This window comes from Streptomyces sp. NPDC088246, assembly GCF_044741025.1.
In the GTDB taxonomy this organism is placed as follows: domain Bacteria; phylum Actinomycetota; class Actinomycetes; order Streptomycetales; family Streptomycetaceae; genus Streptomyces.
Window position 1 is genome coordinate 57,672 of the sequence record NZ_JBIURV010000014.1, and the last position, 55,382, is coordinate 113,053.

Annotated in this window: 54 protein-coding genes and 4 tRNA genes (2 of these 58 cut by a window edge); 28 read left to right on the forward strand and 30 right to left on the reverse strand. The window is 70.1% G+C overall.

Translation table 11 applies throughout. The features are described from left to right. From ACIPEK_RS20510 to ACIPEK_RS20525, 4 genes are all read right to left on the reverse strand, one after another. Positions 1–67, reverse strand: partial view of a copper chaperone PCu(A)C gene (locus ACIPEK_RS20510; protein WP_401997921.1) — the 5' end (the start) only. 383 nt of this gene lie to the left of the window's left edge; 67 of the gene's 450 nt are visible here — the first part of the coding sequence; the start codon lies at positions 65–67; its stop codon lies off the left edge, out of view. Continuing rightward, entirely contained in the window at positions 64–717 is a 654-nt protein-coding gene (locus tag ACIPEK_RS20515) for an SCO family protein (protein ID WP_383054270.1), read from the reverse strand. Before ACIPEK_RS20515 ends, ACIPEK_RS20510 begins: the two co-directional genes overlap by 4 nt. A gap of 46 nt (positions 718–763) precedes the next feature. Next, positions 764–1,492 carry a YcnI family protein gene (locus tag ACIPEK_RS20520; protein WP_401997924.1) on the reverse strand — a complete coding sequence of 243 codons (729 nt, stop codon included), beginning with the start codon at positions 1,490–1,492 and terminating at the stop codon, positions 764–766. A 166-nt stretch (positions 1,493–1,658) separates the two neighbouring features. Then, positions 1,659–2,462 carry a hypothetical protein gene (locus tag ACIPEK_RS20525; RefSeq protein ID WP_401997927.1) on the reverse strand — a complete coding sequence of 268 codons (804 nt, stop codon included), beginning with the start codon at positions 2,460–2,462 and terminating at the stop codon, positions 1,659–1,661. 259 nt (positions 2,463–2,721) lie between these two features. Here ACIPEK_RS20525 and ACIPEK_RS20530 point away from each other — a divergent pair, with 259 nt between their 5' ends. Continuing rightward, positions 2,722–3,249 (forward strand): ATP-binding protein, encoded by a 528-nt coding sequence (locus ACIPEK_RS20530; protein WP_401997930.1) that lies wholly within the window; start codon positions 2,722–2,724, stop codon positions 3,247–3,249. 47 nt (positions 3,250–3,296) lie between these two features. On the opposite strand, the gene ACIPEK_RS20535 is transcribed toward ACIPEK_RS20530, so the two are convergent. Together ACIPEK_RS20535 and ACIPEK_RS20540 are read right to left on the reverse strand one after the other, a co-directional pair. Continuing rightward, positions 3,297–4,760 (reverse strand): aminopeptidase P family protein, encoded by a 1,464-nt coding sequence (locus tag ACIPEK_RS20535; RefSeq protein ID WP_401997933.1) that lies wholly within the window; start codon positions 4,758–4,760, stop codon positions 3,297–3,299. A gap of 135 nt (positions 4,761–4,895) precedes the next feature. Next, the gene (locus ACIPEK_RS20540; protein ID WP_401998215.1) at positions 4,896–6,242 is read right to left on the reverse strand and encodes a PP2C family protein-serine/threonine phosphatase; all 1,347 of its coding nucleotides are present in this window, start codon (positions 6,240–6,242) and stop codon (positions 4,896–4,898) included. Between the two features lie 645 nt (positions 6,243–6,887). Between ACIPEK_RS20540 and ACIPEK_RS20545 the strand changes: the two genes are divergently transcribed. After that, positions 6,888–7,610: a bifunctional DNA primase/polymerase gene (locus ACIPEK_RS20545; protein ID WP_401997936.1), complete on the forward strand. Its 723-nt coding sequence runs from the start codon at positions 6,888–6,890 to the stop codon at positions 7,608–7,610. 832 nt (positions 7,611–8,442) lie between these two features. On the opposite strand, the gene ACIPEK_RS20550 is transcribed toward ACIPEK_RS20545, so the two are convergent. The 3 genes from ACIPEK_RS20550 to ACIPEK_RS20560 form a co-directional block, all read right to left on the reverse strand. Beyond that, entirely contained in the window at positions 8,443–9,408 is a 966-nt protein-coding gene (locus tag ACIPEK_RS20550) for a DUF5926 family protein (RefSeq protein ID WP_401997939.1), read from the reverse strand. Between the two features lie 201 nt (positions 9,409–9,609). Then, a complete protein-coding gene (locus ACIPEK_RS20555; protein ID WP_401997942.1) occupies positions 9,610–10,215 on the reverse strand; it encodes an ATP-binding protein in 606 nt (201 codons plus the stop codon). A gap of 53 nt (positions 10,216–10,268) precedes the next feature. After that, positions 10,269–11,102 (reverse strand): glycerophosphodiester phosphodiesterase, encoded by an 834-nt coding sequence (locus ACIPEK_RS20560; RefSeq protein ID WP_383071209.1) that lies wholly within the window; start codon positions 11,100–11,102, stop codon positions 10,269–10,271. Positions 11,103–11,343: 241 nt separating this feature from the next. On the opposite strand from ACIPEK_RS20560, the gene ACIPEK_RS20565 reads away from it, so the two are divergent. Further along, entirely contained in the window at positions 11,344–12,855 is a 1,512-nt protein-coding gene (locus ACIPEK_RS20565; RefSeq protein ID WP_401997945.1) for a trypsin-like peptidase domain-containing protein, read from the forward strand. 50 nt (positions 12,856–12,905) lie between these two features. After that, positions 12,906–12,992 (forward strand) — tRNA-Ser (locus tag ACIPEK_RS20570). Positions 12,993–13,098: 106 nt separating this feature from the next. On the opposite strand, the gene ACIPEK_RS20575 is transcribed toward ACIPEK_RS20570, so the two are convergent. Then, entirely contained in the window at positions 13,099–13,308 is a 210-nt protein-coding gene (locus tag ACIPEK_RS20575; protein ID WP_401997948.1) for a hypothetical protein, read from the reverse strand. Between the two features lie 230 nt (positions 13,309–13,538). Here ACIPEK_RS20575 and ACIPEK_RS20580 point away from each other — a divergent pair, with 230 nt between their 5' ends. From ACIPEK_RS20580 to ACIPEK_RS20590, 3 genes are all read left to right on the forward strand, one after another. Beyond that, positions 13,539–13,751 (forward strand): DUF4287 domain-containing protein, encoded by a 213-nt coding sequence (locus tag ACIPEK_RS20580; protein WP_401997951.1) that lies wholly within the window; start codon positions 13,539–13,541, stop codon positions 13,749–13,751. Positions 13,752–13,878: 127 nt separating this feature from the next. Further along, entirely contained in the window at positions 13,879–14,496 is a 618-nt protein-coding gene (locus ACIPEK_RS20585) for a DUF6232 family protein (RefSeq protein ID WP_401997954.1), read from the forward strand. Continuing rightward, complete coding sequence (locus tag ACIPEK_RS20590) at positions 14,493–14,831, forward strand: hypothetical protein (RefSeq protein ID WP_401997957.1); 339 nt, start codon at positions 14,493–14,495, stop codon at positions 14,829–14,831. Before ACIPEK_RS20585 ends, ACIPEK_RS20590 begins: the two co-directional genes overlap by 4 nt. A gap of 151 nt (positions 14,832–14,982) precedes the next feature. Here the strand turns inward: ACIPEK_RS20590 and ACIPEK_RS20595 are convergent, their stop codons facing one another. Further along, positions 14,983–15,843: a bifunctional DNA primase/polymerase gene (locus ACIPEK_RS20595; RefSeq protein WP_401997960.1), complete on the reverse strand. Its 861-nt coding sequence runs from the start codon at positions 15,841–15,843 to the stop codon at positions 14,983–14,985. 317 nt (positions 15,844–16,160) lie between these two features. Here ACIPEK_RS20595 and ACIPEK_RS20600 point away from each other — a divergent pair, with 317 nt between their 5' ends. The 8 genes from ACIPEK_RS20600 (at position 16,161) to ACIPEK_RS20635 (ending at position 24,044) form a co-directional block, all read left to right on the forward strand. Beyond that, positions 16,161–16,472 carry a hypothetical protein gene (locus ACIPEK_RS20600; protein ID WP_401997963.1) on the forward strand — a complete coding sequence of 104 codons (312 nt, stop codon included), beginning with the start codon at positions 16,161–16,163 and terminating at the stop codon, positions 16,470–16,472. Positions 16,473–16,680: 208 nt separating this feature from the next. After that, positions 16,681–17,856, forward strand: coding sequence for an acyl-CoA dehydrogenase family protein (locus tag ACIPEK_RS20605; protein ID WP_401997966.1), 1,176 nt, complete (start codon positions 16,681–16,683; stop codon positions 17,854–17,856). Beyond that, complete coding sequence (locus ACIPEK_RS20610) at positions 17,853–18,812, forward strand: bifunctional MaoC family dehydratase N-terminal/OB-fold nucleic acid binding domain-containing protein (protein WP_401997969.1); 960 nt, start codon at positions 17,853–17,855, stop codon at positions 18,810–18,812. Before ACIPEK_RS20605 ends, ACIPEK_RS20610 begins: the two co-directional genes overlap by 4 nt. A gap of 1 nt (position 18,813) precedes the next feature. Further along, on the forward strand, positions 18,814–19,848 hold the full coding sequence (locus ACIPEK_RS20615) for an acyl-CoA dehydrogenase family protein (RefSeq protein WP_401997972.1): 1,035 nt from the start codon (positions 18,814–18,816) through the stop codon (positions 19,846–19,848). Next, on the forward strand, positions 19,845–20,240 hold the full coding sequence (locus ACIPEK_RS20620) for a MaoC family dehydratase (RefSeq protein ID WP_383071231.1): 396 nt from the start codon (positions 19,845–19,847) through the stop codon (positions 20,238–20,240). The genes ACIPEK_RS20615 and ACIPEK_RS20620 overlap by 4 nt, the downstream gene beginning before the upstream one ends. Further along, positions 20,237–21,403, forward strand: a complete 1,167-nt coding sequence (locus ACIPEK_RS20625) for a lipid-transfer protein (RefSeq protein ID WP_401997975.1) — start codon at positions 20,237–20,239, stop codon at positions 21,401–21,403. Before ACIPEK_RS20620 ends, ACIPEK_RS20625 begins: the two co-directional genes overlap by 4 nt. 240 nt (positions 21,404–21,643) lie before the next feature. Further along, positions 21,644–22,249, forward strand: coding sequence for a SigE family RNA polymerase sigma factor (locus ACIPEK_RS20630; RefSeq protein ID WP_383071235.1), 606 nt, complete (start codon positions 21,644–21,646; stop codon positions 22,247–22,249). A 145-nt stretch (positions 22,250–22,394) separates the two neighbouring features. Continuing rightward, positions 22,395–24,044 carry a long-chain fatty acid--CoA ligase gene (locus tag ACIPEK_RS20635; RefSeq protein ID WP_401997978.1) on the forward strand — a complete coding sequence of 550 codons (1,650 nt, stop codon included), beginning with the start codon at positions 22,395–22,397 and terminating at the stop codon, positions 24,042–24,044. Positions 24,045–24,163: 119 nt separating this feature from the next. Here ACIPEK_RS20635 and ACIPEK_RS20640 read toward each other — a convergent pair whose 3' ends face one another. Together ACIPEK_RS20640 and ACIPEK_RS20645 are read right to left on the reverse strand one after the other, a co-directional pair. Then, complete coding sequence (locus ACIPEK_RS20640) at positions 24,164–28,201, reverse strand: PAS domain-containing protein (protein ID WP_401997981.1); 4,038 nt, start codon at positions 28,199–28,201, stop codon at positions 24,164–24,166. A 215-nt stretch (positions 28,202–28,416) separates the two neighbouring features. After that, complete coding sequence (locus tag ACIPEK_RS20645) at positions 28,417–28,869, reverse strand: SSI family serine proteinase inhibitor (RefSeq protein WP_401997984.1); 453 nt, start codon at positions 28,867–28,869, stop codon at positions 28,417–28,419. Between the two features lie 240 nt (positions 28,870–29,109). Here ACIPEK_RS20645 and ACIPEK_RS20650 point away from each other — a divergent pair. The 8 genes from ACIPEK_RS20650 (at position 29,110) to ACIPEK_RS20685 (ending at position 37,341) form a co-directional block, all read left to right on the forward strand. Beyond that, positions 29,110–29,200 (forward strand) — tRNA-Ser (locus ACIPEK_RS20650). A 248-nt stretch (positions 29,201–29,448) separates the two neighbouring features. Further along, a tRNA-Arg gene (locus ACIPEK_RS20655) sits at positions 29,449–29,521 on the forward strand. A 79-nt stretch (positions 29,522–29,600) separates the two neighbouring features. Continuing rightward, positions 29,601–30,482, forward strand: a complete 882-nt coding sequence (locus ACIPEK_RS20660; RefSeq protein WP_401997987.1) for a DUF2797 domain-containing protein — start codon at positions 29,601–29,603, stop codon at positions 30,480–30,482. A 34-nt stretch (positions 30,483–30,516) separates the two neighbouring features. Next, positions 30,517–31,395 carry an amidohydrolase family protein gene (locus tag ACIPEK_RS20665; RefSeq protein ID WP_401997990.1) on the forward strand — a complete coding sequence of 293 codons (879 nt, stop codon included), beginning with the start codon at positions 30,517–30,519 and terminating at the stop codon, positions 31,393–31,395. 91 nt (positions 31,396–31,486) lie between these two features. Then, positions 31,487–32,227: a response regulator transcription factor gene (locus ACIPEK_RS20670; protein ID WP_401997993.1), complete on the forward strand. Its 741-nt coding sequence runs from the start codon at positions 31,487–31,489 to the stop codon at positions 32,225–32,227. Continuing rightward, on the forward strand, positions 32,220–33,785 hold the full coding sequence (locus ACIPEK_RS20675) for a sensor histidine kinase (RefSeq protein ID WP_401997995.1): 1,566 nt from the start codon (positions 32,220–32,222) through the stop codon (positions 33,783–33,785). Before ACIPEK_RS20670 ends, ACIPEK_RS20675 begins: the two co-directional genes overlap by 8 nt. A 26-nt stretch (positions 33,786–33,811) precedes the next feature. Further along, on the forward strand, positions 33,812–35,152 hold the full coding sequence (locus ACIPEK_RS20680) for a glycosyltransferase (protein WP_401997997.1): 1,341 nt from the start codon (positions 33,812–33,814) through the stop codon (positions 35,150–35,152). Next, entirely contained in the window at positions 35,149–37,341 is a 2,193-nt protein-coding gene (locus ACIPEK_RS20685; RefSeq protein ID WP_401998000.1) for an ArnT family glycosyltransferase, read from the forward strand. Before ACIPEK_RS20680 ends, ACIPEK_RS20685 begins: the two co-directional genes overlap by 4 nt. Before the next feature lie 240 nt (positions 37,342–37,581). Here the strand turns inward: ACIPEK_RS20685 and ACIPEK_RS20690 are convergent, their stop codons facing one another. After that, positions 37,582–38,439 (reverse strand): endonuclease/exonuclease/phosphatase family protein, encoded by an 858-nt coding sequence (locus ACIPEK_RS20690; protein WP_401998003.1) that lies wholly within the window; start codon positions 38,437–38,439, stop codon positions 37,582–37,584. A gap of 128 nt (positions 38,440–38,567) precedes the next feature. On the opposite strand from ACIPEK_RS20690, the gene ACIPEK_RS20695 reads away from it, so the two are divergent. Both ACIPEK_RS20695 and ACIPEK_RS20700 read left to right on the forward strand, forming a co-directional pair. After that, on the forward strand, positions 38,568–40,097 hold the full coding sequence (locus tag ACIPEK_RS20695) for an MFS transporter (RefSeq protein WP_401998006.1): 1,530 nt from the start codon (positions 38,568–38,570) through the stop codon (positions 40,095–40,097). A 94-nt stretch (positions 40,098–40,191) separates the two neighbouring features. Continuing rightward, positions 40,192–40,950 (forward strand): TetR/AcrR family transcriptional regulator, encoded by a 759-nt coding sequence (locus ACIPEK_RS20700; RefSeq protein ID WP_401998009.1) that lies wholly within the window; start codon positions 40,192–40,194, stop codon positions 40,948–40,950. Positions 40,951–40,965: 15 nt separating this feature from the next. Here ACIPEK_RS20700 and ACIPEK_RS20705 read toward each other — a convergent pair whose 3' ends face one another. The 5 genes from ACIPEK_RS20705 to ACIPEK_RS20725 all read right to left on the reverse strand — a co-directional run bounded on the left by ACIPEK_RS20705 (position 40,966) and on the right by ACIPEK_RS20725 (position 45,833). Further along, positions 40,966–41,151 (reverse strand): hypothetical protein, encoded by a 186-nt coding sequence (locus ACIPEK_RS20705; RefSeq protein WP_401998011.1) that lies wholly within the window; start codon positions 41,149–41,151, stop codon positions 40,966–40,968. A gap of 43 nt (positions 41,152–41,194) precedes the next feature. Next, complete coding sequence (locus ACIPEK_RS20710; RefSeq protein WP_383071287.1) at positions 41,195–41,665, reverse strand: PPOX class F420-dependent oxidoreductase; 471 nt, start codon at positions 41,663–41,665, stop codon at positions 41,195–41,197. Positions 41,666–41,674: 9 nt separating this feature from the next. Continuing rightward, the gene (locus ACIPEK_RS20715; RefSeq protein ID WP_383071289.1) at positions 41,675–42,490 is read right to left on the reverse strand and encodes a YceI family protein; all 816 of its coding nucleotides are present in this window, start codon (positions 42,488–42,490) and stop codon (positions 41,675–41,677) included. Positions 42,491–42,807: 317 nt separating this feature from the next. Next, a complete protein-coding gene (locus ACIPEK_RS20720) occupies positions 42,808–45,291 on the reverse strand; it encodes an MFS transporter (RefSeq protein ID WP_401998015.1) in 2,484 nt (827 codons plus the stop codon). Positions 45,292–45,314: 23 nt separating this feature from the next. Further along, complete coding sequence (locus ACIPEK_RS20725; protein WP_383081587.1) at positions 45,315–45,833, reverse strand: MarR family winged helix-turn-helix transcriptional regulator; 519 nt, start codon at positions 45,831–45,833, stop codon at positions 45,315–45,317. A 569-nt stretch (positions 45,834–46,402) separates the two neighbouring features. Between ACIPEK_RS20725 and ACIPEK_RS20730 the strand changes: the two genes are divergently transcribed. Beyond that, positions 46,403–46,624 (forward strand): hypothetical protein, encoded by a 222-nt coding sequence (locus tag ACIPEK_RS20730; protein WP_401998018.1) that lies wholly within the window; start codon positions 46,403–46,405, stop codon positions 46,622–46,624. A 39-nt stretch (positions 46,625–46,663) separates the two neighbouring features. On the opposite strand, the gene ACIPEK_RS20735 is transcribed toward ACIPEK_RS20730, so the two are convergent. The 9 genes from ACIPEK_RS20735 to ACIPEK_RS20775 all read right to left on the reverse strand — a co-directional run bounded on the left by ACIPEK_RS20735 (position 46,664) and on the right by ACIPEK_RS20775 (position 52,321). Then, on the reverse strand, positions 46,664–47,467 hold the full coding sequence (locus ACIPEK_RS20735; protein ID WP_401998021.1) for a hypothetical protein: 804 nt from the start codon (positions 47,465–47,467) through the stop codon (positions 46,664–46,666). Between the two features lie 67 nt (positions 47,468–47,534). Then, positions 47,535–48,401 (reverse strand): RNA polymerase sigma factor SigF, encoded by an 867-nt coding sequence (locus ACIPEK_RS20740; RefSeq protein ID WP_093900059.1) that lies wholly within the window; start codon positions 48,399–48,401, stop codon positions 47,535–47,537. 235 nt (positions 48,402–48,636) lie between these two features. Further along, positions 48,637–49,527, reverse strand: coding sequence for an RNA polymerase sigma factor SigF (locus ACIPEK_RS20745; RefSeq protein WP_401998024.1), 891 nt, complete (start codon positions 49,525–49,527; stop codon positions 48,637–48,639). A gap of 197 nt (positions 49,528–49,724) precedes the next feature. Continuing rightward, entirely contained in the window at positions 49,725–50,018 is a 294-nt protein-coding gene (locus ACIPEK_RS20750) for a Dabb family protein (protein WP_383081602.1), read from the reverse strand. Between the two features lie 9 nt (positions 50,019–50,027). Beyond that, the gene (locus ACIPEK_RS20755; RefSeq protein ID WP_383081605.1) at positions 50,028–50,192 is read right to left on the reverse strand and encodes a hypothetical protein; all 165 of its coding nucleotides are present in this window, start codon (positions 50,190–50,192) and stop codon (positions 50,028–50,030) included. Positions 50,193–50,648: 456 nt separating this feature from the next. Further along, positions 50,649–50,733, reverse strand: a tRNA-Ser gene (locus tag ACIPEK_RS20760). A gap of 78 nt (positions 50,734–50,811) precedes the next feature. Then, complete coding sequence (gene tadA, locus ACIPEK_RS20765) at positions 50,812–51,240, reverse strand: tRNA adenosine(34) deaminase TadA (protein ID WP_266365417.1); 429 nt, start codon at positions 51,238–51,240, stop codon at positions 50,812–50,814. 102 nt (positions 51,241–51,342) lie between these two features. Next, entirely contained in the window at positions 51,343–51,906 is a 564-nt protein-coding gene (locus tag ACIPEK_RS20770) for a hypothetical protein (protein WP_401998218.1), read from the reverse strand. A 187-nt stretch (positions 51,907–52,093) separates the two neighbouring features. After that, entirely contained in the window at positions 52,094–52,321 is a 228-nt protein-coding gene (locus tag ACIPEK_RS20775) for a hypothetical protein (RefSeq protein WP_401998029.1), read from the reverse strand. 103 nt (positions 52,322–52,424) lie between these two features. On the opposite strand from ACIPEK_RS20775, the gene upp reads away from it, so the two are divergent. Further along, positions 52,425–53,060 (forward strand): uracil phosphoribosyltransferase, encoded by a 636-nt coding sequence (upp, locus tag ACIPEK_RS20780; RefSeq protein ID WP_093900065.1) that lies wholly within the window; start codon positions 52,425–52,427, stop codon positions 53,058–53,060. Between the two features lie 47 nt (positions 53,061–53,107). Here the strand turns inward: upp and ACIPEK_RS20785 are convergent, their stop codons facing one another. Both ACIPEK_RS20785 and ACIPEK_RS20790 read right to left on the reverse strand, forming a co-directional pair. After that, positions 53,108–53,701 carry a LytR C-terminal domain-containing protein gene (locus ACIPEK_RS20785; RefSeq protein ID WP_401998221.1) on the reverse strand — a complete coding sequence of 198 codons (594 nt, stop codon included), beginning with the start codon at positions 53,699–53,701 and terminating at the stop codon, positions 53,108–53,110. A gap of 164 nt (positions 53,702–53,865) precedes the next feature. Continuing rightward, complete coding sequence (locus tag ACIPEK_RS20790; RefSeq protein ID WP_072488263.1) at positions 53,866–54,162, reverse strand: type II toxin-antitoxin system VapB family antitoxin; 297 nt, start codon at positions 54,160–54,162, stop codon at positions 53,866–53,868. 103 nt (positions 54,163–54,265) lie between these two features. On the opposite strand from ACIPEK_RS20790, the gene ACIPEK_RS20795 reads away from it, so the two are divergent. After that, on the forward strand, positions 54,266–55,382 hold the 5' portion of the coding sequence (locus ACIPEK_RS20795) for a helicase HerA-like domain-containing protein (RefSeq protein WP_401998032.1). It continues 578 nt past the right edge of the window; 1,117 of the gene's 1,695 nt are visible here — the first part of the coding sequence; the start codon lies at positions 54,266–54,268; the stop codon falls past the right edge of the window.

Genomic DNA, 55,382 nt, shown 5'->3' on the forward strand with positions numbered 1-55,382 from the left:
AGCACCCCGCCAGTGTCAGCCCGGTGGTGAGGGCGATGACGCCGGCGAGGGTGGTGCGGCGGCTCACGGAGTCTCCCCCTTGACGATCTTGGGGAGGTCCTTGGTGTAGTCGTCGGGCGAGGTGTCCTCGCTGTATACGAGGTACCCCTTGTCGGTCTTCGGGGAGAACGCGATGACCTGGGAGCCGTGCATCGAGACGATCGTGCCGTCCTTCTCCTTCTTCGGGGCGTCGATGCCGATGCCGATCTGGCGCGCGCCCGCCTGGATGGTCGGGAAGTCGCCGGTGAGGCCGATGAAGGAGGTGTCCTGGGCCTTGAGCCAGCTGCCCAGTGAGGCCGGGGTGTCCCGCTCGGGGTCGGTGGTCACGAAGACGACCTGGAGCTTGTCCTGGTCGGCCTTGGGGAGGGACTTCTTGGCGATGGCGATGTTGCTCATGATGAGCGGGCAGACGTCGGGGCAGTTGGTGTAGCCGAAGTAGATCAGCGTCGGCTTGCCCTTGGTCTGCTCACGGAGGTCGTACTTCTTGCCGTGGGTGTCGGTGAGGACGAGGTCGGGCTTGGTGAACGGCTGGTCGAGTACCGTCGCGGCCTTGGTCTTGGCCTGGACGGACACATCGGCGATGGGCTTCTTTGCGCCGTCGTCGCTGCTGCCGCAGGCGGACAGGGTGAGTGCGGCCGCGGCGACGAACGCCGCGGCCAGCACCGTTTTCTTACGCATGGAGCACTGATTCCTGGTGGGTCGGTGGGACTGATGGGGCTGTGGGTCAGGCGGTGCGGCGGCGGCCGGCGAGGACGCCGAAGGCCAACCCCGCGGCGCCGATGACGATGCCGACGATGCCGAGGACGCGGGCCGTGGTGTCACTGGAGGACTTGTCCGACGCGGCCGTCGTCTGCTTGTCCGCTGCCTTCGCGGTGGCGCCGGCGGCTGCGCTGTGCTCGTCGGCGGTCGCCGCGGTCAGCTTGAGGACCGGTGCCGGGCTCTCGGGCTCGTCGGCGCCGTCCTTCTGCTCCTCGATCCAGCGGACGACTTCCTTGTTGTCGTACGTCTGGATGGCCTTGAACACCAGCTGGTCGGCGTCCTCGGGAAGCTGGCCGATGGAGAGCGGGAACTGCTGGAAGTCGCCCGGGCGGATGCCGCGCTCGTCCTTGTCGCCCTTGGCCGTCCAGGTGACCTTGGAGACGGCCTCGTTGATCTTCTGGCCGTGCATCTCGAGCGGCTTGGCCAGCTTGCTCTTGGTGACCTCGATGTCCCAGCCGGGCACGGCCTGCGGCATGACGGAGGCCAGCGGGTGGTCGGTCGGGAAGTTGACCTCGACCTTGGTCGTCGAGGCGTTGTCGCGCTCGTTGGGGACCTTGAAGTTGACGGTGGCGTAACCGCCCTTGGCGGCCTCGCCCTGGGGCTGCACGCTGACGTGCGCGGAGGCCGTACCGGCGAGGATCAGCACGGTGGACGCGGCGATGCCGCCGGCGAGGGCGATGCGGGAAACGTTCATGACAGGAGTCTCTCCACGGAAGCACGAAGGAAAGGTGGTCCGGCGCGCGGGTGCGCGACGGCATCGCGACACCTCTACCTCACGTTCGGCGCGCGTATGCCGACTCGCACGGCACCGGGTGGGTGCGTGAGTCGAGTCGTGCGTGCATCGAGTGGAGGGTGTCGCGTCAGGCTGCGAGTGCGTATACGGGGGGCGGCCCGCGCCTGATCACCATGTGCTGCAACGGGTCGCCGGTGGCCGGGGCCGGGGCGTCGACTGCGGTACGGGGGGTGCGCGGCCCGGTTGCCGGGCCCCCGGGAAGTCCGGCACGCAGGGCGTTCACGAGCGCGAGCGCGGCGCGCAGCGCACGCAACCGGGCTCCGGCCGCGACCTGCTGGGCGCCGTGCGCGGAGAGCCGGGCCAGCCGGAACAGGGCGATCTCGCCGCGTCGCAGCAGCCAGCCGGTGGCAACGGCGGCCAGCAGATGGCCGAGCAGCATGGGCAGGCTGGGCAGCAGACCGGCGAGGGCGGCCGGGTCCGAGCCGGTTGCGGAGGCCATGTGCTGGTGTCCGCCGGCCGTCACCGAGGCCGGGTCGATGCCCGCGGTGGTGACGATGCGGCGCGCTTCGGAGGCGTTCAACTGCGCGGGGCCCATGCCGCACACGATGCTTGCCGCGAACCGGATCAGTGAGTCGTCGCCCGCTGCGGTGTCCGTCGAGGTGGTCTGCGTACCCATGCCGAAGAGGGTGTGCAGGGCGATCTGCCCGCCGGCCAGCGCGGCGGCGATGGACGGCAGTGAGCGCTCGCGTCCGGCGAGCGGTGCCGTCACCGCGAAGATCCCCAGGAATCCGGCGAGCAGGGTCCACCAGGGGACGGCGGCGCAGGAAGCCAGGGAGTGACCTGCCGCGGACAACGCGACACAGACCGCGGTGAACACCGCGGCCCTCAGGAGCCGCAGACCGGCTCCGGCGCGTGCGACAGACATAGACATGGCAGGGTCATCATCGCACCGTGCTTCGGGCCTCTCTACGGCAGGTCCGGAAGGTCACCTTCCGTCCGATTGGACGCGGGCCGGGGCCGCTGTGACCGGTTTGGACACCGGTCGGGGCCATCGGCCGGGTCTGGCATACACGGGTGTACGGAGTGCTGGTATCCGCCGAATGAGCGGTCTCACATCCGGTCTGTGCTTACGAACGGTCCTGCGCGGCAATACGTATCGGTATGTCGAGCCGCAGCCAGGAGGCTGGAGCATGAGCATCTGGTGGTCCCTCCATTTGCGGCGCGAGGCTGCGAGCGTTCCGCTCGCCCGTCGATTCCTGCTGGGCGCGATGGAGACCGCGGGCGTGGATCCGGAGATCTCCTTCGACCTTTCGGTCGCGCTCAGCGAGGCCTGTGCCAACGCCGTTGAGCACGGCGGTGACCACAGGGTCCAGGGAGAACAGAGTGTCGGCCCGGATCCGTGGGACGTATGGGACGAGCCGACGGGGACGGCCTGTGGGCAGTACCGGGTCACCGCTTACCTGGACGGCGAGAAGTGCCGTATCGAAGTCGCTGATTCGGGGCCCGGTTTCCCCGCCCGGCGCACGCTGCGTGCTTCCGCGCAGCAGCACGATCCCCAGCTGTACCCGTCGCTCAGTGCGGAGGACGGCCGGGGGCTCTGTCTGATCGAGCAGCTTGCCGATCACGTTCACTTCGGCAACCGTCCCGGCCGTGGCGCCGTGGTGAGTTTCGACAAGGTCCTGAAATGGCGGGAGGGCGCCCTGCTCATGGTGTCCTGAGCGGGGCGCCCTTCGGCGCGTGGAGGTCCGTTGCCGGACGTTCCGGATCAGCCCTTGAGCTGAGCCATCCATGCCTCGACCTCGTCGGCCCTGCGCGGCAGCTTGTCGGAGAGGTTCCGGTTGCCGTCCTCGGTGACAAGGATGTCGTCCTCGATCCGGACGCCGATGCCCCGGTACTCCTCGGGGACGGTGAGGTCGTCGGTCTGGAAGTACAGACCGGGCTCGACCGTGAGGCATACGCCGGGCTCGAGCGTTCCGTTGACGTACGTCTCGGTGCGCGCGGCGGCGCAGTCGTGGACGTCCATGCCGAGCATGTGGCCGGTGCCGTGCAGCGTCCAGCGGCGCTGGAGGCCCAGCTCCAGGACCTTGTCCACGGACAGGTCGCCCAGCAGGCCCCACTCGACGAGCTTCTCGGCGAGCACGCGCTGCGCGGCGTCGTGGAAGTCGCGGTAGTCGGCACCGGGCTTGACGGCTGCGATGCCCGCTTCCTGGGCCTCGTACACGGCGTCGTAGATCTTCCGCTGCAGCGGCGTGAACGTGCCGTTGATCGGAAGGGTGCGCGTCACGTCGGCGGTGTAGAGGTCATTGGTCTCCACGCCGGCGTCGAGCAGCAGCAGCTCGCCGGTGCGCACCGCGCCGTCGTTGCGCACCCAGTGCAGGGTGGTGGCGTGCGGGCCGGCCGCGCAGATCGAGCCGTAGCCGATGTCGTTGCCCTCGATGCGGGCGCGCAGGAAGAAGGTGCCCTCGATGTAGCGCTCGCTCGTCGCCTCGGCCTTGTCGAGAACCTTGACGACGTCCTCGAAGCCGCGTGCGGTGGCGTCGCAGGCCTTCTGCAGTTCCGCGATCTCGAAGGCGTCCTTGACCAGTCGGGCCTCGGAGAGGAAGACGCGCAGTTCCTCGTCGCGCTCCGCGGTGACCTTGTCGGTCAGCGCGGCCTCGATGCCGGCGTCGTGGCCGCGGACGTTACGGACCGGGCCGGTGGCCTCGACCAGCGTGGCCGGGAGCTCGCGCACATCCTTCGCCGGGATGCCCAGCAGCTGCTCGGCCTCGGCGAGGGAGTGGCGGCGGCCGACCCACAGTTCGCCCTGGCCGTCGAGCCAGAACTCGCCGTTCTCGCGGTTGGAGCGCGGCAGCAGGTGGATGGTCGCCTCGTGGCCGTCCCGGGTCGGCTCCAGTACGAGGACGCCGTCCTGGGTCTGGTCGCCGGTGAGGTACGCGTACTCGGTGGAGGCGCGGAAGGCGTACTCGGTGTCATTGGAGCGGGTCTTCAGCTTGCCCGCGGGGATGACCAGACGCTCACCGGGGAAGCGCGCGGAGAGCGCGGCGCGGCGGGCGGCGGTGTGCTCGGCCTGGGCGATGGGTTCGAGGCCGTGCAGCTCGGTATCGGCCCAACCGGACTTCATGTTCGCGGCGAGTTCATCGGAGACGCCCGGGTACAGGCCGTTCTTCCGCTGCTTGACCGTCTCTTCTTCTTCGGTCTCCGGGTTCTCCGGGGTGAGCTCCTCAGCCACGACTTGTCTCTCCTTGATACGACACTGGACCCCGTCCATCGTACGGGCGTACGGAAGGGGGCACAGGGCCGGAAGACCTGTTACACAGCTTGGCCGCGGCGGGTTGCACGGCGCGGTCGGGGCGGGCCGGCCGGCTCAGTCGAAGCGCGCGGCCAGAATGACCACGTCCTCCGTGCTGTTGCCCTGGTCGAGCCCGTTCGGCAGCACGGTCCGCAGCACATGGTCGGCAACGGACCCGGCGTCGTCACGCAGCGCCTTCGGTACGCACGCCGCTGCCGTGTGGAGCCGTGCGAACGCCCGGTCCACCGAGTCACCGGTGCGGCGCAGCAGCCCGTCGGTGTAGAGGAGTACGGTCTCGCCGGGCGCGGGAGTGATCTCCACGCTGGGCGCCTCCCAGCAGGCGAGCATGCCCAGCGGTGCGGAGACCGAGGTCTCGATGAATTCGGTGCGCCGGTCGCCGATCACGAGCGGCGGCGTGTGGCCGGCGCCGGCCAGCAGGATCTTGCGGCGGGCGGGTTCGCAGTAGGCGAACAGGGCGGTTGCGGAACGGGCGGGTTCGGTCAGCCGCAGCAGCAGTTCCAGATCCGAGAGCACGGCGACCGGATCCTCGCCCTCCATCACCGCGTACGCCCGCAGACCGGCACGCAGCCTGCCCATGGCGGCCAGGGCGCTCGGGCCGGAGCCGTTCACCGAGCCCACGGCGAGACCGAGCGCACCTTCCGGCAGTGCCAGCGCGTCGTACCAGTCGCCGCCACCCTGCGGTGCCGTGCGATGGCGTGCGGCCAGCTGTACGCCGGTCACCCGGGGCAGTCGGCTGGGCAGCAGCTCCTCCGTGACGGTGGCGACATCTGCCCTGGCCCGCTCCAGCTCCAGCAGCCTGGCCAGGTGCTCGCCGGCGTATCCGGCGTAGAGGCCGATGAGATGGCGCTGGCGTTCCAGTGGTTCGGCGGGTTCGTCGTACAGCCAGACGGCGGCACCGAGTCTGCCGGTCGCCTCGGCGGTGAGCGGCAGCGCGTAGCTGGCGGCGTATCCGAGCCGGGCGGCGACCTCGCGGCGGCGGGGATCCAGGCTGGTGTCGCCGAGCAGATCGGGGGTGGTCTGTGCTCCTTCGGCGTCCGGGAGCCCTTCCAGGATCCGGCCGTAGGAGGTGGCGCTGCGCGGCACCGTCTCGATGTGCCCGAGCTCGGCATGGGCGAGTCCGAGGCCGATGGTGCTCACGGGGCCGCGGTGGTCGGACGGTTCGAAGACGACCAGACCGCGGCGGGCACCGACCAGGGCGGCTCCGGCGTCCAGCAGTTCGTGCAGCGCATCGTCGAGCGTGCTGGTCCTGGCCAGTCGCTCGGTGAGTTCGTGCAGCGTGGTGAGGCCGGAGACCCAGCCGGCCAGCCTGTCCTGGATGAACGCTCCGGGGGCGGCCGGTACTTCGGACAGAGAACCGGCAGTGTGCGCTGAAACAGGAACCAGGGGATCGATTCCAGCCATTTTCGGCAGGTGCGGGGCGCTCATGGCAGTCGGCTTTCCAACCGGTGCGTTTCGTCGAATAGCATCGCAAACCCCCATGTCATTCTGCGCCGCTATCAGTGCATCCACATGTACACGCAGCATCCACATGTACACGCACAAGTAAGGCCATGTCCAGCATTGTCCCTGCGGGATTCGTGGTGTCCAAGTGACTCATAAGTTGGCCAAAAAATGCACCCTATGGCGGCTATTTGCGGTCGACTGGGTGTGCTCGACAGGGGGTGTTCTCGGGGTGAAGCCCCAGGGGGAGCGTCTTTTCGGGCATGCTGGGTACGTAATCGATGATGACCAGGGGTAGTTCTGATCGCCCCGGAACCTGGCGGCGGGCCCGGACGTCCTCATCTGTGACGGCCACGCCCCACCCCCGAGTGGCGGGGTTTGCACCTTGGGACGGCAGGCGCGATACGTGCGCTGCTCCTCGCCATGCTTGTGTCCGGACCCGTCTCGCCCCTGCTCGACCCGGCTCGGCGCATGCTCGGTACCGACGACCCACCTGTACCGCAGATTTGAAGAGCATGTACGCACAGTGAAGTGATGAACGCGTGCTGTGATGTGCGCGTGGTGTGATGTGGACCCTCGGCGTTCAACGGAAAGGAACGAGCGCTCATGCGCGAGATCCTCGGAAGGCGACGCAGGCTCCGGCTCCGGCGCAGGGTGAGGCCCGTCCAACTGGACACGGTCCTGACCTGTGCCACCGCATGGCAGTGGCCCGTGCTCCCCGGAGTGGGACTCGAGGCGGCCGGTGGTCGTGGTGACCGTGACCGTGGCTGTGCCTGTCCCGATCCCGAGTGCGCCGTACCCGGCGCACACCCCTTCGATCCCGGTCTCCTTGCGGCGACCACCGACGAGCGCATGGTGCGTTGGTGGTGGGCCAACCGGCCCACCGCCCCGATCGTGCTGGCCACCGGTGGACGTGCCCCGTGCGCGCTGAGCCTGCCGGCCGTGGCGGCCGCCCGGGCGCTGGCCGAGCTGGACCGGATGGGCACGCGGCTCGGCCCCGTGGTGGCGACGCCGACCCGGTGGTCGCTGCTGGTCGCTCCGTACACCCTCGAACGGCTCGGCGAGCTGCTGCATGCCATGGACCGGGTGCCCAGCTCGCTGCGTTTCCACGGTGAGGGCGGCTATCTCGTCCTTCCGCCCTCCGAGGTGGGGGCAGGGCAGGTGCGCTGGGAACGGGCTCCGTCCCCGATCTCCCGGTCGCGCCCGGGCAGGGGCGAGCCTGTCCCTGGATCCGTCGCGCCGTGGCTGCCGGATGTGGGGGCGGTACTCGACGCACTGGTCGAGGCGAGCAACAGCGCGCCGGACGGCGGAAGCCGGCTCGCCTACTGACGCGTGGTCGGTTGGCGGGTGCGCCGCGTCCCTGTGGGGGCGAAATCCGTGGTCGGCTCACTCGTTCGGACGTGAGTCGACCTGAGTTCCCGGTGTAAAAGGGCATGCGGCACCGGGATGTTCATATTCCGCCGATATCTCCGACGGACCGTCAGGAATGCGGGCGAAGCCGACAGGTATCGACGGATGCCGACAGGCGAGGTCGCGTGATCGGTATCGCGGGCGTGACAGTGTTCACGGCTCCGGTTCTGCGCCCGCCTTCTCCCGTCTTCTCCCGGCCACTCCATCAGCCCCGATCTCATGCCGGTCAATGCAAAGTCTGCCGCTGCAAAGTGCGTCGGCGCATGGATTTCTGATGGATCTTCCGGGGCCTTCTCGTAGCATTCTTCGAAGGTTTATTCGAATGGTTCTGTGAAGGGGTATCCATAAGGGAGTTCCGGCTTCTGTCCGGGGCCGGTCGCTCCGGCGGGGCCGAGGTGCGTCGGCGGAGGAGGCTCCGCTGCCCATGGCGGCCCGTCGTCAATCCGGGCTCTGTCGCGCCGGGTTGACGACGCTGCTGGGCTGCCGGGCCCGATGTGGAGGCGAGGGCCGGGTTGCATCAGCGAGGGAATCGTGCGCGGGCTCGTGCGCCGCGTCGCGCGCTGTGCGCCGTGCCCGGAAATGAGGATGCCCGGTCGCTGGCGACGGGGGATGCACCAGCGACCGGGCTTCTAGAACGGTAACAAGAGATCTGCCGTTCGCAAATTCGATCTCGCTTATTAGGACAGCGATTTACCTGTGAGTACGGTGAGTTGTGATATGCGTCACCGGGCGGATCCGGGAGTTGTCACTGTCAGCTGAGCGTCACTTGACGGTTGGTGAGCCCGCCACGGGCCCGCCGCTCCTCGGCGGTGAGCGGTGCGTCCGAGGCGAGCGCCGCCGTCAGCCGCTCCGCGAGCTCGGCCGCGGGCTTCTCGCACTCCGCGGCCCCCATCGCGCTCGGCAGATCCCAGACCGGGACCATCAGCCCGTGCGCCCGGAAGGAGCCGACCAGCCGCGTCCCTTCGCCCAGCGAGGAGGTGCCTGCGGCGTGCAGCCGGGCGAGCGCGTCGAGGAGCTGCTCCTCGGGGTGCGGCATGACCCAGCGCAGGTGGTTCTTCTCCGGGGTCTCGCACCAGTACGCGGCGTCCACGCCGGAGAGCAGGATCGTCGGGATCGCCGCCTCGTTCGCGCGTTCCAGGGAGGCGGACACCTCGGGCGTGGCGTTCTCGGCGTCCGGAACCCAGAATTCGAAGCCGGAGTGGACTACGGGCTCGAACGCCGCATCGGGGTCGAGTACGTCCTGCAGCCGCGGACCGTCGGCCGGTGCGCGCCGGGCAGCCACGGGCGAACCGGGCTCGGCGGCCAGCGCCCGCTGCAGCGTGTCCGCGAGGTCGCGGCTGAGGTCACCGGACGGGGTGTCGTTCTGCAGGGCGAGCAGCACCGAGCCGTCGTCGCGGCGGAGCGCCGGCCACGCCATGGGCAGGACGGTCGCGAGAGTCACGGAGGGCACCCCCTCGGGCAGCCCGCCCTTCAGCGTCAGCTCGACCGTTGCCGCGGGTACCAGCTCACGCAGGGCGACCCAGTCGCACTCGCCGGCCAGGCCCTCGAAGGGGCGGTGGACGAGTTCGGTCACCGCATGGGCGGCGGCGCGGCCGTGACACGCCTTGTAGCGGCGGCCCGAACCGCACGGGCAGGGCTCGCGAGCCCCGACCACAGGGATCTCGCCGTCCTTGAGCTGCTGCTTCCCGGCCTTGGTCTGAGGGCGCTTCTTGGCCATGGTGGGCTTTCTCCCGATTGCGACAGTGCGGTCTGGGCCGCGAGCCTAGCGGCCCGTGTCGCGTCCGGGACACATCCGCCTGCGTGCCCGGCGGTACGGGGTGCGGAATGCCCGCGTGTACGCCTCTCCAACGACACGTGTGCCGTTACCGGCGCTCGTATCGCCGCCGTCACCGCAGACATCCTTACCCGCGCGGGAACGTCAGCCCATGTCGTCGAAGGCGTCCGCGAAGCCCGGCCCGTCGAGCCCCGGCACACTCTGCACTTCGGACACCCGCCCGTGCCCCTCGCTGACGAGGACCCAGACGGTGACCTCGCCGGACGAGCTGTCGCGTACGCCCCACTCCTCGGCGAGCGCGCTGATGATGTTGAGCCCGCGGCCGCCGCGCGCCGTCACCGACGGTGTGGCCGGAATCGGTCGGGTCGGACCGCCTCCGTCCGTCACTTCGACGGTCAGGCCGCCCGTTCTGTCCACACGCCATGCGGCGCGGATGTCGCCGTCACCCACATCTGTGTATCGCCCCAGCGGCCTGCCGTGCCGACAGGCATTGCTGAGTAGTTCGGAAAGGATCAATACAGCATCGTCGACGACCGAATCCGGCACCCCGTAGCCGCGCAATTGCTCGCGCATCCGGTGCCGCGCCTGGCCCACGCCCGCAGGGCCATGGGGTACGGCCATGCTCGACGACGTGGGCACTTCCTGTGCCACCACCAACGCCACCCCCGAGACCTCCTTTGCCCCACGCCACGGAGTGGATGCCCTCCTGGACTGGGCCGGAAACCGGCCAATCGCCTGCCAGTGACGCACTCGTAACGATCGAATACGGTTCGAATGCGCCGGTGTACTCCGTGTAACTGATGTTAAGAGCGTCCCAGTTGTGACAGAACCTGTTTCGGGCGGTTCGTGATGATTGCCTCGACGCCGAGATCGATGCAGAGCTCGACGTCCTCAGGTTCGTTGACCGTCCAGACGTGCGCGCGGTGGCCCGCACGGTGCAGCCGCTCGATGTAGCCGGGGTGACTGCGTACGATCCGCACCCCCGGGCCGGCGATCCGCGCCCCGGCCGGCAGTCGCCCGTCACGCAGGCGCGGCGAGACGAACTGCATCAGATAGACGGTGGGCAGGGTGGGGGACGCGGCCTGGATGCGGTGCAGGGAGCGTGCCGAGAAGCTCATGATCCGTACCGGCGAAGGGCCTTCGGCCGGCGGGACGTCGAGTTCGAAGCGCTTCAGCAGATGCAGCAGCCGTTCTTCGACCTGGCCCGCCCAGCGGGTGGGGTGCTTGGTCTCGATGGCCAGCTGGAGAGGGCGCCCGGCTGCCCGTGTCTCGGCGACCAGTTCGAGCAGTCGCTCCAGAGTCAGCACGGAGGTGAGCTCGCCCGGTACCGGGTCCCAGTCCGGGGACTCCGACTCCTCGCGGTCCTTCCAGGAGCCGAAGTCGAGGGCGGCGAGCTCGGAGAGCTCCAGCGCGGAGACGGCGCCGCGGCCGTTGGAGGTGCGATTCACCCGGCGGTCGTGTACGCAGACGAGGTGGCCGTCGGCGGTGAGCCGTACATCGCACTCCAGCGCGTCGGCGCCGTCCTCGATCGCCTTCCGGTATGCGGCCAGGGTGTGCTCGGGGGCGTCGTCGGACGCGCCTCGGTGGGCGATGACCTGGATGGAATGGTGCGTGGATTGCTGCCGTGCATGGGTCACTGCGTCATCGTGTCACCGAGAAGCGACTGCTGCGTACAGCTTGCGCCACGGGTGTCCGCACCTTGCGACGCGGCTGTGGGTACCTCGTACCGGGAGACCGTTTTGCCGGATGTAAAGATTGGCGCGCGGATGCACAGGTCCTGCTTACAGTGGCCTGACGCGCCTTGGGAAAAACTGTCCCGGGACACGTACACAGCGGATCTCTTGCCGAAAATGATGTGGAACCTAGGAGTAAAAAGCTGTGAGCACAGAGAACGAGGGCAACGAGGGCACTGCGGCCGAGGCCGTTCCGTCCGTTCCGTCCGTACCTCCAGTGCCGGCCGATGCTCCTCAGGGGTCACCTGAGAGCACGCCCGCGTCCGCGCCCGACGCCTCGGCGTACCCGCAGGCGCCGGACACGGCAGCCGCTCAGCAGTCGCCCCTGGCGCAGCAGCCGTACCCCCCGACGGAGGAGCCGGCCACCGCGACCACCCCCATGGCTTCCGTGCCGGGCACGCCTCCCCCCGGGCTCCAGTCGGCCGCCGAAGCCAACTGGCCCCCGCCCCCTCCCGCCGTCCCCGCGTACGCGCACCATGGCGCGGACGGCGGCGGTACCGGTCCGGTCTGGGGCGCCCCGGCCCAGCTCGCCTCCCCCGAGGGCCCGCGCAAGCGGGGCATGGGCGGCCTGGTGGCCGCGGTGGCGGCGGCGGCGCTGATCGCGGGCAGTATCGGCGGCGCCTTCGGCTACTGGGCGGCCGACCGGAACGACAGCTCGACCACGGTCGCGGCGTCGGCCAACCCGCAGGACCTCAAGCGCGAATCCGGCACGGTCGCGGGCGTGGCCGCAAAGGCGCTGCCGAGCGTGGTCACCATCGATGCACAGGGCGGTGACGGCGAGGGCGGCACGGGCACCGGCTTCGTGTACGACAAGGAAGGCCACATCCTCACGAACAACCACGTGGTGGCCTCCGCTGCGGACAGCGGCCAGCTCACGGCGACGTTCTCCAACGGCAAGAAATACGACGCCGAGGTGGTCGGCCGGGCGCAGGGCTACGACGTCGCCGTGCTGAAGCTGAAGAACCCGCCGTCGGGGCTCGCCCCGCTGGCCCTCGGCAACTCGGACCAGGTCGCGGTCGGTGATTCGACGATCGCGATCGGCGCCCCGTTCGGTCTGTCCAACACGGTGACCACGGGCATCATCAGCGCCAAGAACCGCCCGGTCGCCTCCGGCGACGGTTCCGGTGGCAGCAACTCGTACATGAGTGCCCTGCAGACCGACGCCTCGATCAACCCGGGCAACTCCGGCGGCCCGTTGCTCGATGCGCGCGGCGCGGTCATCGGCATCAACTCGGCCATCCAGTCGACCGGCAGCAGCGCCGGTCAGACGCAGGCGGGCTCCATCGGCCTCGGCTTCGCAATCCCGATCAACCAGGCGGCGAACGTCGCCCAGCAGCTGATCAAGACCGGTCAGCCGGTCTACCCGGTGATCGGCGCCACGGTCACGATGGACGAGAGGACCGGCGGCGCCGCCATTTCCGACCAGGGCACGGGCGGTACGGCAGCCGTGGCGAAGGACGGCCCCGCCGACAGGGCAGGCCTCAAGGCGGGCGATGTCATCACGAAGTTCGACGACACCGTGATCGACAGCGGCCCGACCCTGATCGGCGAGATCTGGACCCACAAGCCCGGCGACCGGGTGACACTGACCTACAAGCGCGACGGCAAGACGGCAACGGCCGAAGTCACCCTGGGGGAGCGCAAGGGCGACAGCTGACCGGCTAGGCTGTCCTCGCGTCAACCTCGGTCCATGGGCCGAGGGCGCGGGGTGGGTTGCCCGAGCGGCCTAAGGGAACGGTCTTGAAAACCGTCGTGGCGGCGACGTCACCGTGGGTTCAAATCCCACACCCACCGCTTGCAGGCCAGCGTTGGTGCTGGTCAGAATGGGTGCCTCTCACCGAGAGGCACCCATTCCGTGTTTCCCGCTGTCTCACCCCGGGCGCCTGAATCCCACGGTTGATCAGCCCGTGTGGGCCATGTGCGGGCCATGATCACCCTCGTCGTCGCTGCTCAGCCCCCTGTTGATGAGCTGATTGGCCCGGTCCTGCCGAGCGCGCAGGATCTTCGCGCGGAGCCGGAAGAGCACCGCGGTGCCGTGGCCGGCGCGGCGCGCCACTTCGACGGCCTCGGAACGGACGGTGGCTGTCGACTCTCTCGAAGACGTGGACACCCGGACTCTCCGTCCCGACGCGGAGGTCGTAGTCGCCCGACGCGTTTCTCCTCCAGCCTGGAGGACACACCCGCCAGCGACTCCCGGAGGTGTTCGAGTTTCCACACGGCCCCTTTCGCGCGCGGTTGGACGTCCTTTCCCGTCCGGCTTCGACTGCCGAGCGATGAGTTTTCCTCCCTCACGCAGTCGTATCAGCATCACTTCACACCAACGGGTGGGACACTGCCGACATGACTGAAACCGTGAAGGGCCCCGCCAGCTACTTCCCCTCGATCGAGAAGAAGTACGGGCGCCCCATTGCGGATTGGAAGGAGCTCATCCGCTCCTCCCACCTGAGCAAGCACATGGAGATCGTCTCCTGGCTCAAGGCCGAACACGGGCTGGGGCATGGACACGCCAATGCTCTCGTCGCCCACACCCTCGCCGAGGACAGCAACAAGTAGGCGACCGACCGGGCGGCCGTGGCACGTCGGAATTCGCCTCTCGGAAGACCTGAACTCGCCTTGTGGGGTGCGTGGTCCGGGTACGTAATGAGTGCCACGCCACAGCCGTTCCATCTCGGGAGGAAGCATGGGAGCGTCCGAAGCGCCACCACCGAAGCCGACGCACGCGCCGTCGCCCCGTGTCGCGCCGGGCGTCCCGCCACGCGGCGGCCTTGTCATCAGCAAGCGGCTGCTCTGGGTGCACGGGGCCGCCTACCCGCTGGAGAACATCGTCCGCGTCTACACCTTCGAGCTGACGCCGCGTCGCGGAGAGGCGTTCACGCGGTTCCTGAGGCGGGGCGGGTTCACCCTGCTCCTGCTCTTTCTCCTGATGTGGCTCTCGGATTCGTCGAAAAGGTCGTACGGATACGGATCCTCCTCCGACCTCGAAGGCGTGTTCCAGTTCTTCCTGGTGGTCGTCGTGGGCGCGCTCATCTACTTCTTCGCCGAGATGGCCGGCGTGGTCTTCGCCGCGAGCCACCCCGTCCTCGCCGTCGAGACGAACGGCCGGTCCACGGCCCTGGTGACGGGAAAACGGGAGTACCTGAACGGGCTCGTGTACTCGATCGCCGAGGCGATCGACCGGCCGGACGCGGAGTTCCACGCCGCGGTGACGTCGCTGGCGATCACTAACTACGGCAACTACCATTTCGGCGACTCGGTGAACATCTACGGCGGTATCGGTCACACGGGGGTGTCGAAGTGACGGGCGGGAACTACCACTTCGGAGACGAGGTCGTCATCAACGGCGGCGACGGCCACACGGGCATCGTCCACAACCATCACGCCCCGCAGCCCACTCTGGAGGAGACGCTGCGGGCCGTCGTCGAACTGGCGCGGGCGCTGCGCGGCGAGGTGCCCGAAGAGGACCGGGCGTCCATCGACGACGCGCTGCCCGTCCTCGCGGCCGGCCCGTCCGCCGAGCCGGCGACCCGGCGCCGGTCGCTGATGGCCCTCGCTGCCATTGCCGCCACCGTCGGGACGATCGGCCAGCCGCTTCTGGACTCCGTCCGGGCCGCGCTCGAACTCGTCGGGCGCTAGTTTCCTGACCGATCCGTCCGGCCTGCTTCAGTACGCGTCCCGCGCGTTCGAGAAGAGACGAAATGAGGCCAATTTCGACACGCGGTGCTGTTCGAGGCGCGAGGCCGCCCCAATTTTCGGGGGCGTCCCGATTTACGGCGTCCCTGATCCGTCAGCCCGTGGTGAGGCGGGCCGCCGAGGCGATGGTGGCGCGGGCTTCGCGTTCGGTGAGGCCGGTGCGGACGGCGGCGTGGGTGAGGGCGTCCGCCAGGGCGTCGCCGAAGCCGTGTTCGTAGGCGCGGCAGGCTGCCCAGAAGAGCCGTGTGTTGCGCTGACCCTCGCGTGCTGCCAGGACGAACCGCACCAGTCCCCGGCCCTGGTCGGTCCGGGGCGTGGGGTGGTGAGGGCGCGCGGGGGGTGTGAGCAGGTGGAGGAGTGTGCGGGGGCAGGCGGCCGGCGGGAGGTCGGCGGTGCCCGGGGCGAGCCGGTAGGTGCCATGGGCGGTGACCGAGCCGGGGCCCACCAGGTAGCCGCCGGCGCCGCGGATGTCGATGCCGGGGGCGAGTCGGCTCGCGGAGTTCGGTACGCAAACGCCGGGCGGGCCGGTCAGCCAGATGTGGCGGCCGCCGCTGGGGGTGAGGACCGTGACGGTCGGCGGGATGGTGAACAGGTGGTGCAGTGCCAGCTGGTGGAGGGAGACGGCGGAGTCGTGGCGACCGGTGGTGTCGATGTCCAGGTCGATGCCGATGAGGTGGTGCGGGGGCCGGCCGCAGGCGATGCCGTAGCCGGTGGCCCAGGGGGCGGCGGCGAAGAGGGCGCGTACGGCGGCGGGGTCGGTGGTGGCGTCGTGGACGCCGTGTCCGGGAAGGCCGCAGGCGCCCCGGCAGGTGACCGGCCGGTCTTCGTTCCGGTGCGGAGAGGGCAGGGCGGGGAGCTTGCCGGCGGAGAGCGGGATGACGGGGAGCCCGCGCTCGGCTGCGGAGAGTGCGTGGGCGAGGGCCAGGGTGGCGGTCTGCCGGTCGCTGATGGCCATGACCCTATTTTCGTACAGGTGTTCGAAGAAGGGAAGGGGGATGGGGTGCCGGCGAGGCGGGTGTCGGAACGCTTGGGGGCGCGGGATCGGGCGGCCCGGGGAGGGGGGAGGGGTGCAGGGGGGGTGTGAGCTGGGGCTTTAGGGGGCGCGAGAGGGTTTATCAGGTGTTCCTCATACTTGCGGGGGAATCGGATCACATGGGTGGTTCGCTGGAGACTCGGTGGGCAACTCTGGTCTCGCGACGTCGTGACCAGCACCGAGGTGGTCGTCCAACTGCCTCGGGACAAGCCGTACTTACGCTTCCTGGAGGAATTGACATGGCAAGCATCCGTACCGCTCGTGCCCTCGCCGCTGTTGCAGCTCTGCCCCTCGCCGCCGTGCTCTTCGGTGGCGTGGCCCAGGCCGACAACGGCTCGTTCGCGAACGACGGATCGAACGCGGCCGTTGCGACGGTCGTCGGCAGCGGCGTCGGTGGCAACAACTCCGGTAATTCGTCCACGTCGCAGCAGCAGGCCGTCGGCTCCGGAGCGTTGAACCAGAGCAACTCCGCGCAGGTGAACCGATCGGCGTTCACCGCGATCCACCAGTACAACGAGAACGTCGTGGTGAACTTCACCAATCTCTGGTGAACCCCCCGACCGGCCATGGGGCGGTCGGGGGGTCGGGCCACGGCTGGTTGAACAGCGGCCTGTGCAAGGGCACTTCGGTGTCCTTGCCCAGGCCGCTTCACGTTGCCCGGCGACCGCGTCGGAGCGTCGGCTGCCTTGACAGCGGGTGCAGATCTGACGGACAGTCAGAAACCCTGATCCGTACGCCCGTGTCCGGGAGGCAGCCGCCGTGCACCTCGCCCAGACGGAGCGTCAGCAACAGCTGCGCGCCGAACTCCGTACGTACTTCCGCAAGGTGATGCCCGGGAGGGACGCGAGGACGGGGCCCGGCGTCGAGGACCCGGCCGAGCAACGCCGACTGCTGCGCCGGATCGGCGCGGACGGGATGCTCGGACTCGGCTGGCCCGTCGAGTACGGCGGCCGGGGGCGCGGCCCCGACGAGCAGTTCGTCTTCTTCGACGAGGCCTACCGGGCAGGGGCGCCCGTTTCGATGGTCACCCTCAACACCGTCGGGCCGACGCTGATGAGATACGGGACCGAGGAGCAGAAGGCGTACTTCCTGCCCAGGATCCTCAGCGGCGATGTCGTCTTCGCCATCGGCTACAGCGAGCCGGAGGCCGGTACGGACCTCGCCGCGCTGCGCACCAGGGCCGTGCGGGACGGCGACTCCTGGGTGATCGACGGGCAGAAGATCTTCACCAGCAATGCGCAGAACGCCGACTGGATCTGGCTCGCCTGCCGCACGGACCCGGATGCACCCAAGCACCAGGGCATCTCGATCATTCTGGTCCCGACGGACGCCCCGGGGTTCGCCTGGACGCCGATCGAGACCGTGGGCGGGCTGACCACGACATCCACCTACTACGACGCGATACGGGTGCCCGCCACTCATCTGGTCGGTGCGGAGAACGGCGGCTGGGGGCTGATCACCAACCAGCTGAACCATGAACGGGTGGCTCTCGCCGCCATCGGGATGCAGGCCGAGGACTTCTACGAGGCGGCACTCACCTTCGCTCGCACCCCCGACCCGCTGACGGGCCGGCGTCCGGTGGACGAGCCGTGGGTGCGGACCAGGCTGGCCGAGGCGTACGCCCGGCTGGCGGCGACGCGCCTGCTCAACTGGCGGCTGGTGGGGGATGTCGGGGCGGGTTCGCTGGCCCCGGGCGAGGCGAGCGGCGTGAAGTTCGTGGGAACCGAGAGCGCTGTCGAGGTGTATCGGATCTGCCAGGAAATCACGGGCGAGGCCGGGACGATCCGGGGCGGTTCGCCCGGCTCCTTCCGGGACGGGGAGCTGGAGCGGATGAACAGGGCGGCGCAGATCAACACCTTTGGGGGCGGAGTGAGCGAGGTGCAGCGGGAGATCGTCGCGACGATGCGGCTCGGCATGAAGAGGGGCAAGCGGTGACGGGCGCGCGGGACGGGCGGGAAGAACAGGGCGAGTCTGACCGGTTGCACGGGCGACTCAAGGAGTTCGAGGGGCGTGCCGCCGCGACCGCGGGCGTCGGCAAGGACCTCGTCAACGAGCCGATGATCAGGCACTGGTGTGAGGCGATGGGGGACACCAACCCCGTCTGCACGGGGCCGGACGCGATCGCCCCGCCGACGATGCTGCAGGCGTGGACGATGGGCGGCCTCTCGGGGCACACCGACCGCTCCCAGGCGTACGAGGACCTGTTCGCCCTGCTCGACGGCGCCGGGTACACCTCGGTGGTCGCGACCGACTGCGAACAGGAATATCTGCGGCCGCTGCGGCCCGGCGACCGGATCACGTTCGACGCGGTGATCGAGTCGGTCTCGGAGCGGAAGACGACCAAGCTGGGGACCGGCTACTTCGTGACGACGCGGATGGACGTCCGCGCGGAAGGGGAGCCCGCCGGGACACACCGCTTCCGGATCCTCAAGTACATACCGGCAGCGGTGAAGCGCTCGGCGCCCCGCGGCGGCCGGAGCCTGCGCCCGAGGCCGGTGATCAACCGGGACAACGCCGGGTTCTGGCAGGGCGTCGCCGAGCACAGGCTGCTGATCCAGCGGTGCGGCGAGTGCGCGACGCTGCGGTTCCCCTGGCTGCCCGGCTGCAACGGGTGCGGCTGCCAGGAATGGGACACGGTCGAGGCGGGCGGCGAGGGCACCGTCTTCAGTTACGTCGTGATGCATCACCCGCCCTTCCCCGCCTTCAGCACCTCCGCGGAGGGCGGGCCGTACGCGGTGGCGCTGATAGAGCTGGCGGAGGGCGTGCGGATGGTCGGCAATGTGGTCGGCGTGCCGTACGACAAAGTGCGGACAGGAATGCCGGTGCGGCTGGAATTCCTTCGTGCAGACCCGGAGTTGGAGCTTCCGGTCTTCCGGGGAAGCGAGGGCTGACATGGACTTCGCACCCACCGAGGAGCAGACCGCGGCACAGGGGCTGGCGGCGCAGATCTTCGGGGATCTGTCGACGCACGAGCGCCTGGCCGGAGCCGGTACGGGGACGGACGCCGAGCTGTGGAAGGAGCTCTGCGCGGCCGGACTGACCGCAGCCGTGGAGGAGATCGGGCTGCTGGGCCTGGTGCTCCTGCTGGAGGAGCAGGGCCGGACGACGGCGCAGGTGCCGTTCGCGGCGAGCTGTGTGTACGGGCTGCTCGCCGTCGCCGGCCACGGCACGGACGAACAGCGGGAGCGACTGCTGCCTCCGCTGCGGGACGGCACGGCTGTCGCCACCGGGGCGTTCCCGGCTCGCGGTGGGATACGGGCGGACGGGGAGGGGCGGCTGAGCGGCAGCATGCCGTACGTGCCGTGGCTGCGGGACGCGGGCCTCGTCCTCGTCGCGGACTCGGACCGGGAGCTGTGGATCGTGCGGACCGCTGATCCGGGTGTGGCGACGGAGCCGGTGGAGACCACGGCGCCGTGGTCGGCGGCGCGGCTCGTCCTGAACGGGGCGCCCGGGGAGCGGCTCGGTGGCGCCGGGGCGTACGAGGCGGTGCTTGCCGCGGGCCGGACTGCGTTCGCCGGGCTGCAGGCCGGGGTGTGCGCCGGTTCGCTGGCCAGGGCCGTCGCCCACACGAACACGCGGGAGCAGTTCGGGCGCCCGCTCTCCACCAAACAGGCGGTGCTGCTGCGCGCCGCCGACGCCCATATGGACACCGAGGCGATACGCGTCACCGCGTACGAGGCGGCCTGGCGGTATGACACGGGGCTGCCGTACGGACCGCAGGCGCTGACCGCCGCCTGGTGGGCGTCGGAGGCCGGAAAGCGGGTGGTGCACGCCGGACAGCATCTGCACGGCGGAACGGGCGCGGACCTCGACCATCCCGTACACCGCCACTTCCTCTGGGGCCGTCAGCTCGACGCCTATCTGGGATGCGGCAGCGAAGTACTGCAGGAGATCGGCCAGTCGCTGGTGAAGGAGGGACCGGAGTGAAGGTCGGTGAGGAGCTGGCGCCGCTGGAGATCGCGGTGACCCGCACGCTGATCGTGGCGGGCGCCATCGCCTCCCGCGACTACCAGGACGTGCACCATGACGCGGAACTCGCCCGGGAGAAGGGCTCCCCGGACATCTTCATGAACATCCTCACGACCAACGGCCTGGTCGGCAGGTACGTCACCGACCGCTTCGGTCCGTCGGCAGTGCTCCGCAAGGTCGCCATCAGGCTGGGCGTGCCCAACTATCCGGGGGACACCATGGTCCTGAGCGGCACGGTCACCGCCCTCGGCGACGACGGGACGGCCGAGGTGTCGGTCGTCGGAGCCAACGGTCTCGGCAGGCATGTCACCGGCACGGTGATCATCAGCGTTCCGGAGGGGGTGGCATGAGCGTGCGCAGGGCCGACTCGCTCGGCGGCAGGGCGGCGGTCGTGGGGATCGGGGCGACCGAGTTCTCCAAGGACTCCGGGCGCAGCGAACTCAAACTGGCCGTCGAGGCGGTGCGGGCCGCCCTCGACGACGCCGGGCTGACCCCTGGCGATGTCGACGGCCTGGTCACCTTCACCATGGACACCAGCCCCGAGATCACCGTCGCCCAGGCGGCCGGCATCGGGGAGCTGTCGTTCTTCTCCCGCGTCCACTACGGGGGCGGGGCGGCCTGTGCCACCGTCCAGCAGGCGGCCCTGGCCGTGGCGAGCGAAGTGGCCGACGTCGTGGTCTGCTACCGCGCGTTCAACGAGCGCTCCGGACGCAGGTTCGGTTCCGGGGTGCAGCAGCGGGAGCCCACCGCGGAGGGCACGGCGCTCGGCTGGAACCTCCCCTTCGGGCTGCTCACGCCGGCCTCCTGGGTCGCCATGGCCGCCCAGCGCTATCTGCACACCTACGGGCTGACGCCGGAGGCCTTCGGTCATGTCGCGGTCACCGACCGCCGCCATGCGGCCCGGAACCCCGCGGCGTACTTCTACGGGAAGCCGATCACCCTGGCCGATCATGCCGCGTCGCGGTGGATCGTCGAACCCCTGCGGCTGCTCGACTGCTGTCAGGAGACCGACGGCGGCCAGGCGATCGTCGTCACCAGTGCGGAGCGGGCCCGGGATCTGCCGCAACCGCCCGCCGTGATCGTCGCCGCCGCCCAGGGGGCGGGGCGGGCGCAGGAGCAGATGACCAGCTTCTACCGCGACGATCTGACGGGCCTGCCGGAGATGGGGGTGGTTGCCCGGCAGCTCTGGCGGAACTCCGGCCTCTCCCCCTCCGACATCGATGTGGGCATCCTCTACGACCACTTCACACCGTTCGTCCTGATGCAGCTGGAGGAGTTCGGCTTCTGCGCACCGGGCGAGGCCGCCGACTTCGTCGCGGCCGACGCGCTGCCCCTGAACACGCACGGTGGCCAGTTGGGGGAGGCGTATCTGCACGGGATGAACGGCATCGCGGAGGCGGTCCGGCAGATCCGGGGCTCGTCGGTGAACCAGCTGTCCGGGGCGGCCAGGACCCTGGTCACGGCAGGCACCGGCGTGCCCACCTCGGGACTGATCCTGGGCGCGGACGACTGAGAGCCTGTCGGGTGACCTCTGATCGGGCGGAGGTCACCCGACAGGCTCTGAGTGCGGGTCAGCTGCCCGAGCTGGGTGCCGTCCGGGTCCGGGCAGGGCGTCGGGGGCGACCCTGAGCCCTGATGACGACGACTCCACCTACAGGAGGTGGAGCAGGCCCTACCCCTACACCCTGAGGCGGACGCGGTTTCGGGACCTGGGGTCGATCCCCGGGACGGCGCCCGCTCCTAGCGTGGAGCCATGACCACGCCAGTCTGCACGGGCACCTCCGGGGGAGCTGCCACCATCGGACACGTCCCGCACGGCCCGTACGCCGCGCGCACTCCGTACGCCTCACGGGCTCAGCACGCTCCGTATCCGTCGTTCTCGTCGTTCGTACGGGCACGGGGGCCCGTACTGCTGCGTGCCGCGCGCTCGCTCACCGCGAACCCGAGCGATGCCGAGGATCTGCTGCAGACCGCGCTCACCAAGACGTATGTCGCCTGGGAACGGATCGAGGACCACCGGGCGCTCGACGGCTATGTCCGCCGGGCACTGCTGAACACCCGGACCTCGCAGTGGCGCAAGCGCAAGGTCGACGAGTTCGCCTGCGACGAACTGCCCGAGCAGGAGGCATCGCCGACCCCCGACCCCGCCGAGCGCCAGACGCTCCACGACGCGATGTGGCGTGCCGTGCTGAAGCTTCCGGACCGGCAGCGGGCGATGGTGGTCCTGCGGTACTACGAGGACCTGAGCGAGGCCCAGACGGCCGAGGTGCTCGGGGTGTCCATCGGCACGGTGAAGAGCGCGGTGTCGCGGGCGCTCGGCAAGCTCAGGGAGGACCCGGAGCTGGCTCCGGTGCGGTGAACCCGGGTGTGCGGCAGCGTGCCGGGCAGGCCTGATTTTGCCGAACGACACCGATTCGTACTTCCGGGACTAGTGACATACCGCCTGGTATGTGAGCAGAATCAGCGGAACCTTACTGCCGCGTAGCGCCCACCGGGAGGACGCCGTGCTGAGCACCATGCAGGACGTACCGCTGACTGTCACCCGCATCCTCGAACACGGGATGACCATTCACGGGAAGTCCCAGGTCACGACCTGGACCGGTGAGCCCGAGCCGCAGCGCCGCAGCTTTGCCGAGATAGGCCGGCGGGCCACGCAGCTCGCGAACGCGTTGCGCGACGAGCTCGGTGTCGACGGCGACCAGCGGGTGAGTACCCTCATGTGGAACAACGCCGAGCACATCGAGGCGTATCTCGCGATCCCTTCGATGGGCGCGGTCCTCCACACGCTCAACCTCCGGCTCCCCGCCGAGCAGCTGATCTGGATCGTCAAGCACGCCGACGACAAGGTCGTCATCGTCAACGGCTCCCTGCTGCCGCTGCTCGCGCCACTCCTGCCCCATCTGACGTCGATCGAGCATGTGATCGTCACGGGGCCAGGAGACCGTTCCGTCCTCGACGGCGCGGCGCCCCGGGTGCACGAGTACGAGGAGCTGATCGCCGGCCGCCCGGCCAGCTACGACTGGCCCGAGCTCGACGAACGCCAGGCCGCCGCCATGTGCTACACCTCCGGCACCACCGGTGACCCCAAGGGCGTCGTCTACTCCCACCGCTCCATCTACCTGCACTCCATGCAGGTCAACATGTCCGAGTCGATGGGCCTGACCGACAAGGACACCACGCTGGTGGTCGTCCCCCAGTTCCATGTGAACGCATGGGGTCTGCCGCACGCCACGTTCATGTCCGGCGTCAACATGCTCATGCCGGACCGGTTCCTGCAGCCCGTCCCGCTCGCCGACATGATCGAGCGCGAGAAGCCGACCCATGCCGCCGCCGTCCCCACCATCTGGCAGGGGCTGCTCGCCGAGGTCACGGCCAACCCGCGCGACCTGACCTCCATGGCCCGCGTCACCATCGGCGGCGCAGCCTGTCCGCCCTCCCTCATGGAGGCGTACGACAAGCTCGGCGTCCGCCTCTGCCACGCCTGGGGCATGACGGAGACCTCGCCGCTCGGCACCATGGCCAACCCACCCGCCGGGCTGACCGAGGAGCAGGAGTGGCCCTACCGCGTCACCCAGGGCCGCTTCCCGGCAGGCGTCGAGGCGCGCCTGGTCGGCCCCGGCGGCGAGCATCTGCCGTGGGACAACGAGTCGGCCGGTGAGCTGGAGGTGCGCGGCCCCTGGATCGCCGGTGCCTATTACGGGGGCGCGGACGGCGAGGCCCTGCGCCCCGAGGACAAGTTCAGCGAGGACGGCTGGCTGAAGACCGGTGACGTCGGCGTGATCAGCGAGGACGGCTTCCTCACCCTCACCGACCGGGCCAAGGACGTCATCAAGTCCGGCGGCGAATGGATCTCCAGCGTCGAGCTGGAGAACGCGCTCATGGCGCACCCGGATGTGGCCGAGGCGGCGGTCGTCGCGGTCCCGGACGAGAGGTGGGGCGAGCGTCCGCTCGCGACCGTCGTCCTCAAGGACGGTGCCACCACCGAGTACGAGGTGCTGAGGAACTTCCTCGCCGAGTCCGGCATCGCCAAGTGGCAGCTGCCGGAGCGCTGGACGATCATTCCGGCGGTGCCGAAGACGAGCGTCGGAAAGTTCGACAAGAAGGTGATCCGCAAACAGTACGCGGAGGGCGAGCTGGACATCACCCGGCTCTGACCCGACCCGGTCGGGAGCACGACGAGGGCGGTACGGGATCTCCCGTACCGCCCTCGTCGCCATCTCCGGGCGTCCGCCCGGCCGTTCGAGCCCGTGTCCGCATCGCGTGTCCGTACGCGTCAGTTCGTGCCGATCTTCGCGAGCAGGTCGACGATGCGCGACTGCACCTCGTCGCTGGTGGAGCGCTCGGCCAGGAAGAGGACGGCCTCGCCCGAGCTGAGCTTCGGCAGTTCCGACCCGGTCATGTCGGCGGAGGTGTAGACGACCAGCGGGGTTCGGTTCAACTGGCCGTTGGCACGCAGCCAGTCGACGATCCCGGCCCGGCGGCGGCGTACCTGCATCAGATCCATCACCACCAGGTTGGGCCGCATCCGGGTGGCGAGCGCCACCGCCTCGTTGTCGGTGGAGGCCCGCGCGACCTGCATGCCGCGGCGTTCCAACGTCTCCGTCAGCGCCAGCGCGATCTCCTCGTGTTCCTCGATCAACAGCACTCGCGGCGGATGCTGCTCGCTGTCGCGCGGGGCGAGCGCCTTGAGGAGTACGGCCGGGTCGGCACCGTATGCGGCCTCCCGTGAGGCCTGCCCCAGACCGGCCGTCACCAGCACCGGGACCTCGGCCGCCACCGCCGCCTGACGCAGCGACTGCAGCGCCTTGCGGGTGATGGGACCGGTGAGCGGGTCGACGAAGAGCGCGGCGGGGAACGCCGCGATCTGGGCGTCGACCTCCTCGCGCGAGTGCACGATCACCGGCCGGTAGCCGCGGTCGCTCAGTGCCTGCTGGGTGGAGACATCGGGCGCGGGCCAGACGAGCAGCCGACGCGGGTTGTCCAGCGGCTCCGGGGGCAGCTCGTCGTCGACCGGCTGCGGCGACGGGCGGTTGGCGACCTCGACCGCGCCACCCGGACCATCCAGTGGCTCCGGCCCCTCGGCGCCCTCGTCGGGTGCCCCTATGGCGTACGCGCGTCCTTCGGCCTCGGGAGTGGAGAGCAACTGCCCCGGACCCGGGCCCTGGCCTTGCGCGGCGGCGGACTGGGCCGGCGCGGACTGCGGGGTGCGCTCGCCCTCCGGCGGGGCGGCGAGCTTACGGCGCCGGCCGGCACCGCCGAGCGTCTGGTTCTGCTGGTGCGCGATGTGCTGGGCGAACGGCACACCCTGCCCGAGCGTCCGCACGCTGAACGCGCGTCCCTGCGTCGAGTCCGACGAGCCGCCGGGCATCGGATCTTCCGCGGGCAGCGGCTGCCTGCGCGCGTCCGCCACGGGCGCGATGTTCCGCGGACGGCTCTCCGCGATGCCGGTGGCGTCGGCGGTGCCTGCGACGGCTGTGGTGCCGGTGGTGTGCGTGGTGTGGCCGGCCGCGGGCCATTGCGGCTCGCCGCCGGACCGGCTGCCGGGGTGATCGGCGGGATGATCGCCGGGGTGGCCGTCGACCCGGTCGTCGGCCTGCTCGCCGGGCGCGGCCGGGCCCTGACCCGAGGAACCGTTCTCCGCCCAGCCGCCGGACTGCACGGGCTGCTGCTCCGCAGGCTGCCCGACGGCCGGACCGGCCTGCTGGGGAGCGTCGGCGCGACGCGCCCGGCGCTGCCCGGTCGCTGCGGAGTGCTCCTGGGGCGGTGTGTGGTTGTCGTCCGGCGCGAGGCGTGCGGCGTCGTGGCGTCCGGGCAGCGAGGCGTCCGCGTCGGCAGCCGTGGGCGGGGTCCGGTCGGCATCCGCGGGCGGGAGCGCGAACGCGGTACGAGGCCCGGTCGGCTCGGCCTGAGCGGAACGCTCCTGCACGGCCGCCAATGCCCGTCGTGCTCGCCGCCCGGTCGGCTGAGGCGCCGACGCCGAACCGTCACCGGCCTGCGGGAAGCCTTCGGCGGCAGGAGCGGAAGCGGAAGCGGAAGACGGCAGGGCCAGCTGGTTCTCGCCGCCCCGGCGTGCCCGGTGTCCACCCGCAGGCACCGGCATCGGCGTCTCGGCCGGAACGCCCTGCGGAGGCACGGTCTGCCCACGCTGCGGACGGCCACCGCCACCCTGCGCGCCCTCGGCCGCCGTCACCACCGCCCCCTCGGACGGTGCCGAGGCCGCGGGCAGCGCCAATGCCTGCCCCGGCCCCTGCTGCTCGACAGCAGGCTGCCCAGGCCTCTGTCCCTGCGCCTGCTCGGGCAACTGGGACAGCTGAGCCGGAAGCGAATGCTGAGCACCGGTCTCGGCCGGACTCGGCCGCCCACGCCTGCGCCCCGACCCCTCGCTCTGCTGGGCCGGAATGATCTCGTGCGGGCTGTGCGCGCTCTGCACACCCTGCGTCTCCTGCGAGCCCTGCACCGCGGGCTCACGACGTGCCCGTCGCCGCCCCGTCGGCTCGGCCGCCGCGGTGTCTCCGTCCCCGGACCCGGCCCCCGCCCCGGAACCGTCCACAGGGCTCTCCAGGAACGCGTCCGTGGACGCCCGCCGCGCCCGCCGCCGCCCGCCGCCCGGCGCGGCCTGACCGGCCGCCGGCTCCGGCGTGGGTTCGGGCTCCGGCTCGGGCGCCGGTGGCATCACCGTTCCCGAGCCCGCGCCCAACGGCACTTCGAGCACGTACGCGCTGCCGCTCGTCCCCGGCACCTCGTGCGTCTGGAGCACGCCGCCGTGCGCCCGTACGATCCCGCGCACGATCGGCTCATGCACCGGGTCTCCCCCGGCGAACGGCCCGCGCACCTCGATCCGTACGACCTCACCGCGCTGCGCCGCCGCGACGACGACCGTCGAGTCGACGTAGCCACCGCCCGGCACCACGCGGGCCTTGCCGGTCGAGTCGACCCCGGCGACATCCGCGACCAGATGGGCGAGCGCGGTCACCAGCCGGGCCGCGTCCACCTCGGCCTCGATCGGCGGCGCGTGCACCGCGAACTGGGCGCGCCCGGGACCGATCAGCTCGACGGCCGCGTCGATACCGGCCGTCACGACCGAGTCGAGCAGCACGCTCGCCTTGACCAGCTCCTCGGAGCCGGCGTCCAGGCGCTGGTAGCCGAGCACATTGTCGACGAGCGTCGTCATCCGGGCGTAGCCCGCGGCCAGGTGGTGGAGGATCTGGTTGGCCTCCGGCCACAGCTGGCCGGCCGGATCGGCGGCGAGCGTGGAGAGTTCGCCGCGCAGCTCCTCCAGCGGCCCGCGAAGAGACTCGCCGAGTACGGCGGTGAGCTGGGTGTGCCGGGCGGTGAGCGCCGCCAGCTGTTCGGCCTGCGCTTCCAGTTCGGCCGTGTATCGCTCGGCCCGGTCGGCCAGCTCCGCGCTGTGCCGTTCCGTCAGTCCGGTGACCTCCGCGGTGTGGCCCGCGGTCAGTTCGGCGACCTCGGCCTTGTGCTGCTCGCTGAGCTCCTCGTACGGCCTGCGGTCGGTGAACGTCATGACCGCACCGACCAGCTGGTCCCCGTCCCGGACCGGCGCGGTGGTCAGATCGACCGGCACCTGCGCACCGCTCTTGGACCACAGGACCTGCCCGCGCACCCGGTGCTTGCGGCCGGACCTGAGGGTGTCGGCGAGCGGCGACTCCTCGTACGGGAACGGCTCGCCCTCCGCCCGCGAGTGCAGGATCAGCGGATGCAGTTCCTGGCCACCCAGATCGCTGGCGCGGAAGCCGAGGATCTGCGCGGCGGCGGGGTTGACCAGGACGACCCGGCCGTCCGTGTCCGTGCCGACGACGCCCTCGGCCGCGGCCCGCAGGATCATCTCGGTCTGCCGCTGCGAACGGGCCAGTTCGGCCTCGGTGTCGACGGTGCCCGACAGATCCCGTACGACGAGCATCAAAAGCTCGTCACCCGTGTAGCTGCCGCTGTAACTGCTCTGGAAGTCGTTGTACGCGGCCTGCCCGTCCTCCAGGCTGGCGCTGGTGACCTCGACCGGGTACTCGTTGCCGTCGGTCCGCCGTGCGGTCATCCGCGTCGGCTTCGTACGGCCGCGGTCGTCGGCGGACTCGGGCCGGCGCATCGACCCCGGAATCAGCTTGGAGTCGAACTCCGGCAGCAGATCGAGGAGCCCGCGCCCGACGAGCGCGGTGCCCGGCGTCTCGAACATTTCCAGCGCGATGGTGTTGGCGTTGACGACCGTGCCGTTGCAATTGACGAGCAGCAGCCCGTCAGGGAGTGCATCGAGTATGGCTGCGAGGCGAGCAGTGCCTCGGGATGGCCTGCTGCTCACGACGACGCTTCCTCCCTGATTACCGCACCTTGCCGACAGCGGGCCCCATCTTGCCCCTCGGGCCGCAGGCTGTCACGGAAGGAGTCTAAAGGCAGGGGAGGGGCGTGGGGCGGCGGATGCCGGGGAGCTCTCACCAAGGTTCTGTGCATACGGTGTACGACTCCAGCCCGTCACGTGAGGTTCGATATGCCCTGGGCAGGGATGTGGACCCCTGCTCATTGGACGTTGGGGAGCACCGGCCGCAGCCCGTTCCAGCGCGAGATCGCGCAGCCGTTGGTCCGGTCGAAGGCCGTGTCGATGCTCCTTCCCCGCCAGGTCCCGGTGACCCGGGCGGTGGCCGGACCCCCGAACTGCTGGGTGCACATCGCATCCCCGGGCACCGGGGCGAACGGGTCCGCGCCCTCGCCCGCCAGCTCCTCCAGCCGGTCACAGGCCTGCTGCGCCGCCGGGTGGCTGCCGCCCGCCGGTCCGCACTTCAGCTCGAAGACGCCCTCGGCCGCGGGATCTCCCGTGCCCGAGACCGTCACCGTCAGCCGGGTACGGGCGTCGTCGGCGTGCAGCAGGGGCAGCGGCAGCGGAAGGGGGGCGGTGGCCGCGGTCGCGCCCGGTGCGGCGGCGGACAGCGCGGCGAGAGACGCGACGACGGTGAGGGCGAGGCGACGCAACATGCGGGCTCCTGTGCTCGTGCACTTCGACGAGAGGGACGGGACAGCGGGTGGAACGAATGGGAAGAACGGGAAGGCGGCGCCTCCCTCGTCTCACTAACGCTCCGCACGCCACGGCGTTGCGCAACCGCAGGCACTTTGCCCTCGTGCCCGACTGCCTAGTACCGTAGGCAGCGATTGGTGAGGCAGTGCTCAGCTGTGTCATCATCTGCACGCACCACTCGCGCTCGCGCGGGGTGTGCTGGAGGCGTCGCCTAGTCCGGTCTATGGCGCCGCACTGCTAATGCGGTTTGGGTCTTAAAGCCCATCGAGGGTTCAAATCCCTCCGCCTCCGCTTCATCACCGAAGCCCCGTGTCGCCGACACGGGGCTTCGGTCGTATCCGGACCCGGGCGGTCCGAATATGAGCCCGTGGTGGCCCGCGGCCCGCTCGGGTGTCCGGTCGGACAGTCGTCCGCGGTAGCCCCAAACGGAGTGTTTTCGCAGGTCAGGGGTGGTGTGGCTAAAGGATTTCGCGCTACGGCGCAGGTCATGTAATGTTGTTCCCGCAACGCCGACCAGGCAGAAAAGCCCGGAACGCCAAGCACTCGTAGCTTAACGGATAGAGCATCTGACTACGGATCAGAAGGTTGCAGGTTCGAATCCTGCCGAGTGCACAGTGGCAAGAGGCCCCCGGATTCATCCGGGGGCCTCTTGGCATTCCCTCCGCCTGAATCGGAATCCGGGAGTTCGCGCATGGGCTGGCAGTGCACCGGGCTGCGATGGCCCAACGCGCAGGGGTCGCCCGTGCTGGGGTGGCGCCGGGGCGGGGCCGTACGGGTGAGTGTGCTGACCTATGGGACGGAGCTCGGCTTCCGGGCCGTGGGGGAGCGATGCTGCGTCGGGGCGCGAGGCAATGCGTGTCCGGTGAAGGCCGTGGTGTCGGGGCGCAGCGCGGGGGCACGGTGTCCTGAGTGCGCGCGGCTGGACCGGGCGCACTCGGTGGCCGCCGACACGATCGCCGATGACCCCCGGACGTACCGCGTGTATCTCGCCTGGTTCGGGCCGGGGATGGTGAAGGTCGGGATCACCGCCGAGGAGCGGGAGGCGGCGAGGCTGCGGGAGCAGGGGGCCGTGGTGTTCAGCTGGCTGGGGCGGGGGCCGTTGATGGCGGCGCGGCGGACCGAGGAGCTGCTGCGGTCGGCGCTCGGGGTGCCGGACCGGATTCCGTACGCCAGGAAACGGGCCGTGCGCGCGGTGCTGCCGGGGGTGGCGGAGCGGCGGGCCGAGGTGGCGCAGCTCTACGGGCGGGCTGCGGCGCTGGAGGGGGCCGGGTGGCCGCAGTCGCTGGAGCGGTTGCCGTTCGAGGCGGTCGATCATGCCGGGCTGTTCGGTCTTGACGGCGCGGTCGAGGTGGCGTGGGCGGTCACCGAGTTGGTCGACGGGGGCGTGGTCGCGGGGCGGCTGGTGGCGGCTGCGGGGCCCGATCTGCATCTGGAGACGGTGAAGGACGGGGTCGTGGTGCTCGACACCCGGCTGATGACCGGGTGGGAGCTGGCGGGCGCCGACGCCGGGGCCGGGGTGGGCGTGCCGGTGGCCGACATCGGGGGTGGTGGCGTGCAGGGCGGGCTGTTCTGAGATCGTCGGGGCCGGACGGTGAAAGGGGTGTGCAATGAGTGGTGACGCCGACGACGTCGTGCGGTTCTGGGAACGGCTGGGGCTGCCCGGGATCATCGATGTCCATACGCACTTCATGCCGGAGCGGGTGCTCCGCAAGGTCTGGGCGTACTTCGACTCCGCGGGGCCGCTGACCGGGATGGAGTGGCCGATCGAGTATCGGCACGACGAGGACGAACGCCTCGCGCTGCTGCGCTCGTTCGGCGTGCTCCGGTTCACCTCGATGCTCTACCCGCACAAGGCCGGCATGGCGGCCTGGCTGAACGGCTGGGCGGCCGACTTCGCGCGCCGGGTGCCGGACTGTCTGCACACCGCGACGTTCTTCCCGGAGGAGGGCGTGGAGCGGTACGTACGAGAGGCCGTGGAGGCGGGGGCTCGGGTCTTCAAGTCGCACCTTCAGGTCGGCGCGTACGACGCCAACGACCCGCTGCTGGAGCCGGTGTGGGGACTGCTCGCGGAGGCCGGGGTTCCGGTGGTGATGCACTGCGGCTCCGGGCCGGCGCCCGGCAATTACACGGGACCCGAACCGGTCGGCCGGCTGCTCGCCCGGCATCCGCGGCTGCGGCTGATCGTGGCGCACCTGGGGATGCCGGAGTACACGGAGTTCCTGGCGCTGGCGGAGACGTACCCGGAGGTCCGGCTCGATACGACGATGGCGTTCACGGACTTCACGGAGGACTTCACGCCGTTCCCGGTGGCTGAGCGGGGGCGGCTCGCGGCGCTCGGGGACCGGATTCTGCTGGGGACGGACTTCCCGAACATCCCGTATCCGTACGCGCATCAGCTGCACGCGCTGGAGCGGCTGGAGCTGGGGGACGACTGGCTGCGCGCGGTCTGTCACGGGAACACGAGCGTGTTGTTCGGCGTGGGCTGACGGGCTGCCGGTCCGCCGAGGGTTCCGCTTTCTCAGGGAATTCACAGAGTCGGGAAAGGACCCTCTCAGAGGAGCCTCACAGGGTCGAGGCATGACGACGACGACCTCGCCCCAGGGGCGTACCGAACTGCTGAGGGCGGACCGCAGCCCCGTCCGTGTGCTGGTGGTGGACGACGAGGCTCCGCTCGCCGAGCTGCTCTCCATGGCCCTGCGTTACGAGGGCTGGGAGGTGCGCAGCGCCGGGGACGGTGCCGGTGCCGTACGGATGGCGCGCGACTTCCGTCCCGATGCGGTGATCCTCGATGTGATGCTGCCCGACACGGACGGGTTCGCCGTGCTCGGCAGACTGCGGCGGGAGCTCTCCGAGGTCCCCGTGCTGTTCCTGACCGCGCGCGACGCGGTGGAGGACCGGATCGCCGGGCTCACGGCGGGCGGCGACGACTACGTCACCAAGCCGTTCAGCCTGGAGGAGGTCGTGGCGCGGCTGCGCGGGCTGATCCGGCGGGCCGGTACGGCGGCCGTACGCAGCGAGTCGACGCTCGTCGTCGGCGATCTGATGCTCGACGAGGACAGCCATGAGGTGAGCCGGGGCGGAACGTCCATCCATCTCACGGCGACCGAGTTCGAGCTGCTGCGCTTCCTGATGCGCAATCCGCGGCGGGTGCTGAGCAAGGCGCAGATCCTGGACCGGGTGTGGAACTACGACTTCGGCGGGCAGGCGAACGTCGTCGAGCTGTACATCTCGTACCTGCGCAAGAAGATCGACGCCGGGCGGTCACCGATGATCCACACCCGGCGCGGGGCGGGATACCTCATCAAGCCCGGTGAGTAGGCGTGTGAGCCGGCGGCGGGGGCCGTGGACGCTGCGGACCCGGCTCGTGGTCTCGGCGGTGGCGCTGATCGCCGTGGTCGCCGCGGTCATCGGCTCGGTCACCACCATCGCCTACCGCAGCTATATCTACGGAAAGCTCGACGATCAGCTGAATTCCATCGCCATGCGGGCCTCCAAGCCGCCCCTCGGCGCCGGGGGGCCGATGCCCGGCGGTGCACGGCAGAGCGACGACCCGCTGGCCTTCGTCGACGTGCGCGGGCTGCCCGTCGGCGCCTTCGGGGCCGTTCTGTCGGACGGCTCGGTCACCGATTCGAGGGTGGTCGCGGAGAGCACCACCACGCCGGGGCTGGGGACCGAGGACGGCGGCCGGCCGATGACCGACGCCCAGCAGAGCGCCCTGGAAGCGGCGGACACCCCTGTCGGTGGCGGGGCGCAAAGCATCGACCTGCCCGGACTCGGTTCCAACCGGGTGGAGGCCGTCATGGGCCCGCAGGGGACGACGATCCTTGTCGGCATCTCCGCCGCCGAGGTGAGCTCCGCCCTCACCACCCTGATCCTCGTCGAGGTCTGTGTCACCGGAGCCGGTCTGATCGCGGCCGGTATCGCGGGCGCCGCCATGGTCGGTGTCGCGCTGCGACCACTGCGCCGGGTCGCCGTGACCGCGACCCGGGTCTCCGAACTCCCGCTGCACAGCGGCAAGGTGGCCCTCCTGGAGCGGGTCCCGGAGGCCGAGGCCGATCCGCGGACCGAGGTCGGGCAGGTGGGCGCGGCGCTCAACCGGATGCTGGGCCATGTCGGTTCGGCGCTGGAGGTGCGGCAGGAGAGCGAGACGCGGGTACGTCAGTTCGTCGCGGACGCCAGCCATGAGCTGCGCACCCCGCTGGCCTCGATCCGCGGATACGCCGAACTGACCCGGCGCGGCCGCGAGGAGACCGGCCCCGACACCCGGCATGCCCTGGGGCGGATCGAGTCCGAGGCGGAGCGGATGACGGGCATGGTGGAGGATCTGCTGCTGCTCGCCCGCCTGGATGCCGGGCGCCCGCTGAGTCACGAAAGCACCGATCTCTCGCCGGTCGTCGTCGACGCGGTGAGCGATGCCCGCGCCGCCGGGCAGGAGGATCACCACTGGCGCCTCGAACTGCCGGACGAGCCCGCGACCGTGTACGGCGATCCGACCCGGCTCCATCAGGTGCTGGTCAATCTGCTGGCGAACGCCCGTACGCACACCCCGCCCGGCACCACCGTCACCGTGCGGGTGCGTGCCACGGCCGGCCACCCCTGGGTGACGCTGGAGGTCCAGGACGACGGGCCCGGCATTCCGCCTCAGCTGCTGCCGCATGTCTTCGAACGGTTCGCGCGCGGTGATGCCTCGCGCTCCCGCCACGCGGGTTCCACCGGGCTCGGTCTCGCCATCGTGCAGGCTGTCGTCGCCGCGCACGGCGGCCGGGTGGAGGTGGCCTCGGTCCCGGGACACACGGTGTTCGCCGTCCATCTGCCGGCGCTTGTCGCGGTTGCTCCGCACTCACAGCAGGGGGACAGGCTCAGCACATCGGCGTGACAGCGGGGCCGACGAGTGTCGATGGCATGCGAACCGACACTCCTTGGAGCACCCTGCCGGCCCGGGACCACCTCCTTGCCGGAGCGGTCGATGCGGCAGGTGCACCCGTACTCGATGTGGTGGTACCCGTCTGCAACGAGGAGAAGGACCTCGAACCGTGTGTGCTGCGCCTGCACGACCATCTGGCGCGCACCTTCCCGTACGCCTTCCGGATCACCGTCGCGGACAACGCGAGCACCGACCGGACACCGCAGGTGGCGGCCCGGCTCGCGGCGGCGCTGCCCAGGGTGCGGTCGTACCGGCTGGAGGACAAGGGCCGCGGGCGGGCGCTGCGCACCGTCTGGTCGCACTCGGACGCCCCGGTCCTGGCGTACATGGACGTCGATCTCTCCACCGACCTCAACGCGCTGCTGCCGCTGGTCGCACCGCTGATCTCGGGCCACTCGGACCTGGCGATCGGCTCACGGCTGGCCCGTAGCTCGCGGGTGGTGCGCGGGTCGAAGCGGGAGTTCATCTCGCGCGCCTACAACCTTATTCTCCGCTCGTCGCTGGCCGCCCGGTTCAGCGATGCGCAGTGCGGATTCAAGGCCATCCGCCATGAGGTCGCGCAGCGGCTGCTGCCGATGGTCGAGGACACGGGGTGGTTCTTCGACACCGAGATGCTGGTGCTCGCCGAGCGCGCCGGGCTGCGTATCCACGAGGTGCCGGTCGACTGGGTCGACGACCCCGACTCCACCGTCCACATCGTGCGTACCGCGACCGAGGATCTGAAAGGGGTGTGGCGGGTGGGGCGGGCGCTGGCAGTCGGCGCACTGCCGCTGGACCGGCTGGCGAGGCCCTTCGGAGACGATCCGCGCGACCGCGCTCTGAGCGGGGTGCCGCGCGGCCTGGCCCGGCAACTCGTCGGATTCTGTGTCGTCGGCGCGCTTTCCACGCTCTTCTATCTCGCCCTGTACTCGCTCTTCCGGCTGGGTGTCGGCCCGCAGATCGCCAACGGCGGCGCTCTGCTGGTGTCCGCCGTCGCCAATACGGCAGCCAACCGGAGGCTCACCTTCGGCGTACGCGGCCGGGGCGGAGCCGTACGCCACCAGGCGCAGGGCCTGGTCGTCTTCGCCATCGGCCTCGCGCTGACCAGCGGCTCGCTGGCCGCACTGGGCGCGGCGTCCGGATCGCCGTCGCACGGCACGGAACTCGCCGTACTGATCGCGGCCAACCTCGCGGCGACGGTGCTGCGGTTCCTGCTCTTCCGCGCCTGGGTCTTCCCGGAGCGGGCCTCCGGTGCGCCTGCGGCTACCGCGGCCTTTGCGGCTCCCGCCCCGGCCGGGCGCGCCGATGACACTCACCACGAACTGGGGAACGTCCGATGACCACGCTGCGACCCGGCCACCTTCCGGCCCCGCCGGATGTGCCGACGCCCCCGGCACCGGCCGCGGGGGGCGGCCACGCGCGCCCGAACAAGCCCTTGGCGCACCGCGTGTGGCGGGGCAGGTCCGAGGACCCGCGCTGGGCCCGGCCCGCCTTCCTGGCCATGCTGCTGGTCGTCGCGCTCGCGTACCTGTGGAATCTCAGCGCCTCCGGGTACGCCAACTCCTTCTACTCCGCGGCCGTCCAGGCGGGGAGCCAGAGCTGGAAGGCCTTCTTCTTCGGCTCGTTGGACGCTGCCAACGCGATCACTGTCGACAAGCCCCCGGCCACGCTCTGGCCGATGGCCCTGTCGGTGCGGATCTTCGGCCTCGGTTCGTGGGCGGTTCTGGTTCCGCAGGTGCTGATGGGGGTGGCCACGGCCGGGGTGCTGTACGCGGCCGTACGCCGCCGCTTCAACGCCCCCGCCGGACTGATCGCGATGGCGGTGTTCGCGCTCACGCCCGTCGCCGCGCTGATGTTCCGCTTCAACAACCCGGATGCGCTGCTGGCGTTGCTGATGACCGTCACCGTCCACTGCGTGCTGCGCGCGATGGAGAACGGCCGGACCAAGTGGCTGGTGTGGGCGGGTGTCGCGGTCGGTTTCGCGTTCCTGTCCAAGACCCTGCAGGCGTTCCTGATCCTGCCGCCGCTGGCCGTGCTGTACGCGGTGTTCGCGCCGGTCTCCGTACGCAAGCGGTTCGGCCAGCTCGGGCTCTCGGCGCTCGCGATGGTCGTCGCGGGCGGCTGGTGGGTGGCGATCGTCGAACTGTGGCCCGCCTCGTCGCGCCCGTACATCGGCGGCTCCCAGAACAACTCCTTCCTGGAACTGACCTTCGGCTACAACGGTCTCGGCCGGATCAACGGCGACGAGACCGGCAGCGTCCAAGGAGGCGGGGGCGGCGGCGGTCAGTCCGGCGGTCAGTGGGGGGAGACCGGCATCGGCCGGATGTTCAACTCCGAGATCGGCGGCCAGATCTCCTGGCTGCTTCCCGCCGCGCTGATCCTGCTCGCCGCGGGCGTCTGGCTCACCTGGAAGGCCAGGCGCACCGACACGGCCCGTGCGGCGTTCCTCGCCTGGGGCGGCTCGCTGCTGATGACGGCGGTCGTCTTCAGCTTCATGGCCGGCATCTTCCACCAGTACTACACGGTCGCCCTGGCTCCGTATATCGCGGCGCTCGTGGGTATGGGGGCCACGGTCCTGTGGGAGGAACGGGCCAGGTGGCGGGCGCGTGGAGCGCTCGGCGTGACGGTCGCGGTGACCGCGCTCTGGTCGCACGTCCTGCTGGGACGGACCGCGGACTATCTGCCGTGGCTGCGCTGGGCCGTCCTCGTCGGCGGTCTGGCCGGAGCGGCGGGCCTGCTGCTCGCCCCGCGTCTCGGACGTCGACTGGCGCTCGCAGCGGTAGGGGTGAGCTTTGTCGCGGCGCTGGCCGGGCCGACGGCGTACACCCTCAGCACGCTGAACACCGGGCATCAGGGCTCGATCGTCACGGCCGGTCCGTCCGGCGCCGGCTCCATGGGCGGTCCCGGTGGCATGGGCGGCGCAATGCGGCCTCCCGGCCAGGGCAACCAGCAGGGCGGCGGCATGGGCCGGCCCCCGACGGGCGGCCAGGGCGCCGGTCCCACCGGACAGCAGGGCCAGGGTCAGGGCGGCAACCAGCAGAACGGCCGGCAGCCGGGTGCGATGCCCGGCACCGGCACCGCACCCGGCACAGGCACCTCGCCCGGCACCGCACCCGGCGGCACGGGCGAAGGCGGCACCCCAGGAGGAGGCGGCATGGGCGGTCTGCTCAACGGCTCGTCCGTCAGTGCCGAGGCCGAGAAGCTCCTGGAGGAGAGCGCCGCCGACTACACCTGGGCCGCCGCCGCCATCGGCTCACAGAATGCGGCGAGCTACCAACTCGCCACCGGAGAACCGGTGATGGCGATCGGCGGCTTCAACGGCAGTGACCCGTCCCCGACGCTCTCCCGGTTCAAGAAGTACGTCGAGGACGGCAGGATCCACTACTTCATCGCGGGCGGGATGGGCGGGGGCGGCGGCAACAGCGGCACCTCGTCCCGGATCTCCTCCTGGGTGGAGGGGAACTTCAAGGAGGTCACGGTCGGCAGCGCCACCTTCTACGACCTGACCCGGCCGAAGAGCGGCGAGTAGAGGCTGAGAGCCTGTCGGGTGACCTCTGATCGGGCGGCCACGGCCTGGCACGCACTCCCCCAAGGCCTTAAGGGCCAGGGGGGACCCCCTCCGGCGTTGCCGAAATGGCCTAGTAGCTCCTTCCCCGAACTCTCAACTTCGTTCGAGCAGGGGAGGCCCCATCCGAGGCCATCCCGGCGCCTTGGAATCGCACGCACCATGCCGCGTCCGCTCTCCGATCGAAGGTCACCCGACAGGCTCTCAGCGCCGCAGCAGCAGATCCGCGACAACCGGGCGGTGGTCCGAGGCAAGCGTCTCGGCCACCGCCGCGTCGCGTACCCGCACGGAATCCTTCGACACCGCCACGTAATCGATCCGCTGCACCGGATCCTGCGCCGGGTACGTCGGCCCGCCGGGCTCGACGTCCGTCAGTTCCTTCCACAGCGGGGCGAGTTCGGGAGCGGCCGGTGCCGCGTTGAAGTCGCCGAGCAGGATCTGCCGCACCTTCTGCCGCCCCGGTGCCTCGTCCTCGGCCATGACCCGGCGGGTGTCGGCGACCTGGGCGGTCCGTACAGACGGGTCGCCGCGGTAGTCGAGGTGCGTCACATACACATGCACGGGCAGCCCCTTCACCCGCAGGACCACCTCGCCGAAGCCGGGCGCGGGGGCCGGAACCGGGTTCGGGTCCTGGGTGGAGAGCCGGGTGATCTCGTGGTTCTCGGCGCTCACGATCCGGTACCTGGACAGCACCGCGACACCGAACTCACGCCGGGGCGCACCCGGAGTATCAGGGGCGAGGCTGTAGATCGGGGCGAACGAGACCTGCATGTGCAGCCGCTCGGCCAGCTCGGCCGCCAGATCGCGCCACTCGCTGCGGGTGCCCCAGTGGACGTCGACCTCCTGGAGCCCGATCACATCGGCGTCCAGTGAGCGGAGCTCGGCGGTCTGCCGGTCGAGATCGAAGACATTGTCCATGCCGGCGCCTGCATGGATGTTGTACGTGGCCACGCGCAGCGGCACCGCGTGCCCCTGCCCGGCGGCCGATGCCGGGGGCGCGGCGGCGGTGCCCAACAGGCCCGCTGCGATGAGCATTTCCACCGTACGACGACGCAGTGACATACCACTCCAGTCCTTGTCGGATCAGCGGCGAGCACGGTACCGCGCGGAATTGAGTTGTACGCCGTATGGGGCTGGCTATACGGTGTAAGTCTCGTTCTCGTACACCGTATAAGGCACCAGGAGTCCGCATGACGGCGACCGTCGCCGAGCAGAGCCGCCTCACGCCACCGAGCCACCCGCAGCGCTGGCTGATCCTCGGCGTCATCTGCCTCGCCCAGCTCACCGTGTTGCTCGACAACACCGTGCTCAACGTGGCGATCCCCTCCCTCACCCGGGAGCTGGACGCCTCCACCGCCGACGTGCAATGGATGATCAACGCCTATTCGCTGGTCCAGTCGGGTCTGCTGCTCACGGCCGGCAGCTCTGCCGACCGCTACGGCCGCAAGAAGATGCTGGTCGCGGGGCTCGCCCTGTTCGGCATCGGCTCGCTGGTGGCCGGACTGGCCCAGTCGTCCACGCAGCTGATCGCCGCCCGCGCGGGCATGGGCATCGGCGGTGCACTGCTGATGACGACGACCCTGGCCGTGATCGTGCAGATCTTCGACGACTCCGAGCGGGTCAAGGCGATCGGCATCTGGTCGACCGTCAGCTCGCTCGGCTTCGCCGTCGGACCGCTGGTCGGCGGCGTGATGCTCGAGCACTTCTGGTGGGGTGCGATCTTCCTGATCAACATCCCGGTCGCCGTCATCGGCCTGGTCGCCGTCATCCGGCTCGTCCCGGAATCCAAGAACCCCAGCAGTGAGCGCCCCGACCTGCTCGGCGCACTGCTCTCCACCATCGGCATGGCGTCCGTCGTGTACGCGATCATCTCCGGTCCGGCGCACGGCTGGGTGTCGGGCCAGGTGCTGCTGACCGCCTTCGTCGGGGCCGCCGTACTGATCGGGTTCGTGCTGTGGGAGCTGCACATCCCGTACCCGATGCTGGACATGCACTTCTTCCGGAACCAGAAGTTCATCGGCGCGGTCGCGGGCGCGATCCTGGTCGCCTTCGGGATGGGCGGCTCGCTGTTCCTGCTCACCCAGCAGCTCCAGTTCGTCCTCGGCTACGGGGCGCTGGAGGCCGGTCTGCGTACGGCTCCGCTGGCGCTGAGCGTCGTCGCCCTGAACCTCACCGGACTGGGCGCCAGGCTGGTGCCCAAGCTGGGCACGCCCGTCACCATTGCGGCCGGCATGAGCCTGCTGGCCGCCGGACTCGCCGCGATCGCGCTGCTCGGCGGCGACGGCTACGGCGGCATGCTGCTCGGCCTGGTCGTGATGGGTGCGGGCATCGCGCTCGCCATGCCCGCCATGGCCAACGCGATCATGAGCGCCATTCCGCCGGAGAAGGCGGGCGTGGGCGCCGGGGTCAACGGCACGCTCGCCGAGTTCGGCAACGGTCTGGGGGTCGCCGTCCTCGGCGCGGTGCTGAACTCCCGGTTCGCGGCGCTCGTGCCGGCGGCCGTCGGGGCCGCCTCGCTGCCCGCCGCGCTGGCCTCGGCCACCGACGACGGGGAGCGGGCGCGGATCACGGACGCCTTCGCCTCGGGACTGGAGACCAGCCAGCTGGTCGGAGCGGTGGCGGTGCTGGCCGGCGGACTGCTGGCAGCGGCGCTGCTGCGCCGCGCGGAGCGGGCAGAATCTGCCCGGGCGGGCTCGGCCGAGGCCGAGGTGGCGGCATAGCATCGAGGCGGGGCGCATCGGACCGTACGGATCCGCTTCGTGCACACGCGTACGCATCCGGTCCGTCCCGCCGGCAAGACGAGGAGAGTGCGCCATGGTGTCCGCGGCCGACCGTGTGAAGAACCCCGCCAGGACCAGCGTGTGGCTGGACCGGAGGGCACCCTCGCGCACCCGTAAATCGGATCAGCCGGCCGGTCTCGACCGGGACAGGATCACTGCGGCTTCTGTCCGGCTGCTGGACGCCGAGGGCCTCGCCAAGTTCTCCATGCGCCGGCTCGCCGCCGAGCTGGACGTCACCGCGATGTCCCTCTACTGGTACGTGGACACCAAGGACGATCTGCTGGAGCTGGCCCTCGACTCGGTCTTCAGCGAGATCACGCCCCCTCGCGAAGACGCCCACTGGCACGACCGGCTGCGCGAACTGGCCATGGCCTACCGGGAATTGCTGGTCCGGCATGGCTGGGTGTCGCCGCTCGCCGGCCACTTCCTGAACATGGGCCCCTACTCGATGCTGTTCTCGCACGCCATCCAGGACGTGATCCGGGCGACGGGGCTGCCGCTGCACCAGCAGACGGGCGCACTCTCCGCGGTCTTCCAGTTCGTGTACGGATTCGGCACCATCGAGGCCCACTTCGTGCAGCGCAGCGCGGAGTCGGGGGTCAGCCAGGACGAGTTCTTCCAGCAGGCGCTGGGCACCATCCGGAGCCAGCCGCAGCTCAGCCGGATCGTCGAGTCCTCACAGGACCTGATGGACGCCCGCGGCGGCGACACGGTCGAGGAGATGCGCGACCGGGACTTCACCTTCGCCCTGGACCTGCTGATCGCGGGCATCGAGGCGATGCGGGACCGCTGAGACCTCGTTCGTCCCTCAGTACTCGCGCCCCACATCCACGGCCGCCCCCGGCAGCCGGTCCTGCGCCATCGCCTCCCAGCACGCGGCGAAGTCGGTGACGATGTCCTCGTCCGCCCGGTTCGCGGACGACGGAGGCGTCCAGCGTCGGCGCGGCCGGCAGCCGGGCCCGCGCGAGCAGGCCCGGCACCGGAACATGTGCATGTGCTCGGGAAGGCATCCGGGAAACGTATCCGGCAGACAGCGGTCAGCTGCCGGGCGCCAGGTGGGCGGGGAAGCCGCCGGTCGCGACCGGGCCCCAGCGCTGCGGAGTGATCCGGATGATCGACTTCCCCTGCTTCACCATCGCCGCCCGGTACTCGTCCCAGTCCGGGTGCTCACCCGAGATGTTCCGGAAGTACTCGACGAGCGGCTCGACCGAATCCGGTGAGTCGATCACCTCGGCCGAGCCGTCGATCTGCACCCACGGCCCGTTCCAGTCGTCGGACAGGACGATCACGCTGACCCGCTCGTCCCGTTTCGCGTTGCGGGCCTTGGCCCGTTCGGGGTAGGTCGAGACGACGATCCGTCCGGCGTCGTCGACGCCGCAGGTCAGCGGGGAGCCCTGGGGGCGGCCGTCGGACCGGGTGGTCAGCAGGATCGCCCGGTGCCTGGGCCGTACGAAAGCCAGCAACTCGTCGAGTTCCACGGCCGTGTTCGTCGCGATGTCGGGTGCCATGTCCGCAGACTACGACGGCAGGGACTCACCCTGCACGGCCTGGATGTCGAGCTCCACCCGCAGCGTCGTACCGATCGCCGAGATGCCCGCCTGCACCACCTGGTTGTAGTTCATGGCGAAGTCCTCGCGGCGCAGCTCCGCCGTTGCGCTGAACGCCGCACGCACCCCGCCCCACGGGTCCGGGCCCGTCCCGAGGTAGCTCAGGTTCAGGTCGACCGGGCGCACGACGCCGTGCAGCGACAGTTCGCCGTGGACAAGCCAGCGGTCGGGTCCTGCCGGGGCCAGTCCGTCGGAGCGGTACGTGATCTCCGGGAACCGGTCCGAGTCCAGGAAGTCCGGCGAGCGCAGGTGCTTGTCGCGCATGCCGTTGCCGGTGTCGATGCTGGCCGCGCCGATGACGGCGTCGACCCGGGACTGCGCGACGTCCTCCGCGATCTCGATCCGGCCGCTGAACTCGGTGAACCGGCCGTGCACGCTGGAGATCCCCAGGTGCTGCGCGACCGCGGCCACCGAGGAGTGCGCCGGGTCCAGCGACCAGGCGCCCGGCGGCGGCAGCTCCACACCGCCCTGGCGGGCCAGCACCACCGTGCCGGCCTCGACCCGTCCGCTCGCGGTGACGAGGGCGGTGGAGGCGGCGGGGGCGTACCCGACCGCCGTGACGATCACTGTGTACGCGCCGGCCTGCAGGGGAGTGTCGGTCCGCACCGCCCCGTCCTCGTCGGCAGTGGCCCGCAGCACCTGCGCGCCGGTCATGTCGGTGACCGTCACGACCGCGTGCTGGACCGCCCAGCCGTCCCGCGTCCGTACCTGTGCGCGAAGTCCCATCCCGTTTTCTCTCCTTGCTCAATGACTCAATGAGTCGGGCCCCGGGGCGGGGACGGCAGGCCGTCCCCTGCCTGCCGTCCCCGCCACCGGGGCCCATTTCCACCGGCCGGTACAGCGTCTCCGCTCGAAACGCCGACCCGCCAGGGGTCTGTGGTTGCGGCCTCGCCCGCGATTGTCAGCGGCGTCGCGGTGTCCGGGACCTCCGCCTCCGGCGTTGTCGTCAGTCGCCGACGCCCCGCGTCGACTTCCTCCTCCGCCTTGGATCCGAAGGCCCCGGACGCCGCTCCTTCTCCCACTGCCAATCGTGGGCGACGCCGTTACTCGCCGGGGTGGGCGAGCTCGATGTCGTGGCCGTCGACCCCGCGACCGGCCACGGTCAGCGCCCCGGCCATCGGCGGGTAGCCGGTCGCGATGACCGAGTACTCGCCCGCGTCCAGGTCGGCGAAGGCGTATGCCCCGTCGTCCCCGGTCGTCGAGGTGGCGACCACATTGCCCGCCGCGTCGACCAGCGTGACCCGGGCGTCCGGCAGCGGCCGCCGGCCGGAACCGGCCCGCACGACGCCCTGCACCAGCGCACCGGACTGCAGTGCGGCCTCGATCCGGGTGACGCCCTGGCCGCCGATCTCCACCGGCAGCGCCAGCGGACGGAAACCGGCGGCGTTCACCGCGACGGTCACCGAACCGGGGACCAGCTCACCGAAGGTGAACTCGCCCGTCCCACCGGACTTGCCGGTGGCCAGCACATCGCCGCGCACATCGGTCACGATGACCATGGCGCCCTCGACCGGCGCAGCGGTCTCGGCGGTCCGCACGATCCCGGCCAGGCCGCTCGTACCGGAGAGCAGGATGTCGTACGAGAGCGGCTCGTCACCGACGACCACGGTGGAGGCCTGTGGCTGGAAGCCGTCGGCGGACGCGATCAGGACGTAGCTGCCGGAGCCCGGCGCGTCCAGACCGTAGCTGCCGTCGGCCTGGGCGACGGAGCGCCCCAGCTGCCGGCCGGCCAGCGAGATCAGCGTGACGGCGGCCCGTGCGACGGGTGCGCCCTCGGCGCCGCGCACCACACCGTGCACGGCCGTGCCCTGCAGGGTGGCGACCGGGGCTTCCAGGGTGTCGACCGAGGAGGCCGGGGCGACCGGGGCCGTTGCCCGGGAGACCGGTGCGGCAGCGGTGGCCGGAGCCTCGACCGTCTCCGCGGCGGGGGCCGCGGCGTCGTTCGCGGAGTTCGTCTTCAGCGCGACCTCCTTGATGAAGATGGTGATCAGGAAGGCGACCAGCGCGGCCGGAGCGGCGTACAGGAAAACATCGCCGACACCGTGCCCGTAGGCGCTCTCCACGACCGTACGGAACGGTTCGGGCAGTGCGTGCACGTCGGGGATGCCCCCGCCACCGGTGCCGCCGTGGCCCATGGCCGCGCCCTTGGGGCCGAGCTCCGCGAGGCCGTCCTTGACGTAGTGGGTGACACGGTTCGCCATGACGGCGCCCAGCGCCGAGACGCCGATCGCACCACCGAGCGAACGGAAGAAGGTGACGACGGAGCTGGCCGAGCCGAGGTCGGCCGGAGCGACCTGGTTCTGCGCGGCGAGCACCAGGTTCTGCATCATCATGCCGATGCCGAGACCCATCACGAACATGAAGATCGCGATGTGCCAGTACTCGGTGTCGTACCGGATGGTGCCGAGCAGTCCGAGCCCGGCGGTGACCAGGAAGCCACCGGTGACCAGCCAGGCCTTCCAGCGGCCCGTCTTGGTGATGATCTGGCCCGAGATCGTCGAGGAGAGGAAGAGGCCGGTGATCATCGGGATCGTCATGACACCCGACATCGTCGGCGACTTGCCGCGCGCCAGCTGGAAGTACTGGCTGAAGAAGACGGTGCCCGCGAACATCGCGATACCGACGAACAGCGAGGCCAGCGAGGCCAGCGTGATGGTGCGGTTACGGAAGAGACGCAGCGGGATGATCGGCTCGCTGGCCCGGGACTCGGTGAAGACGAAGAGCAGGGTGAGGATCAGGGAACCCGCGAGCATCACGCCGGTCTGCCACGACAGCCAGTCGTACTTGTCGCCCGCGAAGGTGACCCAGAGGAGCAGCAGCGACACGGCGGCGCTGATGAAGAACGCGCCGGTCCAGTCGACCTTGACCTCACGCTTGACGACCGGGAGCTTCAGGGTCTTCTGGAGCACGATCAACGCGATGACCGCGAACGGCACACCGACGTAGAAGCACCAGCGCCAGCCCATCCAGCTGGTGTCCGTGATGACACCGCCGAGCAGCGGACCACCGACGGTGGCGACGGCGAAGACCGCGCCGAGGTAGCCGCTGTAGCGACCGCGCTCGCGCGGGGCGATCATCGCGGCCATCACGATCTGCGCGAGGGCGGAGAGACCACCCACGCCGATGCCCTGGACGACACGGCAGGCGATCAGCATGCCGCTGCTGGTCGACATACCGGCGACGACCGAGCCTGCGACGTAGATGATGAGGGCTATCTGAACCAGCAGCTTCTTGCTGAACAGGTCGGAGAGCTTGCCCCACAGGGGGGTGGTGGCGGTCATGGCCAACAGCGAGGCCGTGACGACCCAGGTGTAGGCGCTCTGGCCGCCGCCGAGGTCGGAGATGATCTCCGGCAGAGCGTTGGAAACGACGGTGGACGACAGAATCGCGACGAACATGCCGAGCAGCAGCCCGGTGAGCGCTTCCATGATCTGCCGGTGTGTCATCGGCGTGCCGTCGGAGGGATCGGATGATCCCCCGTGCTTGGCGTGGCCGCCCCGCACACCGGTTGGTGTGGTCGTAGCCATTGAGTTCCTTGTCTTTGCTTCTGTTACACGGGTGTACGGGTGTGCGAGTCGTTGTCGCTGTCGGCATGCCGGGAGCAGTCGCCGATGTGCTTTCCGGGGGCGCACCCTCCGGGGCCGCGACAGGCAAAACTGTCGCGCAGCCTGGCCAACAGCGTGTTGAGCTGTCCGACGTCGTCGTCGGACCAGTCCGAGAGGTTGTGGATGAACATTTCGGTGGTCCGGCGGTTCAGATCGCTGAGCACGTCGTGTCCGGCGGGGGTCAGCCGCAGGATGCGGGACCGCTTGTCCGCCGGGTCCGAGGACCGTTCGATCCAGCCGCGCTCTGCCACATGGGCGACATGACGGCTGGTCACCGACATGTCGACGGCCATCAGCTCGGCCAGTCTGCTGATCCGCATTTCGCCGTGTTCACGGAGAAGTGCCAGTACGGCCGCCGAGCCGCCAGGGCATTCGGGGGGCAGCATGCGGGCGAGACCCCGCTTGACGGCCCCGATGGCGCTGAGCTGTCGGGCCAGTTCTTCGTACTGACTTCGTACGGCCACGGGCCCTCCAGTACATCTCACCGGTTCATCTTGTTGCTTAGGGCAACCATATAAGCTGTTGGTTGCTGCAGGCAAACGAAATGGGGCTTGCAGAAGTAAAGGAAAGCAAAAGGCTGCGTAGGGCTCGGGTCAAAGCCCCAGCGTGCGGGGTGCGGGCCGTGACGGGTGTGTCTCGTGCCACACCGGAGGCGTGGACGGTGGCCCCGAAACGGCAGTGGGCCCCGAGTGTTGGTCGGGGCCCGACTGTCACCCCGCAGGGGCATAAGGTGCCGCCGGACCGCTAGGGTCCTGACCCATGGCACACAACCGTTCCTTGGCGCCCGGCGCGAGGAACTGTGCGTCTGGCGGGCCACCCCGAACGGTCTTGGATGACCCGGTTCTCCGCTTTCGCACCCCGGTGGCGGCACGCGTCACGCGCGTGATCCAGTCCGTGGCGGGCAGAGTCCCTGGTGCGAGAGGGGTCGAGCGTTGGCCGCAGGACGCTCCCCCACGTGACGACGCTACAGTTCCACAGGCTTCATATCGCAGTATCCGACGAGCACTTAACCCGATCGAGTGGGAATGCATTCATGCGTAATCAGCCGCCGGTAAATGGCAACCCCCAGGGCCCCGAGGGCAATTACGACCCCGCGGGCAGCACTCAGATGTTCCGCGCCTTCGTCGACGAGGGCGAGCCGCAGCGTCGGCAGCAGCAGCCGGCCGCCTCGTCCGGACCGAAGACCGGGGTGATCGTCGCCGTCGTCGCGGTGATCGTCGTCCTCGCAGCGGTCGGCTGGCTCGCGCTCCGCTGACCGGCGCACCGGTTCCTCCGTACCTCCTGCCTCCACCCGTCACTTCAATACGGCGGTGACGTCCCGGGTCTCGACATGCATACCCAGGGGCACCCGCCAGGCGTCCACGCAGACGGTGTACGTCTTTGTCCGCGCCGCTCCCGCGCCGATCGGCGCGGGCAGTGGCTCGGTCGACTCGACGGTCGCCCAGTCGATCCCCAGCCCGCCGATGATGTGCGTGGCGAAGGTGACGGCCCCCGAGCGCGCCGGTGATCCTCCGGTATTGCGGAACTCCACGGTCACTTTCTCGCACCAGCGCTCGTTCGCTGCCGCCCGCTCGGGGGCACCCACCACCAGCACGGCAGGCCCCGCGGGCGCGGTGGAGCCGGGCGCCGACGGGGTTGCGGGGCCCGTGGGGCCGCCTTCGGAGCCACTGGAGTCAGCGGAGCCGGTCGTACCGCCTGTACCGCCGCCCGCAGCGCCGGTGCCGCTGCCTGCACCGCCTGCGCCGGAGCCGGTTGTGCCGGGCCGGTTGGCCGCGCCACTCGCAGTCCTCGTACCCCCGGAGCCGTCGCCTGCGGCGGAGGCGGCCGGCAAAGGCCCGCCACCCTCGGGCCGGTCTCCGGCACTCCTACTGCCCTTGCCGCCCCTGTCCAGTGGCACCAGCGTCACCTTCCCCGACGGCGCCACCGCTCCCGACGGCGCTCTCTCGGGGCCCGCGCCTGCCGCACCGACCGCCACGTAGCCGTCGTCCGCCGTCCCGCCGCCGCAGGCGGCCAACGCGCCGCCCAGACACAGCACGGCCGCCGAGGCGGCGATCACGGTGCCCCGGCGGCCGGTCGAGTCGCGTATCTGACGTCGCATCGCGCCAGTGTGGCTGACGGTCCGTCAAATCGGAACCCTCGTGCCACGGTGCGGCGGTTCACGGCGGTCAGTCGGCGATGAGCCCTTCCCTGAGCTGGGCGAGTGTACGGGTCAGCAGGCGTGAGACGTGCATCTGTGAGATGCCGACCTCCTCGCCGATCTGGGACTGCGTCATATTGGCGAAGAACCGCAGCATGATGATCTGGCGTTCGCGCGGCGGGAGCTTGGCCAGCAGCGGCTTGAGCGATTCGCGGTACTCGACGCCCTCCAGTGCCGAGTCCTCGTATCCGAGCCGGTCGGCGAGGGAGCCCTCGCCGCCGTCGTCCTCGGGCGAGGGCGAGTCCAGCGAGGAGGCGGTGTACGCGTTGCCGACGGCCAGTCCGTCGACCACGTCCTCCTCGGAGACGCCGAGCGCCTTGGCAAGCTCGGGCACGGTCGGCGAGCGGTCGAGCTTCTGGGCGAGCTCGTCGCTGGTCTTGGTCAGCGCGAGCCGCAGCTCCTGGAGGCGGCGCGGGACGCGCACCGACCACGAGGTGTCGCGGAAGAAGCGCTTGATCTCCCCGACGACGGTCGGCATCGCGAACGTCGGGAATTCCACGCCCCGTTCGCAGTCGAACCGGTCGATCGCCTTGATCAGGCCGATCGTGCCGACCTGGACGATGTCCTCCATCGGCTCGTTGCGGCTCCGGAACCGCGCCGCGGCGTACCGCACCAGCGGGAGGTTGAGCTCGATGAGTGTGTCCCGTACGTAGGCACGCTCCGGGCTGTCCGTTCCATCGGGGCCCGGAGCGGGCCCCAGCGCGGCGAGCCGCAGGAACAGGGAGCGGGACAGAGTGCGGGTGTCGATGGCTTCCGACGAGCTGGTGAGCACAACGGGTGCGGGTGCGCTCTTCGTGAGCGTGAGCACCTTCGAGCTGCCCTGTTCTGCGGACATGCCACCCCCTTGAGGTCGCGGACGGTCGCGTTGAGCCGCGACCATCGGAGGAACGCAGCCTCCACCTGAATACCGGCGGCGGGGCCACGGCAAACGCGGTTCCCGCAGAATGTCACATGTCGGCAACACGCTGTAGTGACATGTCGACAAGTCTTTGTGGCGTCTGCGCAGTTAACAGGGGGTGTGCGGCATTTCGTCCGCCCGAACCGGACTTCGAGCGCTCTACCCGTTCCGGTTATGCCTCGATCCTGTTTGCGGATCGAAGTCGGGCGAAACTGCGGGCGAGCAGCCTTGACACATGCATCTGGGAGACACCCAGTTCGGCGCTGATCTGCGACTGCGTCAGATTGCTGTAGTAGCGCAGCAGCAGGATGCGTTGCTCGCGCTCGGGCAGCTGTACGAGCAGATGCCGGACCAGGTCGCGGTGCTCGACCCCGGCGAGTGCGGGGTCCTCGTAGCCGAGCCGGTCCAGCAGGCCGGGCAGTCCGTCGCCCTCCTGTGCGGCTTCCAGCGAGGTCGCGTGGTAGGAACGGCCGGCCTCGATGCAGGCGAGCACCTCGTCCTCGGAGATCCTCAGCCGCTCGGCGATCTCCGCGGTTGTGGGAGAGCGGCCGTGAGCGGTCGTCAGATCCTCGGTGGCGCCGGTGACCTGGACCCAGAGCTCGTGGAGCCGGCGCGGGACGTGGACGGTTCGTACGTTGTCCCGGAAGTACCGCTTGATCTCGCCGACGACGGTCGGCATCGCGAAGGTCGGGAACTGGACACCGCGTTCGGGGTCGAATCGGTCGATGGCGTTGATCAGGCCGATCGTGCCGACCTGGACGACGTCCTCCATCGGCTCGTTGCGGCTCCGGAAACGCGCCGCGGCGTACCGCACCAGGGGGAGGTTCGCTTCGATCAGCGCCGCCCGTACACGGCCGTGCTCCGGGGTCCCCGGCTCCAGGTTCTTGAGCTGTCCGAAGAGGACCTGAGTGAGCGCCCTGGTGTCGGCGCCCCTGGTCCTGGCGGGCGGTGTCGTGCTGTCGGGCGTCTCGGTCTGGACCGTCTCGACGGTCTCGACGGTCTCGACGGTCTCGACGGTCTGGACGGTCTGGGGAGGCACTTGAGGCGCTGCACTGGCCGGCACGGTGACGCCACCCCTTTGCGGTCAACTTCGGTCAACTCATCCGTCAAAAGCGGTCATAGCATCACAAGACATGTCCACTGTGTGCAAGCACCGTATAGCGTCGTGTTGGGGTCAACTTGGTTTAAACACTAAGAAAAGCCCCTCGCCGTGGTGGCGAGGGGCTTGGGGAACCGGCTGGATCAGGCGGACCGGGCGAATCAGAACGGATAGTCGGCGATCACCCAGGTGGCGAACGCGCGCCACTGCGCGGCGGCGGCCTGATGGGCGGGGTGCTCGATGTAACGCTTCAGGGCGCCCTCGTCGGCGACCGCGGAGTTGATGGCGAAGTCGTAAGCGATCGGCCGGTCGGTGATGTTCCAGGCGCACTCCCAGAACTCCAGCTCGGGGACCTGCCCCGCCAGCTCCTGGAAGGCCTTCGCCCCGGCGACGACCCGCGGGTCGTCCCGCTCGACGCCGTCGTTCAGCTTGAACAGGACCAGATGGCGGATCACGGGGTACTCCTACTTCACGAGCTCGGACATGAAGTCGCCGACGCCCTGTGCGGCACTCGAAACGCCCTCGAACCCTACCTGGACAAGATCCGCCGCCCGGGCCGGAGACGTGATGATCGTGTACAGCACGAAGATGACTATCACGTAGAGAGCTATCTTCTTCGCTTGCACCATCAGCCCCTGCCTCGCCTTCGATCCCCTGTGCAGTCGGGCGATTCTATCCGCACGAATGGCCGTATCCCTCTGGTGTTCCCGACCACTCACAGGGCTTTTAAGGACCAAGGGCCCGGTGACCGGGGTCCTTTGCCCGCTCGTAAGGCTTCTGCGAGGCCGCAGGATGGATGGTGAGCCCGGCGGATACGGCAGGAATCCGAGGGGCGAGGAACAGGACCTCACTGTGGGGTTCTCGCCGCGAGCTTTCCCCTGACTGCGGCGAGGGCTTGAGGGCCTGTTCTCATCGGGGGGAGCGGCTTGTCCCCCCGATGCCGCTTCCCCCGGCCAACACTTCGCGGGCTGTGGTCCCGGGTGCGACGACCGACGCGCCCGGGACCACAGTCGTGTCCGTATCCGTGCGTGCAGGTGCGGAAAACCCGAAGGGCCCGACGCGATGCGCCGGGCCCTTCACAAGAGCGGTAGCGGAGGGATTTGAACCCTCGGTGAGTTTCCCCACACTCGCTTTCGAGGCGAGCTCCTTCGGCCGCTCGGACACGCTACCGAGAGAGAGCTTAGACCATCCCGGCCGTCCGCCGAAATCCGATTCGCCGCAGCAGGCCGCGGACGAGGGGAAGCCTGGTCAGAGGCCGCGGAAGAACGCCGTCAGCTGATCGGCGCAGACGTCCTCCAGCACTCCGTGGATCACCTCGGGGCGGTGGTTGAGCCGGCGGTCGCGCACGACGTCCCAGAGCGAGCCCGCCGCACCTGCCTTCTCGTCCCGCGCCCCGTAGACCACCCGGTCCACGCGGGACTGCACCAGCGCGCCCGCGCACATCGTGCAGGGCTCCAGGGTGACCACCAGGGTGCATCCGGACAGCCGCCATTGACCGAGCGCCGCTGCGGCCCGGCGGACGGCGAGGATCTCGGCGTGCGCGGTCGGGTCGCCGGTCGCCTCGCGTTCGTTGTGTCCCGTGGCGAGCAGGGAACCGTCCGGGCCGAGCACGACGGCGCCGACCGGCACATCGCCGGCCCGCGCCGCCAGGTCGGCCTCGGCCAGGGCACGGCGCATGTGCGCCCGCCACGGGTCTCTCACGGGATCGTTCGGGTCTGCTACCGGATCGTGCGATTCCGGCGGTTCTTGCGGGTGCGGTGGTTCGCTCACCCGCGGACCCTAACGGACGGTCTCCAGGACCTCGGCCGCACCCAGCGCGTCCGCGATCTCCACCAGTGCGTCCGTGCGCAGCATCAGCAGCTCCGCCTCGGGGAGTCCGAGGTCGGCCAGGATCCCGGTGTCACCGAGCGGGCCTGCCGGTACTGCGTCGTCGTCGATTTCGTCGTCGTTGTCGTTGTCGTTGTCATCGTCGTTGTCGGGGGTGATGTCCGGCTCGCCGTCCTCCGTACCGTCGAGGCCGACGAGCTCTTCGAGGGCGGCAATCGTGTCCTCGGCCCCGGGTTCGCGGCCGAGCAGTTCATCGGTGAGCAGGATCTCCCCGTAAGAGGAGCGGGCGGCGGCGGTGGCGTCCGAGATGAAGATCCGGGGGTCCTCCTCACCGTCCACCCGGACGACGCCGAACCAGGCGTCCTCCTGCTCGATGAAGACGAGCACAGTGTCCTCGTCCACCGAGGCCTCACGGGCCAGATCCGTCAGGTCGGACAGGGTCTCCACATCGTCGAGTTCCGTGTCGCTCGCTTCCCACCCGTCTTCGGTGCGCGCGAGCAGTGCGGCGAAGTACACCGTGACTCTCCCACTGGTCATAGGGGTGTCGGTCCGGCGGGAGGGCAGCCGGTGGCCCGGCTGCCCTGCGTCCCGCCCATCGGAATCGTGGCAGAAACATAGGCCTTGCGAGAGGAGTTCGGCCGTTGCGTCGGCCATCAGTTCTGCTGGACGCCGCCACCAGGGGGACACCGGACCGCCGTCCGACCTACCAGCGGAAGGCCCGCATCCGCATGGCCTGGCGCATCCGGGCCGCCCTGGCCCGGCGTGGCTGGACCCGGTCGCGGAGCGCCTTCGCCTCATGAAGCTCGCGCAGGAACTGGGCGCGCCGCCTGCGGCGTGCCGCGTCGGCCTCCTGCGGGTCCTGCTGGCCCTCTGCGTCCTGCGGGGCCGGCGTGTCCGGCCGGCCCCGCTTCCGCTGTTCCCCGTCCGGCATCGGCTCATCACCCCAAGGCTGGGTCCGTATGCCCCCACCTTCCCTCCGAACGTGCGGTTGATGCCAGCGCACGAGTGCGGGAGGCCCGGTTACTGTTGAGCCCATGCGGATCCACGTCGTCGACCACCCACTGGTCGCGCACAAACTCACCACCTTGCGCGACAGGCGCACCGACTCCCCGACCTTCCGGCGGCTCGCCGACGAGCTGGTCACCCTGCTCGCCTACGAGGCCACCCGGGATGTGCGCACCGAACAGGTCGACATCGAGACCCCGGTCACACCGACGACCGGTGTGAAGCTGTCGCACCCGCGCCCCCTGGTCGTACCGATCCTGCGGGCCGGCCTCGGCATGCTCGACGGCATGGTGCGGCTGCTGCCGACCGCCGAGGTGGGCTTCCTGGGCATGATCCGCGACGAGGAGACGCTGCAGGCGTCCACGTACGCGACGCGGATGCCGGAGGACCTCTCGGGTCGCCAGGTGTACGTCCTGGACCCGATGCTGGCCACCGGCGGCACGCTGGTCGCGGCCATTCAGGAACTGATCAAGCGCGGTGCGGACGATGTCACCGCGGTCGTGCTGCTCGCGGCGCCCGAGGGCGTCGAGGTGATGGAACGCGAGCTGGCGGGTACGCCGGTGACCGTGGTCACCGCCTCGGTCGACGAGCGGCTCAACGAGAACGGCTACATCGTCCCGGGCCTCGGTGACGCGGGCGACCGGATGTACGGCACGGTCGACTAGAACCCGAGCGGGATGTGCTGGGCTGCCGGGGTCGACCCCGGCAGCCGTCAGCAGGACGGTGCGGAGGCCGGCTTCGCCAGGGCGGCGAGGGCCGCGGCGGCCGACTGGGGCGTACTGAACGCCTTGAACTTCGTACCGAGAATCAGATCGACGTCCGCCGTCTTGCGGGCGTCGGTCTTCGCAACGGCCCCCTGCAGGTGTGTACCGAGGACCGGGAACGAGCCGTTCGCGGCCGACGGGGCGCCCAGCAGCACCCCCGGACCTGCGACCTTCTTGTCGTACGCGGCCGGGGCGTTCCCCACCTTGCCGATGGTGAAGCCACGCTTCTTCAGCTCGTCGGCGGCCTTCTTGGCGAGCCCGCTGCGCGGTGTCGCGTTGTAGACGTTGACAGTGATCTTCGCGGGCTTCGGCAGCGCCTTGGCGGGGGCGGACGGCTTGGCTGACGCGCAGTCCGCCGAGTGGTCGGCGGCGCTGGCCTTCCTGTTGCTGCCCGTGAAGACATCGATGAGCTGCAGCGTGCCCCATCCGGCCAGCCCGAGGGCAACCACGGAGGCGGTGGCAGCGAGGATCAGTTTGCCGCGACGCCGGGGGCGGCGCATGTGCGGGTACTTGTCGCCCGTGATGCGGTACTTTCCGCCCATGCCGGGGGGAGTGAGCATGCTCATGGGCGCAGCGTAGTGCGACCCGGTGATGATGCCTACTAAATGATCAATGGATCGCACCCGTCCGGGTGCGAAAGCACCCGAACGAACCCGGAACGGCCCGCACGGTTTGCGGGTCCATGGCGGGAACCCGCCGGACTCCGTCAGCCGAGTTCGAGTACCCGGGCGTGCAGTACCTGACGCTGCTGGAGCGCGGCGCGGACCGCGCGGTGCAGTCCGTCCTCCAGGTAGAGATCGCCCTGCCACTTCACGACGTGCGCGAACAGGTCGCCGTAGAACGTCGAGTCCTCGGCGAGGAGGGTCTCCAGGTCCAGATTGCCCTTGGTGGTCACCAGCTGATCGAGGCGGACCGGGCGCGGCGCGACATCCGCCCACTGCCGGGTGCTTTCCCGGCCGTGGTCGGGATAAGGCCGCCCATTTCCGATGCGCTTGAAGATCACACGGAAAGCCTACCGGGCAAGAGCCTCCGGGCGCAGCCATGGGGCGGGACTGCAATGCTGGAAAGAACGCCACAAAAACGGGCATTCCGGAATGGGGGCCGTGATGAGTGACAGCGACAGCACGGGCGTAGACGCGGGTTCGGGCACCGGCGGAGGTTCGGACACCGACGCGCCGGACACGGGCGTGGCGTCGGGCGGAGGCGCCGGGATTCTGCCGCAGCCGGCGCAGGAGATTGCCGCCGGGTACGCCGTTTCCGGGGCCGCCCTCGACCTGGGCGCGTTGCTCTGGGACGGTGTGTGCCTGCCGGATGCGCAGATCCGGATTCCGCTGACGATGCTCAGTCGGCACGGACTCGTCGCGGGCGCCACCGGCACCGGCAAGACCAAGACGCTCCAGCTGATCGCCGAACAGCTCTCGGCCAACGGTGTTCCGGTCTTCCTCGCAGACATCAAGGGCGATGTCTCGGGCATTGCCGCTCCCGGCGCGCCGGGCGACAAGGTCACCGAGCGGGCCGGGCAGGCCGGACAGGAGTGGGAGGCCAAGAGCTTCCCGTGCGAGTTCTACGCGCTCGGCGGCATCGGGCCCGGCATTCCGCTGCGGGCGACGGTCACCAGCTTCGGCCCCGTACTCCTGTCCAAGGTGCTGCAACTCAACCGGACACAGGAGCAGTCGCTCGGCCTGATCTTCCACTACGCCGATGCCAAGGGCCTGGAGCTGGTCGATCTCAAGGATCTGCGGGCCGTCGTCGCGTTTCTCGTCTCGGACACGGGCAGGGCCGAACTCAAGGAGATCGGCGGGCTCTCCACGGCGACGGCCGGAGTGATCCTGCGGTCGGTCACCGCCTTCGAGCAGCAGGGCGCGAGCGACTTCTTCGGCGAACCGGATTTCGACACGGCCGAGTTCCTGCGGCCGGCGCCGGACGGACGCGGGCTGGTCTCCGTACTGGAACTGGCGGCCGTGCAGGACAAGCCGCAGCTCTTCTCGACGTTCCTGATGTGGCTGCTCGCCGATCTCTTCCACGATCTGCCGGAGGTCGGCGATCTCGACCGGCCGAAGCTCGTCTTCTTCCTCGATGAGGCGCATCTGCTCTTCAACGGGGCCTCGAAGGCATTCCTGGAGTCGATCACCCAGACGGTGCGGCTGATCCGCTCGAAAGGCGTGGGCATCTTCTTCGTCACGCAGACGCCGCGCGACGTGCCCGGTGATGTGCTGGCCCAGC

Excerpts from the sequence above, each read along its gene's own strand:
- ACIPEK_RS20515 (WP_383054270.1), bottom strand. The coding sequence starts at position 717 with ATGCGTAAGAAAACGGTGCTGGCCGCGGCGTTCGTCGCCGCGGCCGCA.
- ACIPEK_RS20715 (WP_383071289.1), bottom strand. The coding sequence starts at position 42,490 with ATGGGACTTCGCGCACAGGTACGGACGCGGGACGGCTGGGCGGTCCAG.
- ACIPEK_RS20600 (WP_401997963.1), top strand. The coding sequence starts at position 16,161 with ATGGCAAGCATCCGTACCGCTCGTGCCCTCGCCGCTGTTGCAGCTCTG.
- ACIPEK_RS20710 (WP_383071287.1), bottom strand. The coding sequence starts at position 41,665 with ATGGCACCCGACATCGCGACGAACACGGCCGTGGAACTCGACGAGTTG.
- ACIPEK_RS20530 (WP_401997930.1), top strand. The coding sequence starts at position 2,722 with ATGAGCATCTGGTGGTCCCTCCATTTGCGGCGCGAGGCTGCGAGCGTT.
- ACIPEK_RS20690 (WP_401998003.1), bottom strand. The coding sequence starts at position 38,439 with ATGTCACTGCGTCGTCGTACGGTGGAAATGCTCATCGCAGCGGGCCTG.
- ACIPEK_RS20540 (WP_401998215.1), bottom strand. The coding sequence starts at position 6,242 with ATGGCTGGAATCGATCCCCTGGTTCCTGTTTCAGCGCACACTGCCGGT.
- ACIPEK_RS20735 (WP_401998021.1), bottom strand. The coding sequence starts at position 47,467 with ATGCGACGTCAGATACGCGACTCGACCGGCCGCCGGGGCACCGTGATC.
- ACIPEK_RS20700 (WP_401998009.1), top strand. The coding sequence starts at position 40,192 with ATGGTGTCCGCGGCCGACCGTGTGAAGAACCCCGCCAGGACCAGCGTG.
- ACIPEK_RS20545 (WP_401997936.1), top strand. The coding sequence starts at position 6,888 with ATGCGCGAGATCCTCGGAAGGCGACGCAGGCTCCGGCTCCGGCGCAGG.
- ACIPEK_RS20705 (WP_401998011.1), bottom strand. The coding sequence starts at position 41,151 with ATGCACATGTTCCGGTGCCGGGCCTGCTCGCGCGGGCCCGGCTGCCGG.
- ACIPEK_RS20550 (WP_401997939.1), bottom strand. The coding sequence starts at position 9,408 with ATGGCCAAGAAGCGCCCTCAGACCAAGGCCGGGAAGCAGCAGCTCAAG.
- ACIPEK_RS20615 (WP_401997972.1), top strand. The coding sequence starts at position 18,814 with ATGGACTTCGCACCCACCGAGGAGCAGACCGCGGCACAGGGGCTGGCG.
- ACIPEK_RS20645 (WP_401997984.1), bottom strand. The coding sequence starts at position 28,869 with ATGTTGCGTCGCCTCGCCCTCACCGTCGTCGCGTCTCTCGCCGCGCTG.
- ACIPEK_RS20685 (WP_401998000.1), top strand. The coding sequence starts at position 35,149 with ATGACCACGCTGCGACCCGGCCACCTTCCGGCCCCGCCGGATGTGCCG.
- ACIPEK_RS20630 (WP_383071235.1), top strand. The coding sequence starts at position 21,644 with ATGACCACGCCAGTCTGCACGGGCACCTCCGGGGGAGCTGCCACCATC.
- ACIPEK_RS20520 (WP_401997924.1), bottom strand. The coding sequence starts at position 1,492 with ATGAACGTTTCCCGCATCGCCCTCGCCGGCGGCATCGCCGCGTCCACC.
- ACIPEK_RS20740 (WP_093900059.1), bottom strand. The coding sequence starts at position 48,401 with ATGTCCGCAGAACAGGGCAGCTCGAAGGTGCTCACGCTCACGAAGAGC.
- ACIPEK_RS20730 (WP_401998018.1), top strand. The coding sequence starts at position 46,403 with ATGCGTAATCAGCCGCCGGTAAATGGCAACCCCCAGGGCCCCGAGGGC.
- ACIPEK_RS20755 (WP_383081605.1), bottom strand. The coding sequence starts at position 50,192 with ATGGTGCAAGCGAAGAAGATAGCTCTCTACGTGATAGTCATCTTCGTG.
- ACIPEK_RS20720 (WP_401998015.1), bottom strand. The coding sequence starts at position 45,291 with ATGGCTACGACCACACCAACCGGTGTGCGGGGCGGCCACGCCAAGCAC.
- ACIPEK_RS20695 (WP_401998006.1), top strand. The coding sequence starts at position 38,568 with ATGACGGCGACCGTCGCCGAGCAGAGCCGCCTCACGCCACCGAGCCAC.
- ACIPEK_RS20580 (WP_401997951.1), top strand. The coding sequence starts at position 13,539 with ATGACTGAAACCGTGAAGGGCCCCGCCAGCTACTTCCCCTCGATCGAG.
- ACIPEK_RS20665 (WP_401997990.1), top strand. The coding sequence starts at position 30,517 with ATGAGTGGTGACGCCGACGACGTCGTGCGGTTCTGGGAACGGCTGGGG.
- ACIPEK_RS20660 (WP_401997987.1), top strand. The coding sequence starts at position 29,601 with ATGGGCTGGCAGTGCACCGGGCTGCGATGGCCCAACGCGCAGGGGTCG.
- ACIPEK_RS20595 (WP_401997960.1), bottom strand. The coding sequence starts at position 15,843 with ATGGCCATCAGCGACCGGCAGACCGCCACCCTGGCCCTCGCCCACGCA.
- ACIPEK_RS20625 (WP_401997975.1), top strand. The coding sequence starts at position 20,237 with ATGAGCGTGCGCAGGGCCGACTCGCTCGGCGGCAGGGCGGCGGTCGTG.
- ACIPEK_RS20525 (WP_401997927.1), bottom strand. The coding sequence starts at position 2,462 with ATGTCTATGTCTGTCGCACGCGCCGGAGCCGGTCTGCGGCTCCTGAGG.
- ACIPEK_RS20585 (WP_401997954.1), top strand. The coding sequence starts at position 13,879 with ATGGGAGCGTCCGAAGCGCCACCACCGAAGCCGACGCACGCGCCGTCG.
- ACIPEK_RS20775 (WP_401998029.1), bottom strand. The coding sequence starts at position 52,321 with ATGCCGGACGGGGAACAGCGGAAGCGGGGCCGGCCGGACACGCCGGCC.
- upp (WP_093900065.1), top strand. The coding sequence starts at position 52,425 with ATGCGGATCCACGTCGTCGACCACCCACTGGTCGCGCACAAACTCACC.
- tadA (WP_266365417.1), bottom strand. The coding sequence starts at position 51,240 with ATGCGCCGTGCCCTGGCCGAGGCCGACCTGGCGGCGCGGGCCGGCGAT.
- ACIPEK_RS20670 (WP_401997993.1), top strand. The coding sequence starts at position 31,487 with ATGACGACGACGACCTCGCCCCAGGGGCGTACCGAACTGCTGAGGGCG.
- ACIPEK_RS20680 (WP_401997997.1), top strand. The coding sequence starts at position 33,812 with ATGCGAACCGACACTCCTTGGAGCACCCTGCCGGCCCGGGACCACCTC.
- ACIPEK_RS20785 (WP_401998221.1), bottom strand. The coding sequence starts at position 53,701 with ATGGGCGGAAAGTACCGCATCACGGGCGACAAGTACCCGCACATGCGC.